Below are 57,671 nucleotides of genomic sequence, written 5' to 3' on the forward strand. Positions count from 1 at the left end.
ATAAGGAATGGTAGTATTTAGTTAGAAAAAAGAAGCAACTTTTATTGCTTCTCATATTACGGTTAGTTCATTTACACAGATTTTTTTACACTCTCGGATGCTTTTTAAAATGCCAATATTTCTTCTTTTAAACGTTCTACCATTTTTTCTTGAGGAATTTTTTCGATGATGACACCTTTCTTTATTAGCACACCTTCATTTTTTCCTCCAGCAATCGCGATATCTGCATGCTTTGCTTCTCCAGGGCCATTCACTGCACATCCCATGATAGCGACAGTAATATCCTTATTAACTGTTTCCAAAAAGGTTTCAATTTCATCAACAACAGGACCAATATTGAATTGTGTTCTACCACATGTAGGACAGGCAATCAAATTAGGAACATTTTTTATTAGATTAAAGCATTTTAAAATCTGTTTCACAATCACCATTTCACGTAAAGGATCACCATTTACAGATACACGAATAGTATCACCGATGCCACGTTCAATTAGAGTTCCTAAAGCTACACTAGATTTGATTGAAGAAGTTGTAAAACTACCTGCTTCTGTAACACCTAGATGGAGAGGGTAATTAAAAATTTCACTCGCTAGTGTGTAAACATCAATGCACAGTTGAACATCACTACTTTTAAAAGATAAACAGATGTCATAAAAATCCATATCTTCTAAAATTTGAATGTGTCGCTTGGCACTTTCTATCATTCCTTCAGCTGTAGGTTTTCCATATTTTTCATGGATATCTTTTTCTAAAGATCCACTGTTGATACCAATTCGAATTGGTATTTTGTTTTCTTTACAAAGAGCAACAACCTTTTCAACATTTTTTCGTGACCCGATATTACCAGGATTTAACCTTATTTTATCAATGCCATTTTCAATGGCTTTAATAGCAAGTTTATAATTAAAATGAATATCACCAACGATAGGGATATTTGTGTGTTTTTTGATTTCTTGAATTGCAATAGCATCATCCTCATCCATAATGGATACACGGATAATTTCGCAACCAGCATGTTCCAAATCATTAATTTGTTTAATGATTTTATTTGTATCACTTGTTTTATAACTACACATAGATTGGATTACAATTTTGTTTTGCCCTCCAATGGCTAGGTCTTTGACCATGATTTGTCTTGTTTTTTCTCGTTTCATTTTATCACCTAGTGGTATTATAGCATGTTCTTATAAAATATGTCTGAATAGTATCCTCCTAAAAATTCACTTGATGTTCACGTAAAGGTTATATACGGAACTAGTGTTAATATGGTATAATAACATGCATAATGGGAGGAATAAAATGTTTGTAAATCCATTTCGTAAAAAAGATATTGATCGTAGACGTCGTTCTAGTAATGTTTTTAAACAAAAAGAAGATTATGCGAAAACAATAAATAAAAGATTAAAAATTATGACGATAGTAATATGTGTTTTGTTTTCTGTTATTGGCGTGCGTTTGGCACAACTACAATTAGTAAACAATGAAGAATATGCATTAAAGTTGGAAACCTTTACTGCTAAAAAACAAACATTTGCTCCTTCACGTGGTAGTATTTATGATCGCAATGGAACGGTATTAGCAGAGAGTAAAAAATCCTCTACTATTTACTATTATCCTGCTAAAAATATAAGTGAAAAAGAAGAGTGGGATCTTGCTGAAAAGTTTGTTAATGAAATTGGTGTTAGTTTAACTAAGAAAAATGATAGTGGTGTAGAAGTGTCAGCAATTACAGATCGCGAATTAAAAGATATGGATTATGCATATCATGTAACTTATTTAAGAGATGTAAAAGATAATTATAATTCTTTGTTAAGTGCAGATGAACTAGAAGCAGCAAATAATGGAGATTTAAGTAATGCAGAAGTTTATAATTTAAAAATTAGTAGAATGGAAGTTCCCAAGGTTGATGATCATCACAAAAAAATATACTTAACTAAAATGTTGATGGATCAAACACCTGAAAATGAATATAAGACAATTTTAGAAGGTGCTACAACAGAACAAGTTGCTTATCTTGGAGAACACAATTCACAATTTCCTGGATTTAAATACATGAATGACTGGGTTCGTTCATATTATGATAATAACAATTCGATTGTGAAATCAATTCTTGGTGATATTTCATCACAGACACAAGGGCTTCCTGAGGAAAAGATGGAGTATTATATGGGGCTGGGTTATGCAATGAATCAACGAGTTGGTATATCAGGAATTGAAAAACAATACGAAGATTATCTTTCTGGAACAAAACGTTCTTATAATATTACCTATGATGAGAATGGGCTTGCAGTACTAAACGACGAAAATGAAGGAAAGAATGGATATGATTTAACGCTATCCTTAGATGTTGATCTACAAAAAAAAGTAGATGAGGTTCTAAATAAAACAATGAGTACCCATTCAGGTGGAAAGTATAAATATTTTGATTCGTTATATTTTGTGGCAATAAATCCACAAACTGGAGAAATCCTAGCGATGGATAGTATATACAGAAAAGAAGATGGAACCATTTATTCTGTACCTACAGGGACTTACTTGGATGCTAACCGTGCAGGTAGTGTTGTGAAAATGGCTACATTGTATATGGGATTAGACCAAGGGGTAATTTCACCAGGAACAGTATTAAATGATCAACCTATGCAGTTAAAAGGAACACAGGTATTTAAATCTTATACTACGCATGGATTAATAGATGATATAAATGCTATTGCTGTATCAAGTAATGTTTATATGGCTCAAATAGCAATAAAATTGGCAGGTGGCGAATTTGTTGAAAATGGACAGGCTTTATATTATGAAGATGGAACATTTGAAAAAATGAGGTCTTACTATAATATGTTTGGGCTTGGTGTGCAAACAGGAATTGATTTGCCTAATGAGGGAGTAGGAAGCATTGGTGGTACGGAAGAGCATGGTAAGATTATTCCTTTAGCAATTGGACAGTATGATACTTATACTACGATGCAATTGGCACAATATGTGTCAACAATCGCAAATGGTGGCAAACGTGTACAACCACATTTGCTAAAAAAAGTAACAGAGGTAAATAGTAATCGAGAAACGGTTATATACGAGCATCAGACTAATATTTTATCAACATTATTAGGAAATAATGTTAAGGAATATTTAGGACGTGCCCAAAAAGGAATGCGGGGTTGTGTAAGAGGAACGGGAAGTAAGAGTGCTTTTTGTCCTAGTACCGTAGATGACCCTAATAGTGGTACTCAGTTAGCGGCGAAAACCGGGACAGCAGAAAATGAAATTTATGAAAACGGGAATAAATTAGATGATACCATGTCATCTACAATGGTTGCATATGGACCATATATTGATGACGATGATGGAAGTACTCCAGAAATTGCATTTGCTTGCTTTGCGCCAAATGTGGAAATTGTTACAGGGACACCAGACCCCAACATTTGTGCAGGTATTATTGGAGAAGTATCAAATTATTATTTCTCAAAGAAGAAGTAGCAATTTAAATAATTGTATGATACAATAAGAAACGCTTAAGGAGGATTTAAGATGAGAGATCGTATCACTTTAAAATGTTCAGAATGTGGTGAAGAAAACTACATTAATACAAGAAATAAAAAAACTCAAACAGAACGTATGGCGGTTAAAAAATATTGTCCACGTTGTAATGCGAAAACTTTGCATAAGGAGAAAAAATAAGAAAGCCAAAAAAGTGGCTTTTTTATTTGGTGATAATTATGAAAATAGAAACATATCCATTAGGCATGTTACAGGCCAATTGTTATTTAATCTGGAAAGATAATCATGTATTGATTGTAGATCCTGGTGGGTCTTCAAAAAGGATAGTAGAATATATTACACAACAAGAAGCAATAGTGGATGCTATTTTGTTAACTCATGGACATTATGACCATATAGGTGGAGTGGAATTTTTTGTTAAACAATTTCATTGTCCCGTATATATCAGTGAAGCGGATCAATTAATGATTGATAATCCGAAATTTAATTGTTCAGATACTTTTGAAGGCTTTTCTTCAGACATCGAAATTCAGCATTATACAGGGAATATGAAAATTGAAAATTTCACTTTTGAAGTTATGGACGCTCCAGGTCATACGAATGGGTCAGTGTTATTGGTGTTTGATGATTTTATTTGTAGTGGAGATGTATTGTTTAAACAAAGCATTGGACGTTGTGACCTTCCTACAGGATCAAATAACAAGATGTTTCAAACGTTATCTATGATAAAGGGATTAGATTCAAAATACAAAGTGTATCCTGGTCATGGTGATAGTACAACATTATATGAAGAATTTTTATACAATCCATTTTTAAAGGATATAAAATAAACGAAAAATATCGCAGAATGAAAGCGATATTTTTTCTTTTTCTTAAATTTTTTAATGTTGTAATAAATAAAGCTAGGTTTTTATATTGTGATTGTGTATGAATAAGTAAGGTGGGTGATCCATGAAAAGAAAATTAAATTTATTATTAAAATATGTGCTTTCATATAATGCAAGTGATGTTCATTTTACATTGGTTAATCACAAATTAGAAGTTAGAGTTAGAGGGTTGAATAAGATTGTAGATATCAATGATAAAAAGTTAAGTGAGGATTTATTTTATTATTTAAAATATATATCCAACCTTGATTTAGGAAATTCTTTTTTACCACAAAGTGGAAACTTCAGTTATGTTTATAAGAAGCAATTATTACATTTTCGCTTTGCATATTTGCATACATTTCAAACACAATCAGGAGTTCTACGAATTTTAAACAATCATGAAAAGATTAAAATAATGGATTTGAGCTTAGATAAAAGACAAAATCATATATTTGAATCATGGACAAAGTTTCGAAGTGGATTAGTTTTGGTGAGTGGGCCAACAGGGAGCGGAAAATCAACAACATTACATGCTCTTTTAGATGTGATTGCTGAAAACAAAAAGTTTAATATCATCACATTAGAAGATCCTGTTGAGATTCATAATGATAAATACTTGCAATTGCAGGTAAATGAAAAAATGAATTTCGGGTTTGAAGAGGGAATCAAACAATTACTAAGGCATGATCCAGATGTCATTATGATTGGAGAAGTGAGAGATGAAACAACTGCAAAAATGCTAATCCGTTGTGCATTGAGTGGGCATATGGTATTTACGACTATTCATGCAAAAAGTTGTAAAGAGGCCATTAAAAGGTTACAAGAATTTGGGATATCAAAAACAGATCTAGTAGAAACATTAACAGGGATTACAAATCAGCGAATTTACAAACATAAGGACTTTGATCGTCGTGTATGTGTTTATGAAATTTTAGAGAAGGAGGAGTTGAAGGAAGTGTTAGAAACAGAATTGCTTCCAAATTCGTATGAGGATATTAAGCAAAAAATTAAATATGCTGTTGAGCAAAATTGGATTTCAAAACAAGAAGCAGAAAGCGACCTTATCCTTTAGTGTTTATGAATGGCTATATTTTTCACAATTATTACAAAAAGGATATAGTTTTGATATATCATTGCAATTAATGGATAAAGAAAACCATGAGTTATTAAAAACTTTAGAAGAAGGAAAACGCATACAAGAAATTATTGTTCATAGTACAAAAGGAAGATTTCAAGCTTTTGTGAGTTTTTTTATGAAATTGACCGGGATTGCAGAAGCACTTCGTTGCTCGGTGTCTATGTATGATTTTGAAAGACAATTACGCTCAAAGATAATAAAACAAACAGCATATCCAATGTTTATTTTAATTTTTTCTTTTTTTACCGTTTATATTTTTTCAACATACGTCGTGCCACAGTTACTTCAAAATTTTGAAGCAAATGATTCTTTTTTAATAGTTATGATTGATATTTTGCGTTCTATTTCTATGGTTGTGATAACAGGAATTGTTATTGTTGTTATTGTTTTTATTTTGTGTAAATTATCAAAACGGCTGTTTTGTAAAATTGGAAGCTTATGTATTCAACATATTTCGGTGTGTAAAGAATTTATGTCATTTTATTTAGCAAATTATTTAATTGTTTTAGATGAATGTGGATTAAGCACACAACAGATGTTTTTGTTCTTACAAAATGTGAAACAGCAACCATTGTTTTATCAAATAATAAATGATATTCATTTACTGTTGCAGAATGGAAAAGATTTATCAACGGTGATTAATGAGCATCGTGTACTTTCCAAAAATTTTAAAATGCACTATGTGTTAGGAAGTACAACAAATACTTTTTGTAAGTCTTTGAAAACTTATCAAGAATTACAAGAGAAAAAATGGAATACACAACTAAAAAAGTTAGGTATATCCATACAAATTATCTCCTATAGTTTAGTAGGTGTATTAGTTTTATGTATTTATCAAATAATGATGATTCCATTACAATTGTTAGAAAGGATGTAATAACATGAAAAAAGGATTCACAATATTAGAAATGATTATCGTACTTACGATAATAGCTTTGATTTTTCTGCTTACATTACCAAACATACAGCAAAAGAAAAAAGTAATTGATAACAAAGGATGCGAAGCTTTGATTGAAGTTGTAAATGCACAAATTTTGCTTTATGAAATCGATACCTTGGAAACACCTACAAGTGTTGATCAATTAATAAGTGGTGGATATTTGAAAGACACACAAAAAAGATGTCCTGATGGAGAAAGTATCACAATATCAGGAGGAGAGGCACATGCATCTAAATAGAAAAGGTTTTACCTTGTTTCAAATGCTTATGGTATTGCTGATCATCTCTATTTGCTTGCTTTTACAACCTAAAACTCAACGAACAAAAACATCATTAAAATATGAGACCATGAAACTTCGAGAATGGATATTGCAGGCACAAGAGAAAGCCATCTTTGATAAAACGAATGTTTCTATGATGATAGAAGATAATATGATTTCAAGTAATAATAAAACGTATTCCTTAGCTAAAGAAACAACATGTGGGAGTCATCATATTTCTTTTAATCATAGAGGGAATACAAATCAAGCACGAACAATTGAATGTAGGCAAGGAAAGGAAAAAGCAGAAATTGTTATAAACTTAGGAGCAGGGAATATATATGTACGCTAAGCAAGGATATATCCTTATTGAAGCAATTCTTTTGTTTTATATGTGTACGATGATAGTCTTAATGTTATCGAGTTTATGCGTAGGGATGGGGAATACAAAAAAACGAGAGTATGAAACTTCTGAAATTAAATATGAGACGGAAATACAGAATATTTATGAAAGTTATCAAGACGAATAAGAGAAAGGGGTTCACCTTGTTGGAAACGTTAGTTGCATTTGTTATTGTTGGAGTATCAATTACTTTATTGCAAAGTGGTTTAATGATGGTGAAAAACTTCAATTTCGATTTTTACGTTGGAGAAGATGAGGTTAGTATTCGTCAAATGCGTTTACTATATATCTTATCTTCTACACATCAAATAGAGAATAATGAATTGGTAATTACTTATTTTGGAGATGAATTGCGATTTCGAAAGTATAACGACAACATGATATTGAGTCCAGGGTATCAAGTTTTTTTTCAAAAAATAGATACATATGATTTTGAGGAAATAGGGGATTGTATATATGTTAAGTATAGGCATATTGATGAAAAAGAAAAAAAGCAAATTATTGGTTGCTAAAAAACAAGGTTTTATAACTACATATGGTCTAATTTTATTATATGTAGTTTTGCTTTTCACTTCTTTTATTACAACAAAATTGAAATCGCAAATCTTGTATGGAGAAAGATTAAGTTTTGCTGAATTGCGTGCGATAGAGTATGCGAAAAGCCAAATTCTTTTAAGCACTTTTGAAAATCAACAATTTATATATGAGAATTTAGATATATCTATTATGTTTTATGAAGGGTATTGCGAAATTATGGTTACTGATAATCAAAATCATTCTTTTCAATCAAAGTTAGCTTATGATGATGAGACAAAAGAAATAACAGGCTATGATTATTTCCGTTAGTGTAAAGTAAAAACACTTGACACCTGGTTTTAGTGTGATATACTTGGTTAAGTAAAAAGGAGATTAAGAATTATGGCTGTAAAATTAAGATTGAAAAGAATGGGAAAAAAAGGATATGCTTACTACAGAATTGTAGCAGCTGATTCAAGAAGCCCACGTGATGGTAGAATTATTGAAGCAATTGGAACTTATAATCCAAATAACGACCCTGCAGTAGTAACTGTGGACGAAGAATTGGCTTTAAAATGGTTAAGAAATGGTGCGCAACCATCTGATACAGTAAGAAGTATTTTGTCAAAACATGGAATTATGAAAAAAATACACGACGAAAAAAAATCTAAATAATTCATGGATTACGAAAAAATCATTTTAGACCTTATTACACCAATCGTTGATGATAAAGATAGTTTATCAGTTAAGGTAATGTCAACATTAGATGAAAATGAGGTTTTGCTACATGTATATGCTAATTCAGATGATGTTGCTCGTTTAATTGGTCGTCGTGGAATGATGGCGAGTAGTATTCGTCAAATGATGTCGATTGCATCAAGAAAAGAAAATAAGATGATAACGATTAAGTTTGAATCATATTAAGATAGGATGCTATGCATCCTTTTTTTAGAGGTGAACAATGGATAAAATAAAAATTGGAACAATTTTTAATACGCATGGGCTAAAAGGAGAAGTTAAAATTAAATCTTTTAGCGATTTTAACGATGAACGTTTCAAAGTAGGGAACACCCTTATTGTTGATACAAATAAAAGTGATATGGAATTGAAAGTTAAAACGTATCGTTTGCACAAAGGTGTTGTATTGGTTAGTTTTGAAGGTTATGACGATATTAATAAGATAGAAGCATACAAAGGGAATGATATATATATAAACAAAGAATATATTTCGCCATTAAATGATGGATACTATTTTTTTGAATTAAAAGGATGTAAAGTAATTGATCAAAGTGGTAATTTGATAGGGGAAGTTGAAGACATATTAGAAACAGGTGCTAATCCTGTTTTGCGTGTGAATAAAACAATATTAATACCGTATGTAGATGCTTTTATCAAGAATGTTGATATTCAAGAGAAAACGATTTATATCGAGACAATTGAGGGGTTGCTATGAAAATTACAATTCTGACTTTATTCCCTGAATTTTTTGACTCTTTCAAAGCGACTTCTATTATAAAACGGGCTATTGATGATCACAGAATAGAAGTTGAATGTGTAAATTTTCGTGATTATACGTTAGATAAACACAACAATGTAGATGATACTATATGTGGAGGCGGAGCAGGGATGTTATTGACTTGTCAGCCGATTGTAGATGCTATTAATGCAAATAAAAAGGCATCTACAAAAGTTGTAATGCTAAGTCCACAAGGGAAGATGCTAAAGCAATCAATGGTTCGTGAATTGGCTCAAGAAAAAGAGTTAATTCTTCTATGTGGACATTATGAAGGGTTTGATGAACGAATCCGAGACTATGTAGATGAAGAAATATCTATTGGGGATTATGTGTTGACTGGTGGAGAAGTTGCAGCAAGTGTGTTATGTGATGCAATTATTCGTTTACATGATGGAGTAATCCGTGAAGCAAGTCATCAAGATGACTCGTATGAGAATGGACTTTTAGAGTATCCTCAATATACAAGACCAATTGAATATGATGGAAAAAAAGTTCCAGAAATTCTATTAAGTGGACATCATGAAAAAATCAGAAAGTGGCGATTAAAGGAATCTATTCGGAAAACGTACCAACGACGTAAAGATTTATTAGATAGTTATGAATTTAATAAGGAAGAAGAATTGCTGTATAAAGAAGTGATAGAAGAGGAAAAAAACAAAGAGTAAAAAAGTGTTTACTTTTATACTGATTTTTGGTATTATTAATAAGCCTATTGGCTGCAGGGTTCCGCTAGTAACGTCTATGAACCACATGCATTGTTGAAGAAAAGGAGAAAGAAAATGAACTTGAATTTAGTTAATGAAGTTACAAAATCTCAATTGAAAAAAGACATCCCTGATTTTAGAAGTGGTTGTACAGTGAAAGTACACGTTAAGATTAAAGAGGGTGACAAATCTAGAATTCAGATTTTTGAAGGAATCGTAATCGCGAAAAAAGGTGGAGGAATCAATGAAACCTTTACAGTACGTAAGATATCAAATCAAGTTGGAGTTGAAAGAACATTTCCTGTTCATTCACCAGTAATTGATAAGATTGAAGTAACTCGTCGCGGAAAAGTAAGAAGAAATAAATTACGTTACTTAAAAGGACGTAGTGGTAAAGCTGCTCGTATTAAAGAAATTCGTTAAAAAGCAACACAAAGTGTTGTTTTTTTATACAGTGTGAATTATTTTTCTAGTAAATAATTTCACAGGTGCTATAATATAATATAGGTGATGAAAGTGGAAGAAAAATTGAAAAAAGAAACTAAAAAAGAATCCATAAAAATTGAAATATTAGATTTTGTTAGGATGATCCTAATATGCTTTGTTTTCGTTTTTTTGTGTGTAAAATTTGTTTTTCGTCCTGTTACAGTAGACGGAAATAGTATGTATCCAACATTGGTCGATCAAGAGTTTGGATTTTCTAATGTGTTCTCAACATTTGTTAGTGATATTAAACGTTTTGAAGTAGTGGTAGTTTATAATGAAGAAACTGATAAGCTTTGGGTAAAACGTGTGATTGGATTACCAGGTGAAACCGTTCAATACAAGAGCAATAAATTGTATATAAATGGAGAAATCGTTGAAGAAACATTTTTTGATCAAGAATATGTAAATAGTAAAACGAATAATGGTAATGAATTATTTACTAGTGATTATGGACCTATTACATTAAAAGAAGATGAATACTTCTTATGTGGCGATAATCGTCAGATATCAAAAGATTCACGTAGTCCTAGTGTGGGGCCATTTAAGAAAAACGCAATCGTTAGTAAATATGTAATTGTATTATATCCTTTTGATGAAATGGGAATCGTTTCAAATGGCAGCAAATAATATTAATATTCAATGGTATCCAGGTCATATGACCAAAGCAAAGCGAGAAATGCAAAGTAAAATATCACTTGTAGATATGATAATTGAACTTCGTGATGCAAGAGTTCCTAATGCTAGCAAAAACCCTTTAATTGATGAATTGATACAGCAAAAGCCAAGATTGATTGTTTTAACAAAAATTGATAAAGCTGAAGCTGATGAAACACAAAAGTGGATTTCTTTTTTAAATAATGAAACCACAAAAGTAATAGGGTTAGATGTATTACATGATAATTGTGTAAAAATTATTACAGATGCTGTTTTAGAACTAGTAAAAGAAAAGCGAGAACGACAAATACGCAAAGGGATGAATCCCCGTGCTGTCAGATGTATGGTGTGTGGTATTCCTAATGTTGGTAAAAGCACACTCATTAATCGTATTGCTTCAAAAAAAATTTTAGAAACAGGAAACCGTCCTGGTGTTACAAAAGCAACAAGATGGGTGAAGGTAAACAAAGACATTGAATTGTTAGATACACCCGGTGTTTTATGGCCAAAATTTGATGATGAAAACATAGGTATGATGTTAGCTATTACAGGAGCGATTCGTGATCAAGTTTTACCACTTGAGGAAATTGCGTATTATGCACTGAAATATTTGAAAGAATACTATCCAGCAGAGCTTGAAAATTATTACGGTGTTGAATTGATTGATAATAATTACAAATTATTTCAAGCTTTTGGTCGAAAAAAAGGATATTTGATTAAAGGTGATGAGGTTGATAATAAACGGGTTATTGAAACATTTATGAAAGACATACGAGATAATCGATTTGGTCGAATCACATGGGAGAAATGCAGTGGAATGTAAGAATGAATATGAAAAAAAATATACAAAAGAAGGATACACAAAGATTTTGGGTATAGATGAAGCAGGTAGAGGACCTTTAGCAGGTCCTTTAGTAGTTGCAGGAGTTTGTTTTCCAAAAGGATATGCACATGCAGAAATATATGATTCAAAGAAAATAAGCGAAAAAAAGAGGGAAGAACTCTTTGATGTAATAAAGAATGATGCACAATACTACGATATAATAATTGTAGATATTGAAGAGATTGATAAATTGAACATTTATCAAGCAACCAAAAAAGCAATGATGCAAATTGCTAACGATGCAGAAGATATAGAAGTTGTATTAAGTGATGCAATGCCCTTCACTTTATCAAATATGATTGTTGAGCCAATTGTAAAGGGTGACCAAAAAAGTGTGAGTATCGCTGCAGCAAGTATTTTAGCAAAAGTTACAAGGGATCGTATTATGAATATGTACGATGAAAAATATCCAGAGTATGGTTTCAAAAACCATAAAGGATATCCAACAAAGCAGCATTTAGCCGCTTTAGAAAAATATGGTGTTTTAGATATTCATCGCAAGAGTTACGGACCTGTTGCTCGACTTAGACAATTAAAGTTTGACATTTAAATATCTTTTAGGATATTTTTTTGTTTTATCAAATAATATAGAAGAACAACTATGAAGCGAAAACAACTTTTATATTATGCAACGAAATATGCAGGACAGTACAATAAAATAAAATACGCAGTTGAAACAAACGAACCTTTTAAAAACATTGAGTGCAAAACTCCTTATGTTTGTATTGGTGAAGACGATTATCCGGATAACTTATATCTATTGAAAAATCCTCCATTTGTTCTTTTTTATGAAGGAGATATTAAATTGCTTAAAAACAAATTGATAGGCATTGTAGGGAGTCGTGATATGAGCGATGTAGGAAAATCGTATTGTGATATACTAATGCAATATCTTAATAAGGAATATATAACGCTTAGTGGATTGGCTAAAGGAGTTGATGGATATATACATCAACTCTCTATCCAAGAAAGAAAAACAATTGGGGTAATTGGATGTGGGTTGAATGTCGTGTATCCAAAAGAGAATAAATTGCTTTATGAAGAATTGAAGAAAAATCATTTAATACTAAGCGAATATCCATACGATACAAAACCCTTAGCTATGCATTTTCCACTTAGAAATAGAATTATTGCCGCATTAATAAATAAATTGGTAGTAGTAGAGGCAACGATCAGAAGTGGGACAATGCTAACGGTGAATGAAGCGTTACTTCTTAATAAGGATATATATTGTTTTCCATCGCCATTTATTGAAAATAGTGCCAGTGGCTGCAATATGCTAATTCAAGAAGGAGCGGATATATTGGTAGATGTAAATATGATTAAAGAGTTATAAAGGTTGACAAATAAGGAATGTAAAGATAATATGTTTTAGGACTGGAGGTTTTTATGAAAAAATTAGTTATAGTCGAATCACCTTCAAAATCAAAGACGATTGAGAAATATTTAGGAAAAGATTTTAATGTTATTTCTAGTAAAGGGCATATTCGAGATTTAGCCACTACTGGAAAAGGTGGGTTAGGAATTGATATTGAAAATGATTTCACCCCTACATACAAAATTAATAAAGATAAAAAAGATGTGGTCAAGGATTTGAAAGCATTGGCTAAAAAAAGTGATCAAGTATATTTGGCAAGTGACCCTGACCGTGAAGGAGAAGCTATTGCATGGCATTTAGCAAGTGAGCTTGGGTTAGATATGAACGATGAAAATCGTATTGTATTTAATGAAATTACGAAGCCAGCAATTTTGGAGGCTTTTGAACATCCAAGAGTAATTGATCAAGGATTGGTGCATTCTCAGGAAGCACGACGTATGGTAGATCGAATCATTGGTTTTAAATTATCAAAATTATTACAAAGTAAAATCAAGTCAAAATCAGCAGGTCGTGTACAATCTGTTGCTTTACGTATAATTGTTGAGCGAGAAAAAGAAATTCGTGCATTTAAAACAGAAGAGTATTGGACGATTGATGCAATAGTTAACAAAGAAAAGAATAAATTTATTGCGGAATTAAGAAAATACAAAGGCAAAAAAGCGAAAATTAAAAACAAAGAAGAAAGTGATGCAATCATTGCAGCTTGTTCGGATAAGTATCAAGTTACTAAGATTGAGAAAAAGGTAAAGAAAAAGCAACCAAAACTTCCGTTTATTACTTCAACATTACAACAAGAAGCTTCTACAAAATTGAACTTCAGTGCAAAAAAGACAATGCAAGTTGCTCAAAAATTGTATGAAGGTATCGAAGTTGGTACTGGCGTGGAAGGGTTGATATCTTATATGCGTACAGATTCAACAAGATTAAGTGATATGTTTGTAAGTGCTACTCTTTCTTATATAGATACGACATATGGAAAAAAATATGTTGGGCGTGCAAGACAGAAAAAGGTAGAAGGATCTCAAGATGCGCATGAAGCATGTCGTCCTACGGATATTAATCGAACACCAGAATCTGTCAAAACATATTTAACAAATGATCAATATCGTTTGTATAAATTGATTTATGCAAGAACGTTAGCATCATTGATGGCTCCTGCTGAAAGTGATAGTGTAAGTGCAACAATTGTTAATAATGAATGTGAATTTGGAGCGAATGGTAATGTATTAGCTTTTGATGGATACTTAAAAATTTATGGAGATTACGAGAGCAATAAAGATGAAATGTTGCCACCGCTTACTGAAGGTGAAGTGCTAGAAGATGTCACTTTGGAAGGAAAACAACATTTTACAGAACCACCAAAACGTTATAGTGAAGCACGATTAATCAAAGAGATGGAAGAGCAAGGTATTGGGCGTCCATCAACGTATGCTATGATAATTGATACACTGCAAGCACGTGGGTATGCAGAATTGAAAAAGCAAACAGAAACAGGGAAAACGAAAGTATTCTTCCCAACTGAACAAGGAGAACTCACGGATACAAAGTTACAAGAGTTTTTTGAAAGTTTGATTAATGTTAAATATACGGCTGCAATGGAAGAAGATTTAGATGATATTGCTGTTGGTAAAAAAGATATGGTAAAAGAGTTGCGCGATTTTTATAACCGATTTGAGCCTTTGCTTGAAAAAGCATATGATGAAATGGAAAAAATTGAAGCAGAGAAAACGGGTGAAAAATGTCCAGAATGTGGAAATGATTTAGTTATTCGTAATGGACGATATGGAAAATTTGTAGCGTGCAGTAATTATCCTGAATGTAAATATATCAAACAGGACGAAGCTGAAAAAATTGATGAAAAATGTCCGAATTGTGGTGGTCCACTAGTGAAGAAAAAAGGACGATTCGGAGAATTTTATGCTTGTGCAAACTATCCTGAATGTAAATATATAAAATCGGATCGAGAACCTCCACAGAAAACAGGAGAGATGTGTCCAGAATGCGGAAAAGAGTTAGTGAAACGAAAATCACGTTATGGAAAATATTTTATAGGGTGTAGTGGTTATCCTAAATGTCGCTACATAAAAAAAGAAGAAGATAAAAAGGATGATAAAGAAGAAAACAAAGAAGAGGAAAAATAATGAGCGAAGTAAAAGTAATTGGAGCAGGGTTAGCAGGTTGTGAAGCAGCTTGGCAGTTAGTTAATCGTGGGATTAAAGTAAAACTTTATGAAATGCGACCAAAGAAAATGACACCAGCTCATCAAACTGGTGATTTTGCAGAACTGGTATGCTCAAATTCATTACGATCTAATTCTTTAAACAATGCAGTTGGAATAATGAAAGAAGAGTTGAGAATTCTCAACTCTTTAGTCATTCTTGCAGCAGATGAGAATCAAGTTCCTGCTGGAAGTGCACTGGCAGTCGATCGTAATGGGTTTTCAAGGATGATTAGTGAAAAATTAAAACAACATCCTTTAGTAGAAGTTATAGAGGAAGAAATTACTTCAATTCCGGAAGGAAATGTAATTGTTGCTACAGGTCCATTAACTAGTGATGCATTGAGTACCCATATTCAATCACTATTTCATGAGGATAACTTTTATTTTTATGATGCAGCAGCACCAATTATTGAAAAAGATAGTATTGATTTTGATAAAGCATATTATAAGTCACGTTATGATAAAGGTGATGCAGATTATATAAATTGTCCAATGACTAAAGAAGAGTTTGATCAGTTCTATCAGGAACTGATTAATGCTGAAGTGGTTAAGCCAAAAGACTTTGAAGATGAGAAGTTTTTTGAAGGGTGCATGCCCTTTGAAGAGATAGCGCGTCGTGGTGAAAAGACACTCTTGTTTGGACCGATGAAACCAGTTGGTTTGGAAAAGGATACAGATCATCGACCATATGCGGTTGTTCAACTTCGCCAAGATGATGCAGCAGCTACACTATATAATATCGTTGGCTTTCAAACACATTTGAAATGGAGCGAGCAAAAACGCATTCTTTCTATGATTCCAGGATTGGAAAATTGTAATATCGTTCGTTATGGGGTTATGCATCGAAATTCTTATTTATGTGCGCCTAAATGTTTGAAACAAACATATCAATCAGTAGTTCGAGATAATTTATTTTTTGCAGGCCAGATGTGTGGTGTTGAAGGGTATGTAGAATCTTGTGCTAGTGGCTTAGTTGCTGGTGTTAACATGGCTCGATTGATAAAGGGTGAGAAATTAGTTGAGTTTCCGCCAACATCTACAATCGGTTCACAGGCATATTATATAACTCATACGAATCCAAATTATTTTCAACCAATGAATGCAAATTTTGGAATTATGGAGTTGAAGGAAAAAGTGAAAAAACGCGAACGCAAAGAAGCCTACGCAAAACAATCGATTGCAGTTATAAAGGAAATAAAGGAACACTATAATTTATGAGAGAATTAATGGAACGTTTTTTAAGCTATGTGCATCAAAGAAATTCAGGATCAACTCATACTTATGATGCTTATCAAAGAGACATTGAAGAATTTATTTGTTTCTTAGAGCAAGAGGGGGTTGCTAGTTTTGATGGTGTAGATCGTATCGTTGTGAGCAATTATATTGTTTATTTACGTAATCGATTTACGAAACAAGGCGCTTTGAAGAATAGTAGCATTTCAAGAAAACTTTCATCATTACGTTCCTTTTTTGCTTATTTAAATGAATATGTAGGAATCAGCAACAATCCGTTTCATTATATTAAAGCGCCAAAAAATACAAAGAAAATCCCAGAGTTTCTTTTTTATGACGAACTTGATCAATTACTAACATCTATTGATATTACTTCGGATGAAGGAATTCGTAATCGTGCTATGTTTGAACTTATGTATGCATGTGGATTGCGGGTAAGTGAAGTAGTTGATTTAAAAGTGGAAAATATTGATTTTGATGAAAATATTGTATTTGTTACAGGTAAAGGAGATAAGCAAAGAGTTATACCTTTTTATGAGGATGTAAACGAACTCTTACAAACATATTTATATAAAGTGAGAGTTAAATGGGTGAATAGTAATAAGGTAACTAATGTGTTTGTAAATCAGAGGGGGAATCCTCTGACTTCTAGGGGAATACAATATATCTTAAATAAGGAAGTTGATAAGAGTGGTTTGACAATGCGAGTACACCCACATATGATACGTCACAGTTTTGCGACACACTTGTTAGATAATGGAGCGGATCTTCGTATCGTCCAAGAACTATTAGGGCATTCATCTTTATCTACTACTCAAATATATGTTCATGTAACACAAGAAAGATTGAAAGAAACATATAATTATGCACATCCACGTTCAAAAATGAAGTAATATAGATGTTTTTTAGTGAAATATTGAAATTCGTAAATAACCATGGTATTATATAAAAGCGCGTTTGCGCAAATACACACATCATGGATTGGTTGATCCGTGCTCTAGCAGAAAGAAATCTAGCGATAATGGGTTATCAACTTTTGAAATGATGGAGGTTTAACGGAAAGTGAGGAAATATTATTATGGCAATCGTTTCTATGAGACAATTATTAGAAGCAGGTGTTCATTTCGGACATCAAACAAGAAAATGGAATCCAAAGATGAAACCATATATTTATGGTTCTAGAAATGGTGTTTACATCATTAATTTGGAGAAAACATTAACGCAAATTGACACTGCATATGCAGCGCTTAAGCAAATCGCTGAAAAAGGTGGAAAGGTTTTATTTGTTGGAACTAAAAAACAAGCACAAGGTACAATCGTTGAGGAAGCTTTACGTTCAGGAAGTTTCTACGTTAACCAAAGATGGCTTGGAGGATTATTAACAAACTATCGTACAATTCAAAAGCGTGTAAAACGTTTGGTTGAAATTGAAGAAATGGAATCAAGTGGATTGATTGATGTTTATACTAAAAAGGAACAAGCTCAATTCCGCAAGCAAAAAGCACGTTTGGAAAATTTCTTAGGTGGAATCAAGGAAATGAAAAAATTACCTGATGCTGTCTTTGTTATTGATCCAAGAGAAGAGCATAATGCAGTAGCGGAAGCAAAGAAACTTGGAATTCCTGTATTTGCGATGATTGATACAAATTGTGATCCAGAAGAAGTGGATTATCCAATTGCATCAAATGATGATGCAATGCGTTCTATTAAATTAATGGTAACACTAATGGCAGATGCAATTGTGGAAGCAAAAGGTGGATTGTTGTCTGTTGCACATAGTTGTGACAATGACACAGAAGTTGATGTAACAATGGCGGATGTAATTATTAATGTAGAAGAACAAATCGCAGAAAACGAGAGAAAAAGACGTCAAAGATATGAAGAAAGACGTGCTCGTTTCAATAAGCGTAACAATAGAAGAGATGGTGGAAGAGATGATCGCCGTCCAGCACCTCGTAGAGAGGAAAACACACCTAAAACTGATGAGGTGAAAAAAGAAGCTACAACTGAAGTTAAGGAAGCGAAAAGTGAAGTAGCACCAGAAGCAAAAGCTGAATAGTAAAAATAAAATATAACTGAGAAAGGAGTGTATTTATGAATATTACTGCTAGTATGGTAAAAGAACTAAGAGAAAAAACAGGCGCAGGGATGATGGACTGTAAAAAGGCCTTGATTGAATGCGATGGAGATATGGAAAAGGCAGTTGATTGGTTGCGTGAAAAAGGAATTGCAAAAGCAGCTAAGAAATCAGGAAGAATTGCCGCTGAAGGTTTAACACGTGTTGCTGTTGATGGGAACACAGGAGTTGTTTTTGAAGTGAATTCAGAAACAGATTTCGTTGCTAAAAACGAACAATTCATTGAATTGTTAGACAAAATACAAAAAGCGTTGCTGGCTCAAAAACCAGCTGATGCTGCAGCAGCTTTAGCAGTTGATGTGGATGGTGAAACACTAGAGACTACACTTGCTAACGCAACTGCTACAATAGGAGAAAGAATTTCATTCAGACGTCTTCAAGTAGTAGAAAAAAAGGATGATGAATTCTTTGGTAGCTATATGCATATGGGTGGGAAAATTTCTGCTCTTGCAGTATTAAAAGGTGGAAATGAAGAAGTTGCAAAAAATATTGCAATGCAAGTTGCTTCTATGGCTCCACAATTTATTTCTCGTGATCATATGCCACAAGAATTTATTGAACATGAAAAAGGAATTCAACTAGAAATTTTAAAGAATGATGAAAGTCTAAATTCAAAACCTGAAAATGTATTAAAAGGAATTGTTGAAGGAAGATTGTCAAAATCATTGCAAGATGTAAGTTTGATTGATCAAATTTACTTTAAAAACCCAGATTTAAAAGTTGCTCAATACTTAAAAGAATCTGGTGCAGAAGTTGTAACATTTGTTCGTTACGCAGTAGGTGAAGGAATCGAAAAACGTGAAGAAAACTTTGCTGAAGAAGTAATGAGTCAAGTTGCAGGAAAGTAAACCGCTTATCATAAGCGGTTTTTTTTAACTTTTACAAAGAAACGGTATTTACCGTAGAAATCCTAGTCTAAATCATGTATAATTTACTATGGATTAGAAATTAAAAATAAGGAAGGTTTAAAAATGTACAATCGTGTTCTATTAAAATTAAGTGGAGAAGCATTATCTTCTTCGGAAAACGCATTTGATCCAAAAGTTCTTTCGCAACTTGCGAGTGAATTGAAAGAAGTCCATGACTCTGGAGTTGACTTAGCTATTGTAGTGGGTGGTGGAAACTTTATTCGTGGTAAACTTGTTGAACAAATGGGAATTGATCGAGTACAAGCAGATTATATGGGAATGTTAGGTACTGTGATTAATGCGATTGCTGTACAAAACGCTCTAGAACAAATCGGTGTACCGACAAGAGTACAATCAGCTATTGAAATGCAAAAAGTTGCAGAGCCATTTATCGTTCGTAGAGCAATACGACATTTAGAAAAAGGTAGAGTAGTAATTTTTGGCGCAGGTACAGGATCTCCATACTTTTCTACTGATACAACTGCAGCATTACGGGCTTCAGAAATTAAAGCTGATGTAATTTTGATGGCTAAAAATGGAGTTGATGGAGTATATGATGCAGATCCTAAAAAGAATCCTAATGCAAAAAAATATGATAGGTTATCATATATGGATTTGTTAAATCAAGGATTGCAAGTTATGGATTCTACTGCTACAAGTATGTGTATGGATAATGATATAGATTTAATAGTATTCAATATGAATGAAAGAGGAAATATCTTGAAAGCAATTCAAGGGACAGCAAGCGGAACCGTAATTTCTAAGAAAGGAGAATAATTATGCAAGAAATTTTAAATACAACAAAATCAAAAATGGACAAAGCAATTGAAACATTGCGCCATAATTTAGTGGATATACGCACGGGGCGTGCCAATCCTGCAATCTTAGATCGGATTGAAGTGGATTATTATGGGTCGCCAACACCAATTAATCAAATGGCATCGATTCAGGTTGTGGAAGGTCGTCAATTGATGATTAAACCTTATGATAAATCTTTAGTCAAAGATATGGAAACAGCTATTAATACGAGTGATATTGGATTCCCTGTAATTAACGATGGAGATGTTTTGAGAATTAATATCCCAACATTAACAGAGGAGACTAGAAAATCATTAAGTAAAGATGCTTCGAAAATTGGTGAGGAAAGTAAGATTGCAATTCGTAACATTCGTCGAGATGCAAATGATATGGCTAAGAAGAGCAAAGAACTTACAGAGGATTTGAAAAAAGATGCTCAAGAGCGCATTCAAAAAATCACAGATGATTATGTGAAAAAAATTGATGACACTGTAAAAGAAAAGATTGATGAGATAATGTCAATCTAAAGCCAACCCACATATGTGGGTTTTCATTTAGGAGGATATCCAATGTTGAAACATGTAGCAATAATAATGGATGGTAATGGACGATGGGCGAAAGCTCATGGCTGGCAACGAACACGTGGTCATAAACAAGGTGCTGAGACAATTCGAACAATTGCTTTAGAAGCAAATGCTATGGGAATTGAAGCATTAACTTTATATGCTTTTAGTACGGAAAATTGGAAACGGCCACCAAAAGAAATTGAATATTTATGTAAATTGCCTAAAATGTTTTTTGACCGTTATATTAATGAATTGAATGAGAAAAATATTAAAGTTATGTATATTGGGGAATTGGAAAAATTCCCAACAGATACAGTAACTGTAATAAAGCGTGCAGTTGAAATGACGAAGCAAAATACAGGTTTAAAATTGGTGATTGCAATTAATTATGGATCAAGAAGAGAAATTGTTCTAGCTGCACAACATTATGCAGCTGATGTCATTGATGGAAAAGCTAGTTTAGAAATAGATGAAGATGGGTTTGCTCAATATTTGATGACAAAAGATTTGCCAGAAATTGATTTACTTATTCGTACGAGTGGAGAACAACGACTATCAAATTATTTGCTTTGGCAATTAGCATATAGCGAGTTCGCTTTTGTTGAGTATGCATGGCCTGAATTGAATGAAGAAAGGTTTCATGCGATAATAGAAGAGTTCAATACTCGCGATAGAAGATTTGGAGGCATTAAATGATAAAACGAATTATAACGGCATTGGCAATTATAGCTTGTGTAATTCCACCTTTAGTAATAGGTGGATACCTTTTATATGCTTTGATTGCTTTGGTGATAATTGTGGGAGGTTTTGAGTTGGTAAACCTTTTGGCAAGTCGTAAATTTTTATCCACACCATGGCTGTTTTTATGTTTTAGTATTGTTGTTTTAGCTGTTTTAGTTCCAGATAAATATAGTTTTTCAGTATTATCGATTTTGATTTTGATATTAATGGCAACGCCTGTTTTTTATAAAAAGATGACGAGTGAAGATTCATTCTATGTTATAGCATCCTGCTGTTTGTTATATATGTTAGGTGTTTCATTTTTACATATCTATAATTTTAATGAACTTTATATCTGGTATTTATTGTTAGCAACTTATGGTTGTGATACAGGTGCATACTTTGCAGGAAGCTTATTTGGGAAAACAAAATTAATCCCTTCTATTTCACCTAAAAAAACAGTTGAAGGAGCAATTGGAGGTTGGGTAGTTGGAGCTTTACTATCTTTGCTTTTTGCTTTGTTTATTATAAAAGATATGAATATGTTATTAATGATTTTAGGTTGTTTATGGTTACCAATAACTTCTCAAATTGGTGATTTATCTTTTTCAGCAATAAAAAGACATTTTCATGTGAAAGATTTTTCAAATATTTTTCCAGGCCATGGTGGTTTTATGGATCGCATTGATTCTTTAGTTTTTAACCTTATTGTATTATCATCTTTTATGGTATTAGTGCTATGAAAAAGATTATATTATTAGGTGCTACTGGTTCGATAGGAACACAGTGTTTGGATGTGGTGTTAGAACATTCGCAAACATATGAAATTATAGCAATGGCATGCGGAAAAAATATAGCAATGTTGGAAAAAATTATAAAATCTTATTCAATATGTAAAATATTCAGTGTAAAAGAGAAACAAGATGCTATTTATCTTAAAGGAAAATATCCGGATTGTGATTTCTATTATGGTATGGATGGGATAATGAAATTACTTGATTTTCCAGGTGATGTAGTGGTAAATGCATTGGTTGGTTTTATTGGTCTTGTACCGTCTTTAAAAACAATTGAAAATGGAATGGATCTTGCTTTAGCAAACAAAGAAAGTCTTGTAGTTGGTGGAGAATTAATTAAGAAGGCCTTAAATGAGTCTGAAGCTCATATGTATCCTATTGATTCTGAGCATTCAGCAATTTTTCAGTGTCTACAAGGAAATGATATAAAAAATGTAGAGCGTTTAATTATTAGTGCAAGCGGAGGAAGTTTCCGTGATTTGAATAGAGATGAGTTAAAAAATGTTACTGTAGAGCAAGCATTGAATCATCCAAATTGGTCAATGGGAGAGCGTATAACAATTGATAGTGCTACAATGATGAATAAAGGATTTGAAGTGATTGAAGCTTACTATTTATTTAACCTTCCTTTTGATAAAATAGATGTTATAATCAATACGGAAAGTATTGTACACTCTATGGTAGAATATATTGATAGAAGTGTCATTGCTCAATTAGGAAGTGCAGATATGAAGATTCCTATTCAATATGCATTATCTTATCCAAACCGGTTACCTTTGAAACAAAGTGAACCATTGGATTTATGCAAAATAGGATCATTACATTTTAAAGAAATGAATTTTGAACGCTATCCATTACTCGCATTAGCATTTGAAGCTGGTAAGCGTGGAGGAAATAGTGGAGCAATTTTAAATGCGGCTGATGAAGTAGCGGTTGAATTGTTTATTAATCACAAAATTAAATTTTTAGAAATAGAAGAATATATTTTTATGGCATATAAAAATATAGAATATATTGAGCATCCTACGATGAACGATATTATAAAAACCGATAAGGATACAAGAGCGTATCTTTATCAATTAGCGGAGGTTAGTTTATGAATATAATTTTACAAATTTTAAGTTTTGTAATTCTATTGGGAATTATTGTACTCATTCATGAGTTGGGACACTTTATAACGGCAAAACGTTTTGGTGTCTATTGTGGAGAGTTTTCAATCGGTATGGGTCCGGTTTTATTTAAGAAGCAAATTGGAGAGACTCAATATTCTTTGCGACTTTTACCAATTGGTGGTTTTGTTTCCATGGCTGGTGAAGAAGATGATACAAAGAAAGACGAAAACATTCCATTTGAAAGAACGATAAATGGAATTAAAACCTATAAAAAGGTTATCGTAATGCTAGCAGGTATTATTATGAATATTATTTTAGCTTGGGTAATTTTTATTGGTTTAAGCATGGCAAGTGGTGAAAGAGTATTACCAGCTGAAGCGGCAGTTGGTGATGTAGTGAAGGATAGCATTGCAGATGAGGCTGGATTCCAACCAGGGGATAAAATTACCAAGTTAACATTTGAAAATGGAGACAGTGTAAGTGTAGATACGTTTAGCGATGTTGTTACACAGATTAATTACAATCCTGGAGAAACTGTGTTCACAATTGAAAGAGATGGAAAGACACTAGATCTTACAGCTACACCAGAATATAATAAACAATCAAAAACATACCTAGTTGGTATCTATGGACCTAAGTCTAAAGTTGAAAAGATATCTATAGGAGAATCTTTTGTTTATGGTACAGAAGATATGGTATCTTCATCAACTGCATTGTTTGATTCTCTAGGAAGAATTTTTCAAGGAAAAAACCTTGATCAATTAAGTGGACCTGTTGGAATTTTCCAAGTAAGTGCACAGGCTGCCGAAAGTGGACTCTCTGTTTATTTACGGTTGTTGGCAATCCTTTCTATCAATATTGGTGTCATGAATGCATTACCACTTCCGATTTTGGATGGTGGACGTGTACTAATTACAATAATTGAAAAAATTCGAGGACGTAAACTGAATGAACAGTTAATGAATACGTTAATGTGGGGTGGCGTTCTTGTTTTGATTGCGCTTATGGTATATGCAACCTTTAATGATGTATTAAAATTATTCTAAAAAGGATACAAATGTATTCTTTTTTTGGTTAGGTATTTTTGTTTCAATTCTTATAAATCTGTACTAAAATATAGAAAGGTGATAAATATGATAAACGAAAGAATAAATGAATTAAGAAAACTAATGAAATTAAATGAAGTGGATTTGTACTATATTCCAACTAGTGATTACCATAATAGTGAATATGTTGGATCACATTTTCAAGCTCGTGAATATATGAGTGGCTTTACAGGTTCAGCAGGGGTGATGATTGTTACTTTAAATCAAGCTTGTTTATGGAGTGATGGACGTTATTACATTCAAGCAGAAGAACAAATTAAAGGAACTGAAATCATTTTCAAAAAACAAGGTGAAGTTGGTGTGGAAACGCCATTTGAATTTGTTCGAAGTCAAATACATGAAGGGTTTACTATTGCATTTGATGGTAAAACCGTTTCTGCACAATTAGGAAAACAATTCGAAAGCTTGGTTAAGAATAATCATGGGAAAGTATTGCATGATGTAGATTTTGTTGGTGATATATGGAAAGAACGCCCAAATCTAGAGATAAAAAAAGCATTTATATTGGATAAAAAATATGTTGGTGAAACAACGAAGGCAAAGATTTCAAAATTGCGTGAAAAATTACATACCTATAGAGTTGCAAACCATTTAATTACAAGTTTAGATGATATTGCATATTTGCTAAACATTCGTGGACGTGATATTCCATCAACACCAGTAATTCTATCTTATTTATTAGTAACAGATGATGCGGTAAAATTTTATGTTAATAAAGATAAATTATCATTGGAAGTATTGGAATATCTTTCTATAAACAATATTGAAGTTAAACCTTATGCTGATGCGTATGAAGATATTAATAAGATTCAAGGGTCTATTTTAATTGATCCTGAAATCGTGAATTTTTCATTGTATAAAGGAATTTCTTCTTCTGTTCAAATCATTGAACAAGAAAACCCTACTATTATGATGAAGGCAATAAAAAATGCAGTTGAAATAGAAAACTTAAGAATTGCTCATATCAAAGATGGTGTCGCAATTACCAAGTTTATGTATTGGTTGAAAAAGAATATTGGAACTATGGAAATGGACGAAGTTTCAGTTGCTGATAAATTAACTGAATTACGTGCTGAGCAATTACATTATATAGAACCTAGTTTCGATACAATTAGTGCCTACAATGCGAATGCTGCTATGATGCACTATCATGCTACGGATGATCACAAAAGTAATTTGAAAGCAGAAGGATTATTACTTGTTGATTCTGGCGGACAATATTTAAATGGAACTACCGATATCACAAGAACCTTTGCCTTGGGAAAAGTTGATGCAGTGTGGAAACGAGATTTCACATTGGTTTTACGAGGCATGAGCACATTATCAAGGGCAAAATTTTTGACAGGATGTTCAGGTATTAATTTAGATATTTTAGCTCGCCAACCTTTATGGAATATTGGTATTGATTATCGTTGTGGAACAGGGCATGGAGTAGGTTTTGTTTTAGGTGTTCATGAAGGTCCACATGGAATTCGTTGGCGGAAATCATACCGTAAAGAAGATACTCCATTATACCCTGGTATGGTAGTTACAAATGAACCAGGTGTCTATCAAGAGGGAAGTCATGGAATTCGCATTGAAAACGAGTTGATTGTGAAAAAAGATGAGTCTAATGAATATGGACAATTTTTAAGTTTTGAAACAATTACGTTTGCTCCAATTGATTTAGATATGATTGATGTATCTTTTTTAGACGATGAATCAAAAAGTTGGTTAAATGATTACCACAAACAAGTCTTTGAAAAAGTCAGTCCATATTTAACGACTGAAGAAACTACATGGTTGAAAGAATATACTAAAGCGATATAGGAGGTAATGTATGTACGCAAAAAATGCATGGAATAAGTATGAGTCAAATGAATATCAAGATGTTTTCTCGTTTAGTGAAGATTACCGAAAATTTTTATCTGCTTATAAAACAGAACGAGAATGTGTAAATGAAAGTGTACGATTAGCAGAAAAGAATGGTTTTAAGAGTTTAGATAAATTGATTAAATCAAAAACACAATTGAAACCAAAGGATAAAGTATACGTTGTAAATAAAGATAAAAACGTTATTCTATTTGTAATTGGCAATAAGCCTTTTGAAGAAGGAATGCGTATTCTTGGTGCGCATATTGATTCTCCTAGGTTGGACATTAAGCAAAATCCATTATATGAAAGTAATGATTTCGCATTACTGGATACTCATTATTATGGTGGAATAAAGAAGTACCAGTGGGTAACATTACCCTTGGCTATACATGGTGTTGTTTATCGTAAAGATGGAAGCGAAATTGGTTTGAATATTGGTGAAAAAGAAGAAGATCCAGTAGTAGGAATTTCTGATTTATTAGTTCATTTATCAGCAGACCAATTACAAAAGAAAGCTAGTGTTGTGATTGAGGGAGAAAACCTAGATATTACAGTTGGCAGCATTCCTCTTAAGGATGAAGAAAAAGATGCTGTGAAAGCGAATATATTAAAACTACTAAAAGAGCGTTATAATTTAGAGGAAGAAGATTTTTTAAGTGCTGAACTAGAAGTGGTGCCTGCTGGACCTGCAAGGGATTATGGATTAGACCGTTCAATGATTATGGGATACGGTCACGATGATCGAGTTTGTGCTTATACTTCATTACGCGCGATTTTAGATGTTGAAGAATGCGAATACACATGTTGTTGTATACTTGTCGATAAAGAAGAAATCGGTAGTGTTGGTGCTACGGGAATGCAATCAAAATTTTTTGAAAACGTGATTGCTGAGATGTGTGCATTGCTTAATCTCGATACAGATCTTTCGCTAAGAAGAACTTTCACAAATTCTAAAATGTTATCAAGTGATGTAAGTGCAGGATTTGATCCTTTATATGCAAATGTTAATGAAGCTAAAAATAGTGCGTATTTGGGAAAAGGAGTTGTATTTAATAAATACACAGGATCACGTGGAAAAGGTGGCTGTAATGATGCTAGCCCAGAGTTTATAGCAGAGCTAAGAAAGATAATGGATGATAATAATATTCATTTCCAAAGTGCAGAACTTGGAAAAGTTGATCAAGGTGGTGGAGGTACCATTGCCTATATTTTAGGAAATTATAATATGGAAGTAATTGATTGTGGTGTTCCTGTATTAAATATGCACTCTCCATGGGAAGTGGCATCTAAAGTAGATATTTATGAGGCTTATCAAGCTTATAAATGTTTTATATTAGCAAAGTAATTTCCACCCATATTTACACATAATTAGTATTAAAATTATCGTATTTAAATTCATAAAATAACATAGATTTTTGTTAACCAAATCTTAACAGAGAATGTGAGCATATTATTGTTGTGCTCACATTTTATTTGTTATATTATAGATGAGGAAAGGATACTAGAGTGTTAATTTGCTGTATTCCTTTCTTTCGTAAGTAGTCTTTTTGGAAGGAGACTAGAATCTCAGGGAAGGGGTATTTTATGAAAAAGAGAATAGGTATTTTATTAGTGGTTTTTGGTGTTTTATTTAGCATGACATTTGCTTACGATTACTTTGGTTTTGGTAATAGAATTGAGGCAGATACAAGTGAGGTTAACCATATGGAGTTAACTCTTGAATATGCAAAGAGTGAAGGTGTCGAAAAAGCAATTGAAGACAAAATGCAAACTGAGGGCAAGAAAGTAATTGCATTAGAAAATGTAAACATCAGTAATTTCGCATTAAATAATTTACATAGGCAATATCGTGTGGAAACAGTTGGTATTGCAAATTATATGCAATATCAAGAAGATCAAATTGCAGAAAATGTATATATTGTTGATGTTGAAATGAAAGATACAAAAGCTCCAATTATCAAAGGTAGCAATGTTACAATTGCTCAAGATGGAGATTTTGATATCAGTGCTTTAAAAATTCATGCATATGATGTAGTGGATGGGGATTTGGATTATGAGGTTGTCGAAAATCCTGTTGATACATCAACTGCTGGAACTTATAAAGTAGTGGTTGAAGCAAAAGATGCAAATGGACTAAAAACTAGAAAAAGCTTTACAGTTACGGTTGAAACTGTAAATGATGCTGGAGGTTATGTAGAAGATACAAGTTATCAAGAATATACATATACTCCACAAGTTGTTCAAGCGTTAGATCGTTCAAACTTAAATGTACGTGGATGGAAAGTGGTTGCAAACGATTCACGTGTATCAGATGATGTAATTCGTTCTTATATGAATGAACTACAAAATTTACCAGGACAATATAACACATCTCATTTTACAACAATCTATATTGACTTGTCGTTGTCTTATCCTTATTTAGGGATGGCATATGGAGATGGTAAAATTGTATTGAATGGTAGTGGTTATTATGCAACTACATTATTACATGAAGCAACACATACATATGATTTCGCAAGAGGTTTCTCAAGCGATTCAAGGTTGCAAGCAGCAAGGAATGCTGAGTTAGGAAGATTACCTGCAAAGTTTAGTGGAAACATTAATGATGACGCTTATGAATGGGTTGCAAACATAGTAGTTTATTACTATTATGACCCTGCAACTTTGAGGGCAAATGCACCTAAATCATATGCATTTGTAAGAGATGTAATTTTAAGATAAAACATTTAAAAAGGGCATACAAAAGTAAGCCTAAAACAATTAAAAAGGATATCAACTCAACAATGAGAAGATATCCTTTTTTTTGATTAAATCCATATCGAAACGACACAAGTGGTTAAAAGGTAGAAGTGAACTTTGTGTAGTAAGTATTATATTTAACCTAGTAATTATCACAATTTATCAGCCATTTTTACCAATTTTCACACAAGTAAATATTATTATGATATGATTTTGGTATCAGATTAAAACTGGATAAATATTAGTGTGAGAAGAGGGAGGAAATGAAAATAATTTTAAATAAGAAAATAGGAGTGTTAATATTCTTCTGTCTAACTTTAGGTATTTTGCTAGGGTGTGAACCAAATTTAGAATTCTCTTATAAGGATATTGTTAAGGTTAATGGTAATTATTATGAAAGAACAGAAGAGATTAGTAAATCGATTTCAGGTAACAAAATTGGGGAAGTGAAGTATAGAACGCCAAAGACGGATGGGAAATATGAATATCAAGATTTTGAAGCTAGTAAACTTGATGAAGGAACAGAACTTTATTTTGCTAAGGAGGAAAGCTATATATATGTAAAGTATACAACATCCAAAGGAGAGGTGTTTATTAAATATGTGCTAATACCATCAGAAGATATCTTTCTAAATGAATAGGGTTGTAACGCAAAGGGTGTTGTAAAACAATTAAAAAGGATATCAACTCAATAATGGGAAGATATCCTTTTTATGGATTCTATTAAGAATGTTTTCACATGAAGAACACAATTGCAATAAAATGTGTAGCAGAAGCAAATATAATAAACATATGCCATATAGAGTGAGCAAATTTCCATTTACGAGAATAGAAATATGCACCAATAGAATATAAGATTCCGCCAACGACAATTAAGGATAAGAAAAGAGGACTTGCATTTTGGAGTAATGCAGGGATAAAGAATACTGCAGTCCAACCCATAACTAAATAGATAGTCAATGATAATTTAGGTAAACTCTTTTTAGAAAGGGATTTATATAGGATTCCAATAAGAACCATAGCCCATTGTACAATTAAGATGATAATACCTTCAATTCCTTGAATTAAGCAAAGTGCAATAGGCGTATAGCTACCAGCAATTGCAAAATATATAAAGATATGATCTAAAATACGAAATACAACTTTGTGAGGACTGTCAAAAGCCATAGCATGATACAAAGTTGATACTAAAAACATCATGAAAATACAGATTGTAAAGACACTGACACCAAATGCTCGTAAGGTCCCTCCAACTGTATAAGAATATACCGCAGCTGCTGGAATAAGCGCTAACATGATGAAAGCCATAACACCATGAGAAACACAATTGAACACTTCTTCGCCAAATGATAGTTTTAATAAATCTTTCATTCCATTTCTTCTCATTATTTACCCACCTCATTATTATTAAAATTAATATCACTATTGTATTCCTTATTGTCATAAAGGTCAAATTTAATAACGTATTCAATAGAAACTATGATATAATATTTTAGTGAAGTTTGGAGGTTTTTATGTTTCTTAAAAGAGTAGAGTTACAAGGGTTTAAATCGTTTGCTGATAAGACAGTAATTGAGTTTGAGAATGATGTAACTGGAATCGTAGGACCAAATGGATGTGGAAAAAGCAATGTAAATGATGCTATCCGCTGGGTATTAGGTGAACAGAGTGCAAAATCATTGCGTGGTTCGAATATGAGCGACGTTATTTTTTCTGGTTCACAAGGAAGAAAAGCGATTAATATGGCAGAAGTTACATTGGTGTTTGATAATACCAAAAAACATTTCGATGTAGAATTTGAAGAAGTGGCTATAACCCGCCGATTGTTTCGAAATAGCGGAGAGGCTGAGTATTTAATAAATAATACGCCATGCCGTCTAAAAGATGTTGTAAACATGGTTATGGATAGTGGATTGGGAAGAGATTCTTTGTCTGTTATATCACAAGGAAATATTCAAAGTTTTGTAGAATCTCGTCCAGAGGATCGTCGTGCATTATTTGAAGAGGCGGCAGGAGTTGCTAAATATAAAAAACGTAAGAATGAGTCTTTAAATAAGTTGAACCGCACACAAGAGAATTTATTACGTGTAGAAGATATTGTAGAAGAATTAGAAGCTAGGGTAAATCCCCTAAAAAGGCAAGCTAAGAAAGCAGAAACATATCTTGAGAAAAAGAAGACATTGGAAACAATTGAAATCAGTGTTATCGTTGATGAAGTTCAATCATATAATTCTAAAATTGAAGAATTAAAGAATAAGTCTTTTGAAAACGAATCACAAAGAGCGATTGCGGAAACAACAATTCAAGTTGAAGATCAAAAGAATCAAGAGGATCGTCAAGAGATGTCAGTATTGGATAGTGAGGTTCATAAGTTACAAAATGAGTTTATGAATGTCGTGAATGAAATTTCTACATTGGATGCACGAAAGACGGAAATTGATGAAAAACGTAAATATACAATGGAATATGCTAGTGATGCAGAACGTATTGTAGAGTTGAAGAAAATGCTTGATGAAGCAAAATATGAATATGAAGATCGTGAAAAAAGATTAAAAGATTTAGATATTGATTATGATTTGTCAGTTAAAAACTATGAGCGATTGGATCAAGAATTTACGAGTTTGGCAGAGCAAAATAGCAATATAACTTCTTATGTTAATAAATTGTCAAACCGTAAAGAGGTATTATCCAACTTAATCAAGTCTCCCTTTAATCATCAACAAGGTGTAAAAACAATCATGGATGCAAAAGAAAGTTTATATGGTATCTGTGGGGTTGTATCTCAACTATTACTTCCTAAAGAAGGATATGAAGAAGCTATTTCAAGTGCTCTTGGAGGAGCTTTATATCATATTGTTAGTGAAGATGAAGATTGTGCGCGAAATGCGATTTCTTTCTTAAAAAAGAATAAGAGTGGGAGAGCTACATTTTTACCAAAAACGGTTTTGAAAGAACGAATGTTATCGCCAAACGATACGATTGTTGCTGAAAATACAACAGGGTATTTAGGGGTTGCTAATGAATTCGTTGAATATGAAGATGATTATGCAATTGTTGCCAATGCACTATTGGGAAATGTGTTGGTGTGTGAAAAACTAATTCATGCAAATGAGTTAGCAAGATTATTAAAATATAATTATAAGATTATCACCTTAGATGGTGAAGTTGTCCATAAAGGTGGAAGTATGACTGGTGGGAAGGTAAGAGATTCTTACTCGCCACTTACAATCGCAAAAGAATTAAAACAAGTAGAAGAAAAATTAGAAAAACAACTGTTGATTAGTGATGATTTAAATGCGAAGTTGAATCAAACACGCATTCAGTTGCAAGGTGTTGATGAAGAAAAAAATCAACATCAATTAGCAATTGCCAAATTACAACCTTTGGTAGATGTGAAAAAGAGTAAATATGAAAAATTAAATGATGAATATAAAGAAATGAATCCTGAACTTTTAGAGGAAACCAATGTTCAAAAAGATGAACTGGTAATTAAATTGTCTGATGCACATTCTAGTAAAGATAAGATTGAAAGTGATTTACAAGTGAAACGAGATAGACGTTTTAAATTAGGACGTGATGTAGAGAAACGAGAAGCTAGAATTCGGGATATTCGTCGTGATTTAAATGTTTTAAATAATTTAGAACGTGAGCAAGAAGTGGAACGAGTTAAATGTGAGACAAACTTAGAAAATGTTTTACAACGTTTATCAAGTATATATGAAATGACATTTGAACACGCGAAAACTTTAAAGCAAGATCAAAGTGATGTTGAAGCAGCACGAGAAGAGGTGCTTCGTTTACGCTCAGAAATAGCAAAACTAGGGAATGTAAACCTTGATGCACCAGAGGAATATAAAGAAGTATCAGAGCGGTTTGAATTACTTGTTTCACAACGTGACGAACTGCTGGAAGCTAAAAACAAAATTTTAGAAGCAATCGATGAAATGGATGAAGTTATGATAAAACAGTTTAGTGAAATGTTTTATAAAATCAATGAAGAATTAAAAGAAACTTTCCGGGCATTGTTTGGTGGTGGAAAAGCAGACTTGTATTTGACAGATCCTGAAGATGTATTGAACAGTGGGATTGAAATTACTGTGCAACCTCCAGGTAAGAGTATTGAAAACATGCGATCATTATCAGGTGGTGAAAAAGCTCTTTTGGCAATGAGTGTATTGTTCGCCATTTTACGAGCAAGAACGATTCCGCTTTGTATTTTTGATGAGGTTGAAGCTGCACTTGATCAAGCCAATGTTGAGAAGTTTGCAAAATATGTTTCAAACTTCCGTGGTGAATCACAGTTTATTATTGTAACACATCGACCTGGAACTATGAGTCAATGTGATGCACTTTATGGTGTGACTATGCAAAAAGATGGGGTTTCTAAATTTTTGAAAGTTAAACTTAAAGATGCAATGGATTATGTGCAACCTGAAGGAGAGGTATCATAATGGGATTTTTAAAGAAATTAAAAAAAACATTTTCAGGAAAACAAGATAGTGATTACTATTTAAGTGGATTATCAAAATCAAGAACTTCTTTCGCTACAAAATTAAAGCGATTAGCGGGAGGTTTTCAAGGGGTTACAGAAGATTTTTTAGAAGAGTTGATGATAATTTTGTTGGAAGCGGACCTTGGTATTGAGACTGCGGATAAAATCATTCAATCTGTTGAAAAAAAGGCACTTGATAGTAAGGCTAGTTCAATGGAAGATATCAATGATATTCTATTTGAAGAAATGATGGAATTATATACATCTTATGAAGATCCTGAGTTTATATTAAATGAAGAAGGTCCAACGGTTATTTTAATGGTTGGTGTAAATGGTAGTGGAAAAACGACTACAAGTGCAAAATTAGCGAATAAATTCAAAGAAGAAGGAAAAGATGTGGTATTGGTTGCAGCAGATACATTCCGTGCTGGAGCAGTTGATCAGTTAAAGCGTTGGTCAGATCGTATAGGTGTTGAATGTGTTATGGGAAAAGCGAACGCAGATCCAGCAAGTGTAATCGTGGATGGTTGTCGTTTTGCTAAAGAACACAAGAAAGATATTATCATTGCTGATACAGCAGGAAGGTTGCAAAACAAAGTTAATTTGATGAATGAGTTAGCGAAAATGCACAAAGTAATTGATCGTGAAATTCCAGGGCAACCTGCAGCAGTCTGGTTAGTAATTGATGCTACAACAGGTCAAAATGGAATTTCCCAAGCAAAAGAATTTACCAGTGCGACAAACGTCAATGGAATCATTTTAACGAAACTAGATGGAAGTGCAAAAGGTGGTATTGTAATTGCTATTCGTAATCTATTAGGGTTACCTGTTAAATACGTAGGATTAGGTGAAAATATTGATGACTTGAAGGAGTTTGATATTGAATCTTTTATCTATGGATTGTGTGGAGACCTAGATTAAATGAAACCATATGAAAAAATGAACAAGTTACTGGATTTTTATGAATGTTTATTAACTGCAAAACAACAAGAAATTATGAATTATTATTATCGTGATGATTATTCGTTAAGTGAGATTGCAGAGAATTTAAAGATAACAAGAAGTGCTGTTCAAGATAATATCAAACGTGCATCTCATAGTTTGGAAACATATGAGACAAAATTAAAATTGAGTAAAAAATATCATCATCGTTTAACGTTATATGAAAAACTAAACTTGATGGATGATTCTAAAATAAAGGAAATATATAAACAATTATTAGAAAGCGAGGATGAAGTATGAGTAAGATTATTGCAGTTAATGCAGGGAGTTCTTCTTTAAAGTTTCAATTATATGAAATGCCAGAAGAAACAGTTTTAACAAGTGGGATTGTAGAAAGAATTGGATTTGAGGATGCGATTTTCACAATTCTTGTTGATGGTGAAAAAGTTAGTAAAACACTACCAGTGAAGGATCACAAAGTAGCTGTAAATTTAGTTCTAAATGCACTTGTTGAGCACAATATTGTTGATGATTTAAGTGATATTGTTGCGGCAGGACACCGTGTTGTACATGGTGGAGAATATTTCTCTAAAAGTGTTTTAGTTAATGAAGATGTTGTAGAAAAGGTTGAGGAACTATGTGATTTGGCGCCATTGCATAATCCAGGCGCATTGATTGGATATCGCGCATTTAAAGAAAGTTTACCAGGGAGCCAACATGTTTTTACCTTTGATACAGCGTTCCATCAAACGATGAAGGCAGATTCATATATATATCCATTACCTTATGAATGGTATACAGATTATAAAGTTCGTCGCTATGGAATGCATGGAACATCTCATCAATTTGTATCACAACGTTGTGCAGAATTGTTAGGGAAAGACTTAAAAGATACAAAAATCATTACTTTACATTTAGGTGGAGGTGCTTCAATCACGGCGATTGAGGGTGGAAAAAGCATCAATACATCAATGGGATTTACACCTCTTGGTGGAATTATGATGGGAACTCGTTGTGGTGATATTGATCCTGCAATTGTACCTTTCATGAGTGAAAAATTAGATGCATCGCCAAAAGAAATGGATACAATCTTGAATAAAAAATCAGGAATGCTTGGTGTATCGGGAATTTCAAGTGATGGTCGTGATATTGAAAAAGCAGGACTTGAAGGGAATGAACGTGCAGTATTGACTATGGATATCTTTGTGAATCGTGTTATTCAAACGGTGGGTTCTTATTATGCACAACTAGAAGGTGTTGATGCAATTGTCTTCACGGCTGGAATCGGCGAGAATGATATTAAAACGCGTGAAAGAATTATGCGTAAATTAGAACCTATATTGGGAACATCAGTGGATGTTGAAGCAAATAAAGTTCGTGGTGAAGAAAAAATGTTAACGACAGCTGATGCGAGAACAAAAGTGTTTTTAATTCCAACAAATGAAGAGGTTATGATTGTAAGAGACACATATGCAATCACAAATAAATAATGTTTGATTTATTAAAAGAAATAGCAGCATATGATATTATAACAATCTTTCGTCATCAGAGTGCTGATGCGGACGCATTAGGCTCTCAGTATGGGATGAAAACGTTTTTGAAGGAATGTTATCCAGAAAAATTGGTTTTTGCGTTAGGAGAAGATGTAGGCAGTGCTGCTAAGTTGTTTCCGCCGATTGATCATGCGAGTGATGAGCAAATTGAAAAATCTTGTGCCATCATTTTAGATACTGCAAATACAGAGCGTATAGATGATCAACGGTATTCAACAGCTAAAAAGGTTATTAAGATTGACCATCATATTGTAGTTGAAAATTTTGCCGATGTATCATACGTAGATACAAATGCAGCAGCAACTTGTGAGATTTTAGCAATGCTTTTTAAAAGAGCTGAATATCAAGTAAGTCCAGCATGTGCAAAATATTTATATTTAGGTATTTTGGCTGATTCGATATCTTTCACAACAACTTCAACAACGCAAAATACATTACTAGCTGCTGCTTATTTGGTAGGATGTGGATTGGATGTGAATAAAATCAATCAAGAACGTACAGGTATAAGTGTAGAAGATTTTAAGTATGCAACACGTATTCGTGAACGTGTTAAAGTAGAGGACAAGGTAGCTTATTCTATTATGGATGCTGATGATTATGAATCCTTGGGATTAAATTATAATTTAGCAAAAGAAAAAGTTTACGCCCTTTCTGATGTGATTGATTTTGAAATATATTGTTTATTTACAGAAGATCTAACATATGGTAGTAAAGGACTTTACAATGGATCATTGCGTTCCAAAAATGTACCTATCAATGAAATTGCCAATGTATATAATGGTGGAGGGCATGCACATGCATGTGGTGTGAAAAAATTAGATATTAATCAAATTAAAAATTTAATTGATGATTTATTAAAACTTAGCAATAGCCATTATTTGAAATAATGGCTATTTTTTTGTAAGCCCTTGCAATGCAATTCTAATTATGTTAGATTGTAAGTAGTAACAAGGGTAGTTATTGTAACGTTACAAGCTAAACCTATTTACAAACTTTTTGTTTGTGGATAGGTTTTCTTTATTTATTGAGGGGGTGTTGTGGATAGACAATAGCATTTTTGACTATGGCATTTGCCAAACTCGCTTACAAAAGACGCAGTGAGGGACTGATGTTTAAATTATCGTCTGATTGGATACTTAATTATGGTGTAATTAAAAGGATTAAATACGAAATTCATACAGTAAGTTGAGAAGAAGAAAAGTATTTAAAAGTAAAATTAGATTAATGACAGTTTAAAAGAGAAAGGAGTTTATATTATATACCAATATAATATATTAGAAGAAAATGACAATGAAAAAAATAGGGATTACGATTATCACAATAGTTACTTTATTTACTGCTGCATTGAGTGGCTCAATGAAGGTGGAGGGTAAAGTTATATCTCATAGCGCAGCTACTTCAATTGTGGATGTAAATACTAAAAAATTAGATAAATTTGATGTAGTTGATCCAAATATGGAGTGGCGTTATCATGATGGTGATAACGATCCAAATGAGGGAACATGGTATCAAGGATGGAATAAGCGAAACGGTTGGGCTTATCCAGAAGGTTGGTTAGACTGGGGAAGTATTCCAATGCTTTTTTCAGAAGAAAGTTGGCCAACTTATAAAGGAACTGCATTTAGTACAGATCCTGTAGCTAGTGAACAACAATTAGCAAAAACGAGCGATGACAAAGCGAAGAGTACATATTTTCTTCGTCACACATTTACGTTGACTCAAGAACAAGCGGAAAGTGTATACGCAATTCAAATTAAAGCGAAATATAATGATGCTATGACAATGTATGTGAATGGTACTGCAGTAGGTGGCTTCCATAATATTCCAACTTCAAATTATAAAAAGAATATGGAATATGGTTCACAAGTAGCGGTGGCAGATAATGATGCTATTGAAGAAAGTTTTATTGTTGATGATGTTTCTTGCATCACAAATGGTTTTGTACCAGGTAAGTATAAAAAAGTATACGATCCTGTATATAAAATGGACGTGCTTGAACTGGAAGAAGCAGAAAAAGACGAGTATGGTAATACATTTATGAACATTACCATTGCTGTTGAATTACATGCAAATAGTCCTGAAGATGCACAAGCAAGCTTTGAATTGATGGAGTTTATTTTAAATCCTGATGAAAGTGGATTAGCGGGTAGTGGAAATGTAAAAAATGTTGCAGTTAATGTAGGTGCAGATGAAAATACAATAAACTTTGCATGGAATGCATTATCATCATCTGCTGGATATGTACAAGTTGCAGAAGGAAGTGATCCAGCAGCGTTCTCTTTGGAAAAAGCAAAAACTTACAAAGCTGATTCGACAAAATTAGCATATACAAAGTTTACATCTACGAATTATTATGCAAACAAAGCAACGATAGATATTGAACCAGGAAAAGACTATATATATCGTGTAGGTAATGATGGTGGATATTCACCAGTTTATAAATTACATACGCAATCTATCAACGATGGATATGAAGCAATCTTCTTGTCTGATGCCCAAATTGGTACAGGTACTATTCCAACAGATACTTTAGGATGGACAAATACATTAAATTTGGCGTTAGGTAAATTTCCAAATGCAAGTTTTATAGCGAATACAGGAGACTTTGTCGATACAGCGAATAAAGAAAGTGAATACGATGCATATTTCACACCTGAGATTTTGGCATCTTATCCAACTGCAACAGCTGTAGGAAATCATGATATAGCTAGTAATTATGGAAATCACTTTAACGAGTCTAATATGTCAGCATTAGGTGCAAGTGCAGCAAATAGTGACTACTACTATACTTATGGAAATGTATTATATATGGTATTGAATACTAGTAATATTAATCATGTAGAACATATTCAGTTTATGGAAGAAACATTAGAAGCTACTGCTGATCAAGATTTTGATTGGACGGTTGTAATGTTCCACCAATCAATTTATGCTTCTGGTAAACAATCAACAAGTGATGATGTTGCCCCACGAAAAGAAGTGTTTGTACCAGCCTTTGATAGATTGGGAATTGATATTGTATTAATGGGACATGATCACTGTTATGCACGTACAAAGCAAATGAAAAACTTTGAACCTGTGGATGGTGTAACATATGAAGACGCTGCTAATACAATTGCTGTGAATCCAGAAGGGACATTGTATCTTACAACAAGTTCAGCAAGTGGAAGTAAGTATTACGATTTAGTTGAAGGAGGCTACGAATATTTGGCGTTTAGTGCGCAACCTAAAGTGCCAACATTCTCACACCTAACATTTAGTGAAGATACTTTTACAATGACAGCATATCGTACAGATACAATGGAAGCGTTTGATACATATACAATTAAGAAAACAAATAAGGTAGATGTAGATAAAACAAAACTGAATGCTTTATTAAAGGAAGCAAAAGCAATCAAAACAACAAAGTATACAGAAGCAAGTGTAAATACATTAAAATCAGCTATCAAAGCAGCCGAAGCAGTTATGAATGATGCGAATGCCACTCAAGCAGAAGTAGATGCTGCAGTGGCGAATTTACAAAAAGCGATTGATGGTCTAAAATTGAAAAGTGCTGCATCAACACAAACAGATGGAAATCCTTCAACTGGTGATGCGATGGCAACGAATGCTTTAATGTTGATTACGTTGTTAAGTGGAGCAGTTGCAATTGCAACATATATAAAACGAAAACGAGCGGTTAGTGAATAAAATTTAATAAATAGAAAGTGTATAGGGGTAGTGTAATGAAACGGATAAAACAAATAAAGAAATATCAGATAATATTATGTGTTTTCTTTGTTGTGTTTGGAGTTTTTGTATTCTGGTTGAATACAGAGCACTTACCATCATATTCCTTATATAATACAGGTAGTCTTCGTTATGAGAAAGCAGAAGTATTAAATATCGTGGATAGTTATTTAGAAGAAGACAAAAATACAACATCTGGATATAAGGGAACACAAGAATTAGAAGTAGAAGTAAAGACAGGCAAACTACGTGGAGAGGTAGTAAATGTTGAAAACTATCTCTCACGTACACACAATATATTAGTGGAGAAGGGAACATCGATTATCATCTGCTTGGATGAAACAAGCAGCGAATCGCATATATCGGTTTATAATTATTCTAGATCTAATATCGTATATCTCATGGTTGCCTTATTTGTGATAATCATGATAGCGGTTGGTGGATTTAAAGGATTTAAATCGGCGTTAGGCTTGGGATTCTCCTTTCTTTGCATCGTATTCTTTACATTACCTTTGATTTTTTATGGATATTCTCCAATTTTAGTTGCAATCATTTCGGTGATTTTAATATCAGCAGTAACACTAGTTTTACTTGATGGAGCAAGTAAAAAAGTATTTGTTGCCTTGTGTAGTACTGCGATAGGAGTGATTGCTGCAGGACTCTTATTCAACTTGTTTAGTGTGGCATTGAAAGTATCAGGATTCAATTTAGAAGATGCAGAATCCTTACATGTAATATCACAAAATACAGGTTTGGAAGTGAAGCATATTTTGTTTGCAGGAGTTTTGATTGCAGCGGTTGGGGCTGTATTAGATGTCGCGATGAGCATATCTTCAACATTGAATGAATTGCATGAACATAATCCTGATTTGAGTTCTAAAGAGTTGTTTAAATCAGGTATTAATGTGGGAAAAGATATGATAGGAACGATGTCCAATACGTTAATTTTGGCTTATGCAGGTAGTTCATTTAGTATGATGATATTGTTTATGGCATATAGTGTAAGCTATCATCAAATCATTAATATGGATTATTTAGTTTTGGAAATATCACAAGCATTAGCAGGAAGCATGGGAATCGTTTTAACAGTACCTTTTGCAGCGTTTATTGGTTCTAAAATTTTAAAAAATGAAAGATTTAATTTTCATAAACCAAAGAAAAAGATAATAGCGAAAGAAGAAACTGTTGAAAGAAAATTTTAGGGTTTTATAGGAATTAAGGAAAAGAATTAGATATACTATAGGTTATTTATTAATAGGAGTAAAAAAGGCTGTTTTGAAATGATTCTGCAAACTTGGGAAACCAAGAAATATATCACTTCATTTCAGCCTTTTTATGATTGTTTTCCAGAAAATGATATTACATCAATTTTAAAAACATGAATTTTTTCTATAAGTTTTTCTTCATATGTAAAAGGTTCATTGCTTTTTGATTGATGCTTCATTAACAAATCTAAAGCGGTAATTTTTTCATTGTATTCGTTGATAATAGAGGCTTTGCCGTATCCGATAATACTTTGAAATTGAAATGTATATTTGCAAGCTATATCCCCATTTATCAATTTGCCATTACAGTACATTTCAAAACAAACGTTAGGATTCTGTTTTAAAATTTTAATCTTTTTTCCATCTTGAGCACAATGAAAATATAAGGTTAATTTATTGTTGAGATAGGAATATCCAAAATTTAATGGTACTACATAAGGGATATTATCTTTAGCCATTCCAAGATGGCATACATCACATTGGTCAATAACAGCAAGTAGTTTATCAATCTGTTTTATTTCTTTTTCTTTTCTACGCATATCGTCCTCTTTCTTTTTGAATTATATTATAACAGATGATGCAAAGTGAGATAAAGCAATCAATTTTATGGTATAATTTTTATGAGGTGAGATGGTGAGTACACATTTACATGTTCGGAGCGCATATACTTTATTAAATAGTACATTGCGAATACAAGATATTATATCATTAGCGAAAAAGAATGGTGCCAGAGCAATTGCATTATGTGATGAAAATATTATGCATGGAGCTATGGCTTTTTATCATGCGTGTAAAAAGGAAGGTATTAAACCAATCTATGGATTAGAGTTTTCTTGCTCATATAACGATGGAGAAATTAGTTTGATTGCTTATGCAAAGGGTGATATTGGATTTCAGACATTATTAAAATTATCTACCCGATTATCAACAAACGTTGAAAAAATAGCCTTAGAAGAATTAAAAACGTATGATCAACAGATGATTTTTACTACAGCAGGAACTCATGATGAATTACGAACGCTATATGCAGCAAATAAAAATGATGAATTGCATGCTGCTTTGAAAGCGTTAAAAGATAATTTTAATGAATTTTACTTGGCAATGGCGATGAATGATTCAAAATATCTACAGAAAGAAAATGTAGCAATCAAGCAGTTTGCACATTCTTTAAAAATTAAAACATTTGCGCTGTCACGCATTTATTTTGCTACACCAGAGGATGAAGAAGCTTACAAAGTGTTATGTGCAATTGATCAACAAAGGACTCTAGACGATATGGCTCTCAATGCAGAATCCGGGAGATATTTCCGTAGTAATGAAGAAATGAGTGCTTTATATGATGAAGAAGATTTAATTATGAGTGATATTATTGCGGATTCATGTAATGTAGAGATGAAACTAAAAAAAGCTAGCTTACCAGTGTTTAAAAATCGTTTTGATGTTGATTCAAAAACCTATTTAACAAGTCTATGTAAACAAGGGTTAAAAAAACGTTTAAATGATAAAGTGACACTAGAATATATAGATCGTTTAAATTATGAATTGGATGTTATCTGTAAAATGGGGTATGCAGATTATTTTTTGATTGTATATGACTTTATTCGTTTTGCGAGAAGTAAAGATATTTATGTTGGCCCTGGACGGGGTAGTGCCGCAGGATCGCTTATTTCGTATTGTTTAGGGATTACACATGTTGATCCAATTGAGTATAATTTGTTGTTTGAAAGGTTTTTGAATCCTGAACGGATTAGTATGCCAGATATTGATATTGATTTTCCTGACAATCGTCGTGATGAGGTAATTAGATATGTTGCGGAATTGTATGGAAAAAATCATGTAGCGCATATTACAACTTTTGGAACACTAGGAGCAAAACAGGTATTACGGGATGTCGGGCGTGTTTTGGGAATAAGATTAAGTGATGTAGATATGCTATGTAAAATGGTTCCTAATGTTTTAAAAGTTAATTTAGATTATGTTTATAAAAATTCAAAAAAATTTGTCCAAGTTATCGAGGCTTCAAAAGAATTTCGGCGTATGTATGCGATAGCTAAACGATTGGAAGGCTTACCTCGCCATATGTCTACACATGCAGGTGGAATTGTATTAGGAGATGTAGAAATTGATGAGGTTTGTCCACTTATTGAAGTTGAACAAGATCTATATTCAACTCAGTATACAATGGAATATTTGGAGGAATTAGGATTAATTAAAATTGATTTTTTGGGATTGCGAAATTTAACGATTATCGATGAGGTTTGCCATCACATTAAAGATAATGGTGAAGATATTGATATTATGAAAATACCTTTAAATGATAAAAAAACCTTTAAATTACTACAAGATGTAGATACGGTTGGTATTTTTCAGTTAGAAAGCGAAGGGATGAAAAATCTATTACGTCAGATGCAAGTGAGCAATTTCGAAGAAATTGTTGCAGCTATTGCATTGTTCCGCCCTGGGCCAATGGAAAATATACCGTTATATTTAAAAAATCATGACCATCCTCAAAATATAGATTATCTTCATCCAAAGTTAAAACCTATTTTAGAAAATACATATGGAGTTATGATTTACCAAGAACAGGTTATGCAGGTAACACAGATAATGGCGAATTTCTCTTTAGGAAAAGCTGATATTTTGCGGAAAGCAATTTCCAAAAAAATTCCTGGCGAATTGGAAAAGTTACAAAAAGATTTCATTAAGGGTTCCATTGAAAATGGTTATTCTAAAGAGTTGGCTGAAAATGTTTATAATTTGATTTTAAAGTTTGCAGGCTATGGATTTAACCGTAGTCACTCTGTGGCATATGGATTGATTGCGTATCAGTTGGCATATTTAAAAGCAAATTATCCATTGTCATTTTTTGCTTCTTTATTAAACAGCGTCATTGGCTCAGAAACCAAAAGTAGCGAATATATATTTGAAGCTAAAAAACGAGATATCACGATTTTAGGCCCAAATGTAAATGAATCTACAAATGAGTATATTATTCAAAAAGAGGCTTTACGTTTTCCTTTAGTCGGAATTAAAAATATTGGTTCAGCAATGAGTCTTTCTTTGTTGGAGGAGCGTTCTCATAATGGAAAATATGATGATTTCTTTGACTTTGTTGCTCGTATTAGTTTAATTAAAATAACGAGCAAAGCAATTGATAGTCTTATTGATGCAGGTGCATTGGATGTATTCAATATTAATCGAGCTAGTATGAAAGCTTCATTGGAAGATGCTATGCGTTATGCGTCTTTGGTAAAAGTGAGCGACGGAGAAAAACAACAACTTAATTTTGATATTGTATCGAAACCACCTATGACTATGATTAAAGAACAGGCACATGAGCGAAGCTATTTGGAAAAGCAAGTATTAGGCTTTTATTTGAGTGCCCACCCAATTACCAAATTAAGAGAAAGTTTAAATAAAGAAGTTTTAGGATTGATTCAATTACATAATCATAAAGGCTTTGTCCGTTTGGTTGGGTTCATTGAAAAATGTAAACAGCATCGTACACGTAATGGAGAAATTATGATGTTTGTAGTTGTAAGTGATGAGACAAGTAAATTTGACTTGGTTTGTATGCCCAATATTTATCATAAATATCAAGATATATTAGTACGTGGAAACTACATTTATGCGGAAGGGAAAATATCAGATCGACCTTCATGTTTGATTAATTACATAGAGTTGGTTGACATAGAAAAGTAAGGCTATTTTGAAATAGCCTTTTTATATATTTTGACACAAATCGCTAACAGTGTTAAAATACTAATAGTGTTAGATATTTATAAGAGGTATAGAAATGAGTTCAAAAAATAAAGATATATATACAGATTTATCGCTTTTGTTTTGGCATAATATGCAAAAGCTTCATAAATCAAAATTACATCGGAAAATTATTGATTCATTGGAAGGTGAATGGATAGTGCTTCAATATGTTTTGAAACATGATGGAGTTACGATGCCTAGTGAGCTGTGTCAAGTGGTGCGGATTAGTTCTGCAAGGATAGCTGCCACATTGAATAATCTTGAACATAAAGCTTTAATCATAAGAACAATCGATACAAAAGATCGACGAAAGATATTAATAAAGCTTACTGCTAAGGGAAGGGAATTGGCGTTGCAACAGCAACAAGAAATAGCTGATAACGTAATACATTTGTTGAGTACGTTAAATGAGCATGATGCGAAAGAATATGTTCGTATAACAGGTCTTTTGGCCAGTGCGATAGCAGAAAAAGTATCGAAAGAATAAATCAAGATATTATAGAAAGGAGGATGATGAATGAATAAACTTTTGAAAGAGAAAATTAGTGAGTCACTTTCCTCTGTACTACCAATTGTAATCATTGTATTATTGATTAGCGTTTTGGTTGTACCTGTAGATACAGGAACTATGATTGTGTTTTTGGTAGGAGCCATATTATTGATTATTGGTATGGGACTTTTCACTTTAGGTGCAGATATTTCTATGACACCAATTGGTGAAGGAATTGGGATTCAGTTTTCAAAATCAAAAAACATTAAAATGATTGCATTACTCGCATTTCTAATAGGTATCATTATAACGGTGGCAGAGCCAGATTTGCAGGTTTTAGTAAAACAGGTGCCGTCTATACCAGATATGGTTTTAGTATTAACAGTAGCAGTTGGCGTTGGTGTATTTCTATTGATGGCTGTACTTAGAACCTTTTTTAAGTGGAGCTTATCAAAAATGTTGATACTTTGTTATGGTATTGTTTTCATTTTAGCGTTTTTTGTACCAAAAGAATTTTTGGCTGTCGCTTTTGATTCTGGTGGAGTGACAACAGGTCCGATTACAGTGCCATTCATTATGGCGCTTGGAATTGGACTTACATCCTTACGTAGTGATAAAGGGTCTCAAGACGATAGTTTTGGATTGGTTGCACTTAGTAGCATTGGTCCGATTTTGGCGGTGTTGATTTTAGGCGTTTGTTATAACCCACAGGGAGTGGCTTATACAAACTATATTTCACATGATGTAATTACTACACAGGATGTTGCGAAACTATTTTTTAAAGAATTACCAACATACATTGGTGAAGTTTTAATTGCAATTGTTCCTTTGTTTTTAATGTTTATTTTATTTCAATTTATAGCAAAGCGATTTAAAAAGGGACAAATCGGAAAAATGGTGATAGGATATTTATATACATTTTTAGGACTAGTACTATTTTTAGTTGGTGTGAATGTTGGATTTATTCCTGTTGGATATTTGATGGGTAGTGAAATAGGAGCCTCTAATATTCCTTGGATATTGATACCATTAGGCTTAATTATTGGTTATTATGTAGTTAAAGCTGAACCTGCTGTACATATCTTAAATAAACAAGTTGAAGAAGTTACAAAAGGTACAATCCCACAAAAAGCTATGCAATTATGTTTATCAATAGGAGTTGCAATTTCTTTAGGGATATCCATGATTCGAATTCTAACAGGAATATCAATATTGTGGTTTTTAATTCCTGGATATGTGATTGCTTTATTATTAACGTTTAAAGTGCCTAAAATCTTCACTGGAATTGCTTTTGATTCAGGTGGTGTAGCAAGTGGACCAATGACTTCTACTTTTATCTTGCCATTTGCAATTGGTGCATGTGAGGGTGTTGGCGGAAATGTTTTGTTGGATGCCTTTGGGGTTGTAGCTATGGTTGCTATGACACCACTAATTGTAATACAGATCATGGGACTTATATTTCAATATAAAACAGCAAAAATGGAAGCAGAAAATATGGGTGAAGATACTTTGTTATTAGATGATGATATTATTGATATAGAGGAGGACCTCGATGATGAAAGAGACAATGATCAAAATGAGACTTAATTTGATTATAACGGTTGTCGATCGAAATAAAGGTTGTAAAGTGATGAAAATATTCAAATCCCTTGGAACCCATTGGCATTACATGCTTTCTGGTGAAGGTACAATGAATTCAGAGATGATGGAATTGTTAGGGTTAGGAACATCGGAGAAATCAATTGCTTTATGTATCGTTCCACATTTTCGTGTGTCGGAATTTATGCAAACAATTCGTCGTGAATTACGAATGGATATGAAAGGGAAAGGTGTTGGATTTACATTACCTATTTCAGGAGTGAACCATCCAATTATTCAAAAAATAAAAAATGAAATGAATATGGAGACGATGAAAACAATGAAAAAAGAAATGGAACAAATGACGGAAAAAATTACTACAGGCACACAATATTCAGTTGTGATTGGAATTATAAACCAAGGATATAGTGAGGATGTTATGAGTACTGCAAGAACTGTAGGTGCAAGAGGCGGTACTGTTGTTCGTGCTAGAAGAGTTGGGATTGAGGATGCAGTAAAGTTTTTAGGTATTTCAGTCCAAGAAGAAAAAGAAATTTTAATGATTTTAACTGCGAAAGAAAGTCGTCATGATATTATGAAAGCTTTATCACATGAACATGGGATAGCAAGCGAAACACATGGTATTTATTTATCTCTTCCTGTTGAAGAAGTAATGGGACTTGATTTATAGTAAGGATATAAAATAAACATTGACTATTAAAGGGTTTTCGGGTATTATATCTATGTTGTATGTCTTTTTATGGCTTACAACCGCACATGTAAGGTTTAAGTATGCACAGCATCACCTTATTTGGCGAGTCTTAAATTGTAAAAGGAGGTGCAAGAATGTACGCAATTATTGAAACAGGTGGAAAACAAATCAAAGTAGAAGAAGGTCAATCGATCTTTGTTGAAAAATTAGATGTTAATGAAGGTGATAAAATCACTTTTGATAAAGTTGTTTTGTACTCAAATAAGACAACAAAAATTGGTTCTCCATATGTAAAGGGAGCTAAGGTAAATGCTACTGTTGAAAAGCAAGGTAAAAGTAAAAAAATTGTTGTTTACAAATACAAAGCTAAAAAAGGTAGTTCACACCGTAAACAAGGACACCGTCAACCATATACAAAACTTGTTATAAACTCAATCGAGGGATAGTTTATGGTGAAGGTAGAAGTTTGTAAGAAGGCAGATTATATTTCACGTATTACTATTACAGGACATGCAAATTCTGCAGAATATGGGCAAGATTTGGTATGTGCAGGAGTTTCTAGTATAGCAGTTGGAATATTAAATACTTTAGATGAACTTTGTACAAACATGTGTATCTTAGAAATGAATGATGCACACATTTATATTGAAGTTAAAACTGATGATAAAACAGTTCAAACAATATTAAAAACTCTTTATATACAGTTAAAAACAATGACTGAATCATATAAGGAGTATATAGAAATTATGAAAGTAGAGGTGTAAACCATGAAATTTAGTTTAAATATTCAATTATTCGCATCGAAAAAAGGGGTTGGATCTACAAAAAATGGTCGTGACTCAAAGTCTAAAAGACTAGGTGCTAAACTTGCTGATGGACAACATGCAAATGCTGGAGCGATTATCTACCGTCAACGTGGGACAAAGATTCACCCAGGTAAAAACGTTGGAAGAGGTGGGGATGATACATTATTCGCTACTGCTAATGGAATTGTAAAATTCGAACGTTTGGGTAAAAAGAAAACAAAAGTTTCTGTATATCCACAAGCTTAATTATAAATCCTCACATCAGTTGTGAGGATTTTTTCACTAATATAGATAAATGAATCGAGGTAGTTATGCAATTTATAGATCGAGTTAAATTAAAATTAAAAGCAGGTAATGGAGGCAATGGTATGTCTTCATTTCGTCGTGAAAAATATGTTCCTTTTGGTGGGCCAAGTGGTGGTGATGGAGGAAGAGGAGGCAATGTGATTTTTGCCGTTGATGAAGGAAAATCAACCCTTCTAGATTTACGATATAATCGTAAAATTGTTGCTGCTGATGGTGGTAAAGGAAAAACAAAAAAAATGCATGGGGCTACTGGACAAGATTTTGTGGTTAGAGTTCCTCTTGGTACCATTGTTCGTGATTTAGAGAGTGGTCATATTTTAGCAGACCTAACCAGAAAAGATCAACAGGCAGTTATTTGTACTGGTGGGAAAGGTGGTCGTGGGAATTTTAGATTTAAAACTTCCAAAAATACGGCACCCACATATTCTGAAAAAGGCGGTTTGGGAGAGCAAATAGAAGTAGAAGTAGAGCTTAAGGTGCTTGCCGATGTTGGGTTAGTTGGGTTTCCTTCAGTTGGTAAAAGCACACTTTTATCAGTTGTTAGTAAAGCAAGACCTGAGATTGCAGACTATCATTTCACAACGATTCAACCTAATTTAGGTATGGTACAAGTTGCTGATGGTAGAAGTTTTGTAATGGCAGATTTACCTGGTTTAATTGAAGGTGCTGCTGAAGGAAAAGGATTAGGACATCAGTTTTTACGTCATATTGAGCGATGTAGAGTAATTATTCATGTGATTGATATGGGGGCACAAGACGGAAGAGATCCACTTTCAGACTATACAATTATTAACAATGAATTAGAAACTTATCAATATCGTTTGTTAGAGAGACCACAAATTGTAATTGCCAATAAAATGGATTTGGATGATGCACAAGAAAATCTTAAGCGTTTTAAAGAAGCATATCCAGATGTTGAAGTTTTTGAAACAATGACAATGATAGGAGAAGGTTTGGATCCTGTATTATATCGTGCTGCAGATTTACTTGATGTAACACCAGCTTTTCCTTTATATGATGAGGTTGAAGAGACGGAAGGTGTATTATATAAATTCGAACCTGAAAAACCAGCCTTTGAAGTTCACAATCTAGGAAATGGTCGTTGGATGTTAGATGGCGATGAAATTGAAAATGCATATCGCATGGCAACATTAGACACTACAGAAGGAGAGCAACGGTTTGCTCGTAAAATGAGAGTTTTGGGTGTAGAACAGGCTTTGCGTGATGCAGGTTGTCAAGATGGAGATACTGTAAGTATCTGTGATTTCGAATTTGAATTTGTTGATTAAAAAACCATAGTTTTCTATGGTTTTGTTTTGTTATACCAATAGTATACATTTTTATTTTCTGTATGCAGTTCACCACCCAATTTTTGATATAGCTTATTTGCTGCAGTATTATCTTCTTGGGTTATTAAAAAAGTATAATGCATATTCGCTAATTTTGCATCAGCTAATGCCATTTCAACCAAGCGTGAGGCAATGTGCTTTCGTTGGTAGCTCTCTTGTACAAACACATGGTAAATCATCATCATATCATTACCATTGTCCATTCTTGGTAAGACATAAGCAAGTACATAACCAGCAGCGATATCATTATCCAAACAAGCATATACGAAAATAAAAGGATTGTTAAGAATATCGTTAGCTTTATTTGAGGTTATTTTTTGATTTCGAAAAGCTTCTACAATTGCCTGAACTTTATATGTATCTTTCTTATTTAATTTTTCAAATATCAACATAGATAACTCCTTTTTATAATATTATTATACGAAATTATTTATTATTGGACAAATTATTAAGCTTATGTAATTTTGCAGATAAGAATATGAATCGATAGTGTCTATTGTGCTATAATATTAATATGGAAATAAATATCATTAACGAATATGCTTTTACTTTCTTATATAAATCAGAGTTTGAAAAGATTTTAAAACGCACCTTAAAAATTTTGAATAAAGAAGATATTTATGCAATATCTTGTATTTTTGTGGATGATGAAAAAATTCATGAAATTAATAAAAAATATCGTAACATTGATCGCTCTACTGATGTGATTAGTTTTGCTTTATTGGATGATACAAGTTTTTTGTTACCAGAAATGGAAGAAATTGAATTGGGCGATATTTTTATTAGCGTTGATACATGCAAGCGCCAAGCGGAAGAATATGAACATAGTTTTAAACGGGAAATATGTTTTTTGTTTACACATGGGATTTTACATTTGTTTGGCTATGATCATATGAATTCAGAAGATGAGAAAGAAATGATTAGGCTTCAAAAGGAGATTCTTGATGAAATCGATTTGGTATAAATTTTGTTGTGCTTTTCGTGGCGTGGGTTTAGCAATAAAGGATAAAAGTATAGCGTTGCAATTGTTGTTGATGTGCATCGTTTTATTCTTTTTTAGTTTTTTTTCTTTATCAACGATAGAATGGTGTGTGATTATTGGCTGTTGTGGCTTTGTTATTGTTGTTGAAGTAGGGAATACATGCATAGAAAGGATTCTGGATTTTATCCAACCCAAGAAAGATGAAAAAGTACGGTATATAAAAGATATGAGTGCAGGAATGGTATTAATAGCGTGTATTTTTGCACTTGTCATAGGATTGTTCATATTAGGAGGTAAAATATGATTAATGGATTTCACAATAATTCAATAGAATATTTGAAAATTTTAGATTTTTTAGAGAATACAAAAGTAAAAAATATAAAAACTTTTGGGTTTTCGTTTGATATATTAAAAGGAGTACAACATCATGAGTTTTAAATCAGGTTTTATTGCCATTATTGGACGTCCTAATTCGGGTAAGAGTACATTGTTGAATACGCTTATGCAAACAAAGCTTGCCATTACATCAGATAAACCACAAACAACGCGGAATAATATTTTAGGAATTTTAAACAATGAGGCGTATCAACTTGTTTTTGTTGATACACCAGGTGTACACAAACCACGTACAGCGTTGGGTAAAAATATGAATAAAGGTGTATATACTTCAATGCAAGATGCGGATATTATTTATTTAGTTGTTGATGGTACAAAAGCGTTTGGATCAGGAGATGATTTTTTATTAAATAGAATTCAAAATACTCAAACCAATGTGTTTTTAGTATTAAATAAGGTTGATAGTTTGACAAAAGAAGAATTGATAATGAATTTAGAACTTTGGCAATCCAAATTCGATTTCAAAGAAATCATTCCTATTTCTGCATTGAAAAATGATAATGTGGACGAGTTGCTAGAAACAACTTTACAATATCTAGAGGATGGTGCTCAATTTTACCCTGTAGATATGATTAGTGATAGAAAAGATGATTTTCGTGTGAAAGAAATTATTCGCGAAAAAGTGTTGTTTAATACAAGAGAAGAAATTCCACACGGAGTAGCTGTCATCATTGAACAGTATGAAGAAATGGATAATCATTTTGATATACAAGCTTTGATCATTGTTGAGCGGAAATCTCAAAAGGGAATTCTGATTGGAAAACAAGGAGCAATGATTAAAAAAATCCGTTTATCTGCACAAAGAGAATTGAAATCCTTATTACATAAAAAAGTGAATTTAGAACTTTATGTCAGAATTGAAGAAGATTGGCGAAATAAAGAAAATAAATTAAATGAGTTAGGATATAAGGAATACGATAATGAATGAGAATAGTGAGGTTATTATTCTTAAAAATAGTGATTATAGAGATGCGGATGCAATTTTAAATGTACTTAGTTTGGAATATGGAAAAATGAGTTTTGTTGCAAGGGGTATTCGAAAACCGAAAAGCAAAAATGCCAATGCTTGTAATTTATTTAATATCAGCCGTTTTCATTATAATTATCAAGAACAGAGAACTATGCAAAGTTTGAAAGTTGCAGAATCACTTTTGAATTTTCACAAGATAAGAGAAGATTTATTAAAGCAAAGCATTGCTGGAGTAATGGTAGAAATGATTGATAAAGTGGATATCGATGATGTGGAACATGCATATCATCTACTAAAGCAAAGTTTATTATATTTGGAAAAAACAGATAATATACTATGTTTATTTGGTTTGTTTGTGGCAAATGTTTGTACAATGTGTGGAATTACGCCATATGTAGATGGATGTGTACATTGTAAACGAACAAATGACTTAGCGAGTATTTCTTTAATTGATGGTGGATTTGTATGTGTGAATTGCATTGATTCTGCTATTCACGTGAAAAAAGAACGTTCTACCTTAAAGTTTTTCCGTTTGTTTAATAAAGCAAAAATTGAACAATTTGATCTTTTAGAAGATATCACGCCATGCAATTATCAGGATATTGAAGATTTGTTACTTTTTTTTAATGAATATAGTGGTATTCATCTAAAAAGTTTAAAGTTTCTTAAACACTTAGTTGAATTAGAAAATGGGTAAAAATGGTATATCTTTTACTCAACTTTAAAAATAGCCCTTTTGAAACGTTAATTCCATGCTTATTATCTTGAATATGTGCGTATTCTATGGTATAAATAGTAATAATGTGTATAATAAAAGATAGATTTAAGGATCTGTTGTTTTAAGGAAAAAGAGGAGCTTATGAACGAGAAAAATTTTGAAAAAGTTGTAGCACATATGAAAAACACTGGATTTGTGTTTCAAGGCAGTGAAATTTATGGTGGACTTTCAAATACATGGGATTTTGGACCAATAGGGATTGAATTCAAAAATAATATCAAAAATGCATGGTGGAAAAAATTTATTCAAGAAGATCCAAATAACGTTGGAATCCAAAGTGCTATTTTAATGAACCCTGATGTATGGGTAGCTTCTGGACATGTTGGTGGATTCTCAGATCCACTGATGGATTGTAAGAAATGTAAATCAAGATTTAGAGCAGATCAATTAATTGAAAATTTTTCAAATAATGAAGTCAATCCAAGTGGCTGGAGTAAAGATGAGATGAAGGCATATATTGACGAAAATAAAATTGCATGTCCTCATTGTGGGGCGCATGATTTTACTGATATTAGAGAATTTAATTTAATGTTTAAAACATATCAAGGGGTAGTCGAAGATAGTAAAAGTACGATTTATTTACGTCCAGAGACAGCACAAGGAATGTTTGTGAACTTCAAGAATGTTCAGCGTTCAATGCGTAAGAAATTACCATTTGGAATTGGACAAATTGGGAAGAGTTTCCGAAATGAAATCACGCCAGGTAACTTTATCTTTCGTACACGCGAATTTGAGCAAATGGAATTGGAATTTTTTGTAAAGCCAGGTGAGGATTTGAAATGGTACGAATATTATAAAGATTTTTGTATGAACTTTTTAGTATCTATTGGGATACAGAAAGAGAATTTACGTTTGCGAGAACATGAACAAGACGAATTATCTCACTATTCAAAAGGAACTAGCGATATTGAATATTTATTTTCTTTTGGATGGGGTGAGTTATGGGGAATTGCAGATCGAACAGATTTTGATTTGAAATCTCATCAAGATGCTTCAAAGAAAAGTTTGGAGTATCAAGATCCTCAAACAAATGAAAAGTATATTCCGTATTGTATTGAACCAGCAGTTGGTGTTGAAAGAATGATGCTAGCAGTAATGTGTGATGCATACGAAGAAGAAGCATTGGAAAATGATGAAACACGTACAGTATTGCATTTACATCCATACTTAGCACCTTATAAAGCATGTATTTTGCCTCTTAGTAAGCAATTGTCTGAGGAAGCAAAAGAATTGTTCGCAAAACTTGCAAGTGATTTTGCAATTACATATGACGAGGCTGGTAGCATAGGGAAGCGTTATCGCAGACAAGATGAAATTGGTACACCATTTTGTATTACATATGATTTTGATTCCAAAGAAGATGCATGTGTAACTATTAGAGATCGTGATACGATGAAGCAAGAGCGAGTGAAAATTTCGGAATTAAATGAATATATTAAGCAAAAAATTAATTTTTAAGAGGTGAAGCAGTTTGGCTAGGATACCAGAAAACGTTATCAATGATATCCGTAATCGGGTTGATATTGTAGATATTATTTCACAATATATCCCGTTGACAAAAAAAGGAAAAAACTTTGTAGGGGTTTGTCCTTTTCATGATGACCATAATCCTTCGATGAGTGTTTCATCTGATAAGCAAATTTTTCATTGCTTTGTATGTGGTGCAGGTGGAAATGCCTTTACCTTTACTCAAAAATATGAAAATATTAGTTTTATCGAAGCTGTAAAAAGAGTTGCCGATCTTGGGAATATCCCTGTAGATATCGATATTAGCAAGGTTCAGCAACCAATAAATCAAAAATATCAACCGCTTTACAATGTTTTACAAGATACAATAGAGTTTTGTTCCTATGAATTACGCAGTGTGGATGGTAAAGCGTTTTATGAATATATTGCAAAGCGTGGTATTCATGATGATATTATTAAGAAATTTGCAATTGGATATAATCCTAGTGGTAATAAATTATATGACTTTTTAAAGGCTAAAAAGCATAAGGATGAGGATATTGTAGAAACAAATGTTGTTCGTATATCACCACAGGGGATGCAAGATGTTTTTTATAATCGTTTGATGATACCAATTCATGACAATTATGGAAATCCGGTAGGGTTTACTGCTAGAGTTATTGATGGGTCATCTGATGCAAAATATATTAACACCGCAGAAACTTTACTTTACCATAAAGGTAATTTACTTTTTAATTATCATCGTGCTAAGGATGAAGCAAAGCGTTCTGGTAATGTATTAGTAGTGGAAGGGGCAATGGATGTCTTAGCTTTTGAAAAAGTTGATATAGCAAATTGTGTAGCAACTTTAGGAACAGCAGCAACCATGGAGCAGATAAAACTTTTAAAATCGTTAAATGCTAAAGTCTTGTTATTTTACGATGGTGATAATGCAGGACAAGAAGCGACTTATAAGTTTTGTAAATTAGCTCTATCCAAAGGTTTGCATATAGAGATTATAAAAAATGATCACGGACTAGATCCAGATGAAATCATTGAAAAATTTGGAAAAAATGAATTAATAGAAGTTAGTAAAAAGACGATTTCATGGATAGAATTCCTTTTTGAGTTTTTACGAAAAAAATACAATTTGGATAACTATACAGAAAAGAAAGAATATGCGAAAATAATCGGTGATGAGATAAGTCGTTTGGACGATCAATTCGAGAAAGACAATTACTACCAACGGTTAGCACAGATTAGTGGATTTGACTTGAGTAACGAACAAAATGTTCACCCCATGAAAAAAGAACGACTCATAAAGTCAGAAGCGAAACTTGTAAAACCAAAGGCCGGCATTAAGAATGCACAGATTCAAATTTTATCCTTAATGCTTATTTCAAAACAGGCAAATGAACTATTTAGACATGAATTAGGTTTTTTGCCAGAACCGGATTATAATAATTTAGCAATTAATATTATCAATTTCTATCGAAATCATGATACAATAATAATTGCAGATTTATTGAATTATATTAATGAAGAAGACGTAAAGAAAGTACTTTTAGAGATAACGAATTGGGAATTAGCGCCGAGTGAATTTCATGAAGAAGTAATGAGGGAAGCAATTTCGAAAATAAAAAATGGATTAATTTCTGAAAAAATCAATACACTTCTTGAACAGTCAAACCAAATGAGTGATCCGATTCAAAAGGCTAGGATTGCTGATGAGGTAATAAAGTTGCGAAGACAAAGGGGAGATTGATATGGCAAAAGCAAAAGCAAAAGCAAAAAAGATTTCAAAAGAATTGAAAACATTAGACCAAGTGAAAGAAGGGCTATTAGAAGAATTTCAAAAAGAGGGCAGTATTCAACAAACATTAGTAGATAAGTCAATTGAACATTTAGATTTGTCAGATGAGGACACTGAAAATCTTTTCGATTGGTTTAATGACAATGGTATTATCGTAGAAGATGAAGATGATGACATCGATATTGATGAAAAAATTGTAAAAGAAGGTAAAGAAATTGTTGACATTGAAGATGTTGACGATGTAGAAGATATTGAAGAAGATGAAGATACCAAAAAAGAATTGACTGATTTGGAGTCTTTGGAGCAATCATTTGCGTCTTCTTCACAAAACAAAGTAAACGATCCAGTGAAGATGTATTTAAAAGAAATTGGGCGTGTAGAATTGTTGGATCCTAAAGAAGAACCAGAAATAGCGAAACGAATTCAAGAAGGTGATGAAGAAGCTAAGAAAAAGCTTATTGCAGCGAACTTGCGTTTGGTTGTTTCAATCGCTAAAAAATATGTTGGTCGAGGCATGTTGTTTTTGGATTTGATTCAAGAAGGAAATATGGGGTTAGCAAAAGCGGTTGAAAAATTTGATTATACCAAAGGGTTCAAATTTTCTACCTATGCGACATGGTGGATTCGTCAAGCAATCACAAGAGCGATTGCAGACCAAGCACGAACAATTCGTATTCCGGTTCACATGGTTGAGACTATTAATAAGTTAACAAGAATTCAAAGACAATTGGTACAAGATTTGGGTAGAGATCCAACAGCTGAAGAAATTGCAGCCAAAATGGATGGTATCACTCCAGAAAAAGTACGTGATATTCAAAAAATTGCTTTGGAACCAGTTTCTTTAGAAACGCCAATTGGTGAAGAGGATGATTC

The 57,671-nt window shown here is 32.8% G+C and carries 61 protein-coding genes and 1 other annotated feature (1 of these 62 running past the window's edge); of the genes, 57 read left to right on the top strand and 4 right to left on the bottom strand.

The genetic code is table 11. From position 1 onward, the window contains the following. Window positions 1-104: 104 nt before the first annotated feature. Window positions 105-1,154 (bottom strand): flavodoxin-dependent (E)-4-hydroxy-3-methylbut-2-enyl-diphosphate synthase, encoded by a 1,050-nt coding sequence (gene ispG / locus M2475_RS03290; protein WP_277489561.1) that lies wholly within the window; start codon window positions 1,152-1,154, stop codon window positions 105-107. Window positions 1,155-1,299: 145 nt separating this feature from the next. Here ispG and M2475_RS03295 point away from each other — a divergent pair, with 145 nt between their 5' ends. The 34 genes from M2475_RS03295 (at window position 1,300) to M2475_RS03460 (ending at window position 30,070) form a co-directional block, all read left to right on the top strand. Continuing rightward, window positions 1,300-3,474, top strand: coding sequence for a penicillin-binding protein 2 (locus tag M2475_RS03295; protein ID WP_277489562.1), 2,175 nt, complete (start codon window positions 1,300-1,302; stop codon window positions 3,472-3,474). A gap of 51 nt (window positions 3,475-3,525) precedes the next feature. After that, window positions 3,526-3,675: a 50S ribosomal protein L33 gene (gene rpmG / locus M2475_RS03300; protein WP_277489563.1), complete on the top strand. Its 150-nt coding sequence runs from the start codon at window positions 3,526-3,528 to the stop codon at window positions 3,673-3,675. 38 nt (window positions 3,676-3,713) lie between these two features. Continuing rightward, on the top strand, window positions 3,714-4,325 hold the full coding sequence (locus tag M2475_RS03305; protein WP_277489564.1) for an MBL fold metallo-hydrolase: 612 nt from the start codon (window positions 3,714-3,716) through the stop codon (window positions 4,323-4,325). Window positions 4,326-4,446: 121 nt separating this feature from the next. Further along, entirely contained in the window at window positions 4,447-5,436 is a 990-nt protein-coding gene (locus tag M2475_RS03310; RefSeq protein WP_277489565.1) for an ATPase, T2SS/T4P/T4SS family, read from the top strand. After that, window positions 5,378-6,379, top strand: coding sequence for a type II secretion system F family protein (locus M2475_RS03315; protein WP_277489566.1), 1,002 nt, complete (start codon window positions 5,378-5,380; stop codon window positions 6,377-6,379). Before M2475_RS03310 ends, M2475_RS03315 begins: the two co-directional genes overlap by 59 nt. A 4-nt stretch (window positions 6,380-6,383) precedes the next feature. After that, window positions 6,384-6,680, top strand: a complete 297-nt coding sequence (gene comGC, locus M2475_RS03320) for a competence type IV pilus major pilin ComGC (RefSeq protein WP_277489567.1) — start codon at window positions 6,384-6,386, stop codon at window positions 6,678-6,680. Further along, on the top strand, window positions 6,667-7,053 hold the full coding sequence (locus M2475_RS03325; RefSeq protein ID WP_277489568.1) for a hypothetical protein: 387 nt from the start codon (window positions 6,667-6,669) through the stop codon (window positions 7,051-7,053). The genes comGC and M2475_RS03325 overlap by 14 nt, the downstream gene beginning before the upstream one ends. Then, complete coding sequence (locus tag M2475_RS03330; protein WP_277489569.1) at window positions 7,043-7,231, top strand: hypothetical protein; 189 nt, start codon at window positions 7,043-7,045, stop codon at window positions 7,229-7,231. The genes M2475_RS03325 and M2475_RS03330 overlap by 11 nt, the downstream gene beginning before the upstream one ends. Window positions 7,232-7,250: 19 nt before the next feature. Beyond that, window positions 7,251-7,616: a hypothetical protein gene (locus tag M2475_RS03335; protein WP_277489570.1), complete on the top strand. Its 366-nt coding sequence runs from the start codon at window positions 7,251-7,253 to the stop codon at window positions 7,614-7,616. After that, complete coding sequence (locus M2475_RS03340) at window positions 7,582-7,950, top strand: hypothetical protein (protein ID WP_277489571.1); 369 nt, start codon at window positions 7,582-7,584, stop codon at window positions 7,948-7,950. Before M2475_RS03335 ends, M2475_RS03340 begins: the two co-directional genes overlap by 35 nt. Before the next feature lie 72 nt (window positions 7,951-8,022). Then, window positions 8,023-8,295 carry a 30S ribosomal protein S16 gene (rpsP, locus tag M2475_RS03345; protein WP_277489572.1) on the top strand — a complete coding sequence of 91 codons (273 nt, stop codon included), beginning with the start codon at window positions 8,023-8,025 and terminating at the stop codon, window positions 8,293-8,295. Window positions 8,296-8,298: 3 nt separating this feature from the next. Further along, window positions 8,299-8,544, top strand: coding sequence for a KH domain-containing protein (locus M2475_RS03350; RefSeq protein WP_277489573.1), 246 nt, complete (start codon window positions 8,299-8,301; stop codon window positions 8,542-8,544). 37 nt (window positions 8,545-8,581) lie between these two features. Then, window positions 8,582-9,073 (top strand): ribosome maturation factor RimM, encoded by a 492-nt coding sequence (gene rimM, locus M2475_RS03355; RefSeq protein ID WP_277489574.1) that lies wholly within the window; start codon window positions 8,582-8,584, stop codon window positions 9,071-9,073. Next, window positions 9,070-9,801, top strand: coding sequence for a tRNA (guanosine(37)-N1)-methyltransferase TrmD (gene trmD / locus M2475_RS03360; RefSeq protein ID WP_277489575.1), 732 nt, complete (start codon window positions 9,070-9,072; stop codon window positions 9,799-9,801). The genes rimM and trmD overlap by 4 nt, the downstream gene beginning before the upstream one ends. A gap of 114 nt (window positions 9,802-9,915) precedes the next feature. Next, on the top strand, window positions 9,916-10,263 hold the full coding sequence (gene rplS / locus M2475_RS03365) for a 50S ribosomal protein L19 (RefSeq protein ID WP_277489576.1): 348 nt from the start codon (window positions 9,916-9,918) through the stop codon (window positions 10,261-10,263). Window positions 10,264-10,356: 93 nt separating this feature from the next. Then, on the top strand, window positions 10,357-10,953 hold the full coding sequence (gene lepB / locus M2475_RS03370) for a signal peptidase I (RefSeq protein ID WP_277489577.1): 597 nt from the start codon (window positions 10,357-10,359) through the stop codon (window positions 10,951-10,953). Then, the gene (gene ylqF, locus M2475_RS03375) at window positions 10,940-11,803 is read left to right on the top strand and encodes a ribosome biogenesis GTPase YlqF (protein ID WP_277489578.1); all 864 of its coding nucleotides are present in this window, start codon (window positions 10,940-10,942) and stop codon (window positions 11,801-11,803) included. The genes lepB and ylqF overlap by 14 nt, the downstream gene beginning before the upstream one ends. Further along, window positions 11,793-12,413: a ribonuclease HII gene (locus M2475_RS03380; protein WP_277489580.1), complete on the top strand. Its 621-nt coding sequence runs from the start codon at window positions 11,793-11,795 to the stop codon at window positions 12,411-12,413. Before ylqF ends, M2475_RS03380 begins: the two co-directional genes overlap by 11 nt. A gap of 51 nt (window positions 12,414-12,464) precedes the next feature. After that, complete coding sequence (locus M2475_RS03385) at window positions 12,465-13,199, top strand: DNA-processing protein DprA (protein ID WP_277489581.1); 735 nt, start codon at window positions 12,465-12,467, stop codon at window positions 13,197-13,199. Between the two features lie 53 nt (window positions 13,200-13,252). Next, window positions 13,253-15,382 (top strand): type I DNA topoisomerase, encoded by a 2,130-nt coding sequence (topA, locus tag M2475_RS03390; protein ID WP_277489582.1) that lies wholly within the window; start codon window positions 13,253-13,255, stop codon window positions 15,380-15,382. After that, window positions 15,382-16,680 (top strand): methylenetetrahydrofolate--tRNA-(uracil(54)-C(5))-methyltransferase (FADH(2)-oxidizing) TrmFO, encoded by a 1,299-nt coding sequence (gene trmFO / locus M2475_RS03395; RefSeq protein WP_277489583.1) that lies wholly within the window; start codon window positions 15,382-15,384, stop codon window positions 16,678-16,680. Before topA ends, trmFO begins: the two co-directional genes overlap by 1 nt. Window positions 16,681-16,688: 8 nt before the next feature. Further along, window positions 16,689-17,588 (top strand): tyrosine recombinase XerC, encoded by a 900-nt coding sequence (gene xerC / locus M2475_RS03400; RefSeq protein ID WP_277489584.1) that lies wholly within the window; start codon window positions 16,689-16,691, stop codon window positions 17,586-17,588. Between the two features lie 185 nt (window positions 17,589-17,773). After that, window positions 17,774-18,754: a 30S ribosomal protein S2 gene (rpsB, locus tag M2475_RS03405; protein WP_277489585.1), complete on the top strand. Its 981-nt coding sequence runs from the start codon at window positions 17,774-17,776 to the stop codon at window positions 18,752-18,754. 35 nt (window positions 18,755-18,789) lie between these two features. Beyond that, on the top strand, window positions 18,790-19,680 hold the full coding sequence (gene tsf / locus M2475_RS03410; protein ID WP_277489586.1) for a translation elongation factor Ts: 891 nt from the start codon (window positions 18,790-18,792) through the stop codon (window positions 19,678-19,680). A 123-nt stretch (window positions 19,681-19,803) separates the two neighbouring features. Continuing rightward, window positions 19,804-20,517: a UMP kinase gene (pyrH, locus tag M2475_RS03415; RefSeq protein ID WP_277489587.1), complete on the top strand. Its 714-nt coding sequence runs from the start codon at window positions 19,804-19,806 to the stop codon at window positions 20,515-20,517. 2 nt (window positions 20,518-20,519) lie between these two features. After that, window positions 20,520-21,065: a ribosome recycling factor gene (frr, locus tag M2475_RS03420; RefSeq protein ID WP_277489588.1), complete on the top strand. Its 546-nt coding sequence runs from the start codon at window positions 20,520-20,522 to the stop codon at window positions 21,063-21,065. A gap of 42 nt (window positions 21,066-21,107) precedes the next feature. Next, window positions 21,108-21,800: an isoprenyl transferase gene (locus tag M2475_RS03425; RefSeq protein ID WP_277489589.1), complete on the top strand. Its 693-nt coding sequence runs from the start codon at window positions 21,108-21,110 to the stop codon at window positions 21,798-21,800. Then, window positions 21,797-22,567: a phosphatidate cytidylyltransferase gene (locus M2475_RS03430; protein ID WP_277489590.1), complete on the top strand. Its 771-nt coding sequence runs from the start codon at window positions 21,797-21,799 to the stop codon at window positions 22,565-22,567. Before M2475_RS03425 ends, M2475_RS03430 begins: the two co-directional genes overlap by 4 nt. Then, the gene (gene dxr, locus M2475_RS03435; RefSeq protein WP_277489592.1) at window positions 22,564-23,718 is read left to right on the top strand and encodes a 1-deoxy-D-xylulose-5-phosphate reductoisomerase; all 1,155 of its coding nucleotides are present in this window, start codon (window positions 22,564-22,566) and stop codon (window positions 23,716-23,718) included. The genes M2475_RS03430 and dxr overlap by 4 nt, the downstream gene beginning before the upstream one ends. Further along, window positions 23,715-24,776, top strand: a complete 1,062-nt coding sequence (gene rseP, locus M2475_RS03440; protein WP_277489593.1) for an RIP metalloprotease RseP — start codon at window positions 23,715-23,717, stop codon at window positions 24,774-24,776. The genes dxr and rseP overlap by 4 nt, the downstream gene beginning before the upstream one ends. 87 nt (window positions 24,777-24,863) lie before the next feature. Beyond that, window positions 24,864-26,645 carry an aminopeptidase P family protein gene (locus tag M2475_RS03445; RefSeq protein ID WP_277489595.1) on the top strand — a complete coding sequence of 594 codons (1,782 nt, stop codon included), beginning with the start codon at window positions 24,864-24,866 and terminating at the stop codon, window positions 26,643-26,645. A 10-nt stretch (window positions 26,646-26,655) separates the two neighbouring features. After that, on the top strand, window positions 26,656-28,035 hold the full coding sequence (locus tag M2475_RS03450; RefSeq protein ID WP_277489597.1) for an aminopeptidase: 1,380 nt from the start codon (window positions 26,656-26,658) through the stop codon (window positions 28,033-28,035). Window positions 28,036-28,274: 239 nt separating this feature from the next. Continuing rightward, complete coding sequence (locus M2475_RS03455; protein ID WP_277489598.1) at window positions 28,275-29,411, top strand: hypothetical protein; 1,137 nt, start codon at window positions 28,275-28,277, stop codon at window positions 29,409-29,411. A 281-nt stretch (window positions 29,412-29,692) separates the two neighbouring features. Beyond that, the gene (locus M2475_RS03460) at window positions 29,693-30,070 is read left to right on the top strand and encodes a hypothetical protein (RefSeq protein ID WP_277489599.1); all 378 of its coding nucleotides are present in this window, start codon (window positions 29,693-29,695) and stop codon (window positions 30,068-30,070) included. Window positions 30,071-30,164: 94 nt separating this feature from the next. Here M2475_RS03460 and M2475_RS03465 read toward each other — a convergent pair whose 3' ends face one another. Continuing rightward, on the bottom strand, window positions 30,165-30,815 hold the full coding sequence (locus M2475_RS03465) for a hemolysin III family protein (protein WP_277489600.1): 651 nt from the start codon (window positions 30,813-30,815) through the stop codon (window positions 30,165-30,167). Window positions 30,816-30,943: 128 nt separating this feature from the next. Between M2475_RS03465 and M2475_RS03470 the strand changes: the two genes are divergently transcribed. The 7 genes from M2475_RS03470 (at window position 30,944) to M2475_RS03500 (ending at window position 41,347) form a co-directional block, all read left to right on the top strand. Next, window positions 30,944-33,880 carry a chromosome segregation protein SMC gene (locus M2475_RS03470; RefSeq protein WP_277489602.1) on the top strand — a complete coding sequence of 979 codons (2,937 nt, stop codon included), beginning with the start codon at window positions 30,944-30,946 and terminating at the stop codon, window positions 33,878-33,880. Then, window positions 33,880-34,842, top strand: a complete 963-nt coding sequence (gene ftsY / locus M2475_RS03475) for a signal recognition particle-docking protein FtsY (protein ID WP_277489603.1) — start codon at window positions 33,880-33,882, stop codon at window positions 34,840-34,842. The genes M2475_RS03470 and ftsY overlap by 1 nt, the downstream gene beginning before the upstream one ends. Beyond that, window positions 34,843-35,163, top strand: coding sequence for a YlxM family DNA-binding protein (gene ylxM / locus M2475_RS03480; RefSeq protein WP_277489605.1), 321 nt, complete (start codon window positions 34,843-34,845; stop codon window positions 35,161-35,163). Continuing rightward, window positions 35,160-36,353, top strand: a complete 1,194-nt coding sequence (locus tag M2475_RS03485; RefSeq protein WP_277489606.1) for an acetate kinase — start codon at window positions 35,160-35,162, stop codon at window positions 36,351-36,353. Before ylxM ends, M2475_RS03485 begins: the two co-directional genes overlap by 4 nt. Then, window positions 36,353-37,303, top strand: coding sequence for a bifunctional oligoribonuclease/PAP phosphatase NrnA (locus tag M2475_RS03490; protein ID WP_277489607.1), 951 nt, complete (start codon window positions 36,353-36,355; stop codon window positions 37,301-37,303). Before M2475_RS03485 ends, M2475_RS03490 begins: the two co-directional genes overlap by 1 nt. A gap of 403 nt (window positions 37,304-37,706) precedes the next feature. Then, entirely contained in the window at window positions 37,707-40,106 is a 2,400-nt protein-coding gene (locus M2475_RS03495) for a metallophosphoesterase (protein ID WP_277489608.1), read from the top strand. A 35-nt stretch (window positions 40,107-40,141) separates the two neighbouring features. Then, entirely contained in the window at window positions 40,142-41,347 is a 1,206-nt protein-coding gene (locus M2475_RS03500; protein WP_277489609.1) for a YibE/F family protein, read from the top strand. Window positions 41,348-41,478: 131 nt separating this feature from the next. Here M2475_RS03500 and M2475_RS03505 read toward each other — a convergent pair whose 3' ends face one another. Continuing rightward, the gene (locus tag M2475_RS03505) at window positions 41,479-41,949 is read right to left on the bottom strand and encodes a pyridoxamine 5'-phosphate oxidase family protein (RefSeq protein WP_277489610.1); all 471 of its coding nucleotides are present in this window, start codon (window positions 41,947-41,949) and stop codon (window positions 41,479-41,481) included. A 94-nt stretch (window positions 41,950-42,043) separates the two neighbouring features. Between M2475_RS03505 and dnaE the strand changes: the two genes are divergently transcribed. From dnaE to obgE, 8 genes are all read left to right on the top strand, one after another. Further along, on the top strand, window positions 42,044-45,112 hold the full coding sequence (gene dnaE / locus M2475_RS03510; RefSeq protein WP_277489612.1) for a DNA polymerase III subunit alpha: 3,069 nt from the start codon (window positions 42,044-42,046) through the stop codon (window positions 45,110-45,112). 94 nt (window positions 45,113-45,206) lie between these two features. After that, entirely contained in the window at window positions 45,207-45,659 is a 453-nt protein-coding gene (locus M2475_RS03515) for a winged helix DNA-binding protein (RefSeq protein ID WP_277489613.1), read from the top strand. Window positions 45,660-45,689: 30 nt separating this feature from the next. Beyond that, a complete protein-coding gene (locus M2475_RS03520; protein ID WP_277489614.1) occupies window positions 45,690-47,249 on the top strand; it encodes a DUF1538 domain-containing protein in 1,560 nt (519 codons plus the stop codon). Further along, window positions 47,215-47,931 (top strand): hypothetical protein, encoded by a 717-nt coding sequence (locus M2475_RS03525; protein WP_277489615.1) that lies wholly within the window; start codon window positions 47,215-47,217, stop codon window positions 47,929-47,931. Before M2475_RS03520 ends, M2475_RS03525 begins: the two co-directional genes overlap by 35 nt. 68 nt (window positions 47,932-47,999) lie before the next feature. Next, window positions 48,000-48,072 (top strand) — a sequence feature (ribosomal protein L21 leader region). 14 nt (window positions 48,073-48,086) lie between these two features. Further along, window positions 48,087-48,398, top strand: coding sequence for a 50S ribosomal protein L21 (gene rplU, locus M2475_RS03530; RefSeq protein WP_277489616.1), 312 nt, complete (start codon window positions 48,087-48,089; stop codon window positions 48,396-48,398). A gap of 3 nt (window positions 48,399-48,401) precedes the next feature. Next, window positions 48,402-48,716, top strand: a complete 315-nt coding sequence (locus M2475_RS03535; RefSeq protein ID WP_277489617.1) for a ribosomal-processing cysteine protease Prp — start codon at window positions 48,402-48,404, stop codon at window positions 48,714-48,716. A 3-nt stretch (window positions 48,717-48,719) separates the two neighbouring features. After that, a complete protein-coding gene (gene rpmA, locus M2475_RS03540) occupies window positions 48,720-49,004 on the top strand; it encodes a 50S ribosomal protein L27 (RefSeq protein ID WP_277489618.1) in 285 nt (94 codons plus the stop codon). A gap of 65 nt (window positions 49,005-49,069) precedes the next feature. Continuing rightward, window positions 49,070-50,353, top strand: coding sequence for a GTPase ObgE (obgE, locus tag M2475_RS03545; protein WP_277489619.1), 1,284 nt, complete (start codon window positions 49,070-49,072; stop codon window positions 50,351-50,353). Between the two features lie 14 nt (window positions 50,354-50,367). Here the strand turns inward: obgE and M2475_RS03550 are convergent, their stop codons facing one another. After that, window positions 50,368-50,805: a GNAT family N-acetyltransferase gene (locus M2475_RS03550; RefSeq protein WP_277489620.1), complete on the bottom strand. Its 438-nt coding sequence runs from the start codon at window positions 50,803-50,805 to the stop codon at window positions 50,368-50,370. A 122-nt stretch (window positions 50,806-50,927) separates the two neighbouring features. Between M2475_RS03550 and ybeY the strand changes: the two genes are divergently transcribed. The 8 genes from ybeY to rpoD form a co-directional block, all read left to right on the top strand. After that, entirely contained in the window at window positions 50,928-51,377 is a 450-nt protein-coding gene (gene ybeY / locus M2475_RS03555) for an rRNA maturation RNase YbeY (RefSeq protein ID WP_277489621.1), read from the top strand. Beyond that, window positions 51,358-51,699, top strand: a complete 342-nt coding sequence (locus tag M2475_RS03560; protein WP_277489622.1) for a diacylglycerol kinase — start codon at window positions 51,358-51,360, stop codon at window positions 51,697-51,699. The genes ybeY and M2475_RS03560 overlap by 20 nt, the downstream gene beginning before the upstream one ends. Next, entirely contained in the window at window positions 51,696-51,833 is a 138-nt protein-coding gene (locus M2475_RS03565) for a hypothetical protein (RefSeq protein WP_277489623.1), read from the top strand. Before M2475_RS03560 ends, M2475_RS03565 begins: the two co-directional genes overlap by 4 nt. Then, window positions 51,823-52,719, top strand: a complete 897-nt coding sequence (era, locus tag M2475_RS03570) for a GTPase Era (RefSeq protein WP_277489624.1) — start codon at window positions 51,823-51,825, stop codon at window positions 52,717-52,719. The genes M2475_RS03565 and era overlap by 11 nt, the downstream gene beginning before the upstream one ends. After that, window positions 52,712-53,458 (top strand): DNA repair protein RecO, encoded by a 747-nt coding sequence (gene recO / locus M2475_RS03575; RefSeq protein ID WP_277489625.1) that lies wholly within the window; start codon window positions 52,712-52,714, stop codon window positions 53,456-53,458. Before era ends, recO begins: the two co-directional genes overlap by 8 nt. Window positions 53,459-53,620: 162 nt before the next feature. Further along, on the top strand, window positions 53,621-54,997 hold the full coding sequence (locus M2475_RS03580; RefSeq protein WP_277489626.1) for a glycine--tRNA ligase: 1,377 nt from the start codon (window positions 53,621-53,623) through the stop codon (window positions 54,995-54,997). A gap of 13 nt (window positions 54,998-55,010) precedes the next feature. Continuing rightward, window positions 55,011-56,750, top strand: a complete 1,740-nt coding sequence (gene dnaG, locus M2475_RS03585; RefSeq protein ID WP_277489627.1) for a DNA primase — start codon at window positions 55,011-55,013, stop codon at window positions 56,748-56,750. A gap of 1 nt (window position 56,751) precedes the next feature. Then, window positions 56,752-57,671 carry the 5' portion of an RNA polymerase sigma factor RpoD gene (gene rpoD, locus M2475_RS03590; protein WP_277489628.1) on the top strand. It continues 295 nt past the right edge of the window, so the window shows 920 of its 1,215 coding nt (coding positions 1-920); its start codon is at window positions 56,752-56,754; its stop codon lies beyond the right edge, outside the window.

It is taken from the genome of Breznakia sp. PF5-3 (assembly GCF_029504745.1).
Classification (GTDB): domain Bacteria; phylum Bacillota_I; class Bacilli_A; order Erysipelotrichales; family Erysipelotrichaceae; genus Breznakia.

Excerpts from the sequence above, each read along its gene's own strand:
- ispG (WP_277489561.1), bottom strand. The coding sequence starts at position 1,154 with ATGAAACGAGAAAAAACAAGACAAATCATGGTCAAAGACCTAGCCATT.
- M2475_RS03295 (WP_277489562.1), top strand. The coding sequence starts at position 1,300 with ATGTTTGTAAATCCATTTCGTAAAAAAGATATTGATCGTAGACGTCGT.
- rpmG (WP_277489563.1), top strand. The coding sequence starts at position 3,526 with ATGAGAGATCGTATCACTTTAAAATGTTCAGAATGTGGTGAAGAAAAC.
- M2475_RS03305 (WP_277489564.1), top strand. The coding sequence starts at position 3,714 with ATGAAAATAGAAACATATCCATTAGGCATGTTACAGGCCAATTGTTAT.
- M2475_RS03310 (WP_277489565.1), top strand. The coding sequence starts at position 4,447 with ATGAAAAGAAAATTAAATTTATTATTAAAATATGTGCTTTCATATAAT.
- M2475_RS03315 (WP_277489566.1), top strand. The coding sequence starts at position 5,378 with ATGCTGTTGAGCAAAATTGGATTTCAAAACAAGAAGCAGAAAGCGACC.
- comGC (WP_277489567.1), top strand. The coding sequence starts at position 6,384 with ATGAAAAAAGGATTCACAATATTAGAAATGATTATCGTACTTACGATA.
- M2475_RS03325 (WP_277489568.1), top strand. The coding sequence starts at position 6,667 with ATGCATCTAAATAGAAAAGGTTTTACCTTGTTTCAAATGCTTATGGTA.
- M2475_RS03330 (WP_277489569.1), top strand. The coding sequence starts at position 7,043 with ATGTACGCTAAGCAAGGATATATCCTTATTGAAGCAATTCTTTTGTTT.
- M2475_RS03340 (WP_277489571.1), top strand. The coding sequence starts at position 7,582 with ATGAAAAAGAAAAAAAGCAAATTATTGGTTGCTAAAAAACAAGGTTTT.
- rpsP (WP_277489572.1), top strand. The coding sequence starts at position 8,023 with ATGGCTGTAAAATTAAGATTGAAAAGAATGGGAAAAAAAGGATATGCT.
- M2475_RS03350 (WP_277489573.1), top strand. The coding sequence starts at position 8,299 with ATGGATTACGAAAAAATCATTTTAGACCTTATTACACCAATCGTTGAT.
- rimM (WP_277489574.1), top strand. The coding sequence starts at position 8,582 with ATGGATAAAATAAAAATTGGAACAATTTTTAATACGCATGGGCTAAAA.
- trmD (WP_277489575.1), top strand. The coding sequence starts at position 9,070 with ATGAAAATTACAATTCTGACTTTATTCCCTGAATTTTTTGACTCTTTC.
- rplS (WP_277489576.1), top strand. The coding sequence starts at position 9,916 with ATGAACTTGAATTTAGTTAATGAAGTTACAAAATCTCAATTGAAAAAA.
- ylqF (WP_277489578.1), top strand. The coding sequence starts at position 10,940 with ATGGCAGCAAATAATATTAATATTCAATGGTATCCAGGTCATATGACC.
- M2475_RS03385 (WP_277489581.1), top strand. The coding sequence starts at position 12,465 with ATGAAGCGAAAACAACTTTTATATTATGCAACGAAATATGCAGGACAG.
- topA (WP_277489582.1), top strand. The coding sequence starts at position 13,253 with ATGAAAAAATTAGTTATAGTCGAATCACCTTCAAAATCAAAGACGATT.
- trmFO (WP_277489583.1), top strand. The coding sequence starts at position 15,382 with ATGAGCGAAGTAAAAGTAATTGGAGCAGGGTTAGCAGGTTGTGAAGCA.
- xerC (WP_277489584.1), top strand. The coding sequence starts at position 16,689 with ATGGAACGTTTTTTAAGCTATGTGCATCAAAGAAATTCAGGATCAACT.
- rpsB (WP_277489585.1), top strand. The coding sequence starts at position 17,774 with ATGGCAATCGTTTCTATGAGACAATTATTAGAAGCAGGTGTTCATTTC.
- tsf (WP_277489586.1), top strand. The coding sequence starts at position 18,790 with ATGAATATTACTGCTAGTATGGTAAAAGAACTAAGAGAAAAAACAGGC.
- pyrH (WP_277489587.1), top strand. The coding sequence starts at position 19,804 with ATGTACAATCGTGTTCTATTAAAATTAAGTGGAGAAGCATTATCTTCT.
- frr (WP_277489588.1), top strand. The coding sequence starts at position 20,520 with ATGCAAGAAATTTTAAATACAACAAAATCAAAAATGGACAAAGCAATT.
- M2475_RS03425 (WP_277489589.1), top strand. The coding sequence starts at position 21,108 with ATGTTGAAACATGTAGCAATAATAATGGATGGTAATGGACGATGGGCG.
- M2475_RS03430 (WP_277489590.1), top strand. The coding sequence starts at position 21,797 with ATGATAAAACGAATTATAACGGCATTGGCAATTATAGCTTGTGTAATT.
- dxr (WP_277489592.1), top strand. The coding sequence starts at position 22,564 with ATGAAAAAGATTATATTATTAGGTGCTACTGGTTCGATAGGAACACAG.
- rseP (WP_277489593.1), top strand. The coding sequence starts at position 23,715 with ATGAATATAATTTTACAAATTTTAAGTTTTGTAATTCTATTGGGAATT.
- M2475_RS03445 (WP_277489595.1), top strand. The coding sequence starts at position 24,864 with ATGATAAACGAAAGAATAAATGAATTAAGAAAACTAATGAAATTAAAT.
- M2475_RS03450 (WP_277489597.1), top strand. The coding sequence starts at position 26,656 with ATGTACGCAAAAAATGCATGGAATAAGTATGAGTCAAATGAATATCAA.
- M2475_RS03455 (WP_277489598.1), top strand. The coding sequence starts at position 28,275 with ATGAAAAAGAGAATAGGTATTTTATTAGTGGTTTTTGGTGTTTTATTT.
- M2475_RS03460 (WP_277489599.1), top strand. The coding sequence starts at position 29,693 with ATGAAAATAATTTTAAATAAGAAAATAGGAGTGTTAATATTCTTCTGT.
- M2475_RS03465 (WP_277489600.1), bottom strand. The coding sequence starts at position 30,815 with ATGAGAAGAAATGGAATGAAAGATTTATTAAAACTATCATTTGGCGAA.
- M2475_RS03470 (WP_277489602.1), top strand. The coding sequence starts at position 30,944 with ATGTTTCTTAAAAGAGTAGAGTTACAAGGGTTTAAATCGTTTGCTGAT.
- ftsY (WP_277489603.1), top strand. The coding sequence starts at position 33,880 with ATGGGATTTTTAAAGAAATTAAAAAAAACATTTTCAGGAAAACAAGAT.
- ylxM (WP_277489605.1), top strand. The coding sequence starts at position 34,843 with ATGAAACCATATGAAAAAATGAACAAGTTACTGGATTTTTATGAATGT.
- M2475_RS03485 (WP_277489606.1), top strand. The coding sequence starts at position 35,160 with ATGAGTAAGATTATTGCAGTTAATGCAGGGAGTTCTTCTTTAAAGTTT.
- M2475_RS03490 (WP_277489607.1), top strand. The coding sequence starts at position 36,353 with ATGTTTGATTTATTAAAAGAAATAGCAGCATATGATATTATAACAATC.
- M2475_RS03495 (WP_277489608.1), top strand. The coding sequence starts at position 37,707 with ATGAAAAAAATAGGGATTACGATTATCACAATAGTTACTTTATTTACT.
- M2475_RS03500 (WP_277489609.1), top strand. The coding sequence starts at position 40,142 with ATGAAACGGATAAAACAAATAAAGAAATATCAGATAATATTATGTGTT.
- M2475_RS03505 (WP_277489610.1), bottom strand. The coding sequence starts at position 41,949 with ATGCGTAGAAAAGAAAAAGAAATAAAACAGATTGATAAACTACTTGCT.
- M2475_RS03515 (WP_277489613.1), top strand. The coding sequence starts at position 45,207 with ATGAGTTCAAAAAATAAAGATATATATACAGATTTATCGCTTTTGTTT.
- M2475_RS03520 (WP_277489614.1), top strand. The coding sequence starts at position 45,690 with ATGAATAAACTTTTGAAAGAGAAAATTAGTGAGTCACTTTCCTCTGTA.
- M2475_RS03525 (WP_277489615.1), top strand. The coding sequence starts at position 47,215 with ATGATGAAAGAGACAATGATCAAAATGAGACTTAATTTGATTATAACG.
- rplU (WP_277489616.1), top strand. The coding sequence starts at position 48,087 with ATGTACGCAATTATTGAAACAGGTGGAAAACAAATCAAAGTAGAAGAA.
- M2475_RS03535 (WP_277489617.1), top strand. The coding sequence starts at position 48,402 with ATGGTGAAGGTAGAAGTTTGTAAGAAGGCAGATTATATTTCACGTATT.
- rpmA (WP_277489618.1), top strand. The coding sequence starts at position 48,720 with ATGAAATTTAGTTTAAATATTCAATTATTCGCATCGAAAAAAGGGGTT.
- obgE (WP_277489619.1), top strand. The coding sequence starts at position 49,070 with ATGCAATTTATAGATCGAGTTAAATTAAAATTAAAAGCAGGTAATGGA.
- M2475_RS03550 (WP_277489620.1), bottom strand. The coding sequence starts at position 50,805 with ATGTTGATATTTGAAAAATTAAATAAGAAAGATACATATAAAGTTCAG.
- ybeY (WP_277489621.1), top strand. The coding sequence starts at position 50,928 with ATGGAAATAAATATCATTAACGAATATGCTTTTACTTTCTTATATAAA.
- M2475_RS03560 (WP_277489622.1), top strand. The coding sequence starts at position 51,358 with ATGAAATCGATTTGGTATAAATTTTGTTGTGCTTTTCGTGGCGTGGGT.
- M2475_RS03565 (WP_277489623.1), top strand. The coding sequence starts at position 51,696 with ATGATTAATGGATTTCACAATAATTCAATAGAATATTTGAAAATTTTA.
- era (WP_277489624.1), top strand. The coding sequence starts at position 51,823 with ATGAGTTTTAAATCAGGTTTTATTGCCATTATTGGACGTCCTAATTCG.
- recO (WP_277489625.1), top strand. The coding sequence starts at position 52,712 with ATGAATGAGAATAGTGAGGTTATTATTCTTAAAAATAGTGATTATAGA.
- M2475_RS03580 (WP_277489626.1), top strand. The coding sequence starts at position 53,621 with ATGAACGAGAAAAATTTTGAAAAAGTTGTAGCACATATGAAAAACACT.